Annotated in this window: 49 protein-coding genes, 3 tRNA genes and 1 pseudogene; 29 read left to right on the forward strand and 24 right to left on the reverse strand. The window is 59.4% G+C overall.

Features of this window, described 5'->3' with window-relative positions; translation table 11 throughout:
* Window positions 1-127: 127 nt before the first annotated feature.
* Window positions 128-331: pseudogene (locus HBN63_RS11470) on the forward strand (MalM family protein); the annotation flags it as partial.
* 64 nt (window positions 332-395) lie between these two features.
* On the opposite strand, the gene HBN63_RS11475 reads toward HBN63_RS11470, so the two are convergent.
* The 3 genes from HBN63_RS11475 to HBN63_RS11485 are packed head-to-tail and all read right to left on the reverse strand — an operon-like array spanning window position 396 to window position 3,455.
* Complete coding sequence (locus HBN63_RS11475) at window positions 396-1,382, reverse strand: alpha-L-glutamate ligase-like protein (protein ID WP_090255909.1); 987 nt, start codon at window positions 1,380-1,382, stop codon at window positions 396-398.
* 4 nt (window positions 1,383-1,386) lie between these two features.
* Window positions 1,387-2,913 (reverse strand): inactive transglutaminase family protein, encoded by a 1,527-nt coding sequence (locus tag HBN63_RS11480; RefSeq protein WP_170049517.1) that lies wholly within the window; start codon window positions 2,911-2,913, stop codon window positions 1,387-1,389.
* A gap of 5 nt (window positions 2,914-2,918) precedes the next feature.
* Window positions 2,919-3,455 carry an ATP-dependent zinc protease gene (locus tag HBN63_RS11485; RefSeq protein WP_170049606.1) on the reverse strand — a complete coding sequence of 179 codons (537 nt, stop codon included), beginning with the start codon at window positions 3,453-3,455 and terminating at the stop codon, window positions 2,919-2,921.
* A 303-nt stretch (window positions 3,456-3,758) separates the two neighbouring features.
* Between HBN63_RS11485 and HBN63_RS11490 the strand changes: the two genes are divergently transcribed.
* From HBN63_RS11490 to prpF, 5 genes are all read left to right on the forward strand, one after another.
* Window positions 3,759-4,490, forward strand: a complete 732-nt coding sequence (locus HBN63_RS11490) for a GntR family transcriptional regulator (RefSeq protein WP_167144470.1) — start codon at window positions 3,759-3,761, stop codon at window positions 4,488-4,490.
* A complete protein-coding gene (gene prpB, locus HBN63_RS11495; RefSeq protein WP_090386801.1) occupies window positions 4,487-5,371 on the forward strand; it encodes a methylisocitrate lyase in 885 nt (294 codons plus the stop codon). Before HBN63_RS11490 ends, prpB begins: the two co-directional genes overlap by 4 nt.
* A gap of 31 nt (window positions 5,372-5,402) precedes the next feature.
* Window positions 5,403-6,563, forward strand: a complete 1,161-nt coding sequence (gene prpC, locus HBN63_RS11500) for a 2-methylcitrate synthase (protein ID WP_170049518.1) — start codon at window positions 5,403-5,405, stop codon at window positions 6,561-6,563.
* Window positions 6,563-9,187, forward strand: coding sequence for a Fe/S-dependent 2-methylisocitrate dehydratase AcnD (gene acnD / locus HBN63_RS11505; protein WP_170049519.1), 2,625 nt, complete (start codon window positions 6,563-6,565; stop codon window positions 9,185-9,187). Before prpC ends, acnD begins: the two co-directional genes overlap by 1 nt.
* 104 nt (window positions 9,188-9,291) lie before the next feature.
* Window positions 9,292-10,479, forward strand: a complete 1,188-nt coding sequence (gene prpF / locus HBN63_RS11510; RefSeq protein ID WP_170049520.1) for a 2-methylaconitate cis-trans isomerase PrpF — start codon at window positions 9,292-9,294, stop codon at window positions 10,477-10,479.
* 66 nt (window positions 10,480-10,545) lie between these two features.
* On the opposite strand, the gene HBN63_RS11515 is transcribed toward prpF, so the two are convergent.
* On the reverse strand, window positions 10,546-11,364 hold the full coding sequence (locus tag HBN63_RS11515; RefSeq protein ID WP_170049521.1) for a pyruvate, water dikinase regulatory protein: 819 nt from the start codon (window positions 11,362-11,364) through the stop codon (window positions 10,546-10,548).
* A 180-nt stretch (window positions 11,365-11,544) separates the two neighbouring features.
* On the opposite strand from HBN63_RS11515, the gene ppsA reads away from it, so the two are divergent.
* The 8 genes from ppsA to HBN63_RS11555 all read left to right on the forward strand — a co-directional run bounded on the left by ppsA (window position 11,545) and on the right by HBN63_RS11555 (window position 19,604).
* Window positions 11,545-13,920: a phosphoenolpyruvate synthase gene (gene ppsA / locus HBN63_RS11520; RefSeq protein WP_090255903.1), complete on the forward strand. Its 2,376-nt coding sequence runs from the start codon at window positions 11,545-11,547 to the stop codon at window positions 13,918-13,920.
* 142 nt (window positions 13,921-14,062) lie between these two features.
* On the forward strand, window positions 14,063-15,070 hold the full coding sequence (locus tag HBN63_RS11525) for an alpha/beta fold hydrolase (RefSeq protein ID WP_170049522.1): 1,008 nt from the start codon (window positions 14,063-14,065) through the stop codon (window positions 15,068-15,070).
* A gap of 158 nt (window positions 15,071-15,228) precedes the next feature.
* Complete coding sequence (gene rraA / locus HBN63_RS11530) at window positions 15,229-15,717, forward strand: ribonuclease E activity regulator RraA (protein ID WP_090255901.1); 489 nt, start codon at window positions 15,229-15,231, stop codon at window positions 15,715-15,717.
* Window positions 15,718-15,737: 20 nt separating this feature from the next.
* Complete coding sequence (locus tag HBN63_RS11535; protein WP_170049523.1) at window positions 15,738-16,733, forward strand: zinc transporter ZntB; 996 nt, start codon at window positions 15,738-15,740, stop codon at window positions 16,731-16,733.
* 54 nt (window positions 16,734-16,787) lie between these two features.
* A complete protein-coding gene (locus tag HBN63_RS11540) occupies window positions 16,788-17,033 on the forward strand; it encodes a CrfX protein (RefSeq protein ID WP_090255899.1) in 246 nt (81 codons plus the stop codon).
* 2 nt (window positions 17,034-17,035) lie between these two features.
* Entirely contained in the window at window positions 17,036-17,851 is an 816-nt protein-coding gene (locus HBN63_RS11545; RefSeq protein WP_090255898.1) for a mechanosensitive ion channel domain-containing protein, read from the forward strand.
* Window positions 17,852-17,939: 88 nt separating this feature from the next.
* Window positions 17,940-18,539 carry an RNA polymerase sigma factor SigX gene (gene sigX, locus HBN63_RS11550; RefSeq protein ID WP_090255897.1) on the forward strand — a complete coding sequence of 200 codons (600 nt, stop codon included), beginning with the start codon at window positions 17,940-17,942 and terminating at the stop codon, window positions 18,537-18,539.
* Between the two features lie 99 nt (window positions 18,540-18,638).
* On the forward strand, window positions 18,639-19,604 hold the full coding sequence (locus HBN63_RS11555) for an OmpA family protein (RefSeq protein WP_090255896.1): 966 nt from the start codon (window positions 18,639-18,641) through the stop codon (window positions 19,602-19,604).
* Window positions 19,605-19,736: 132 nt separating this feature from the next.
* Here HBN63_RS11555 and cobA read toward each other — a convergent pair whose 3' ends face one another.
* From cobA to HBN63_RS11575, 4 genes are all read right to left on the reverse strand, one after another.
* Entirely contained in the window at window positions 19,737-20,474 is a 738-nt protein-coding gene (cobA, locus tag HBN63_RS11560; protein ID WP_170049524.1) for a uroporphyrinogen-III C-methyltransferase, read from the reverse strand.
* A 434-nt stretch (window positions 20,475-20,908) separates the two neighbouring features.
* A complete protein-coding gene (locus HBN63_RS11565) occupies window positions 20,909-22,576 on the reverse strand; it encodes a bifunctional protein-serine/threonine kinase/phosphatase (RefSeq protein ID WP_170049525.1) in 1,668 nt (555 codons plus the stop codon).
* 206 nt (window positions 22,577-22,782) lie between these two features.
* Window positions 22,783-23,994 (reverse strand): nitrate/nitrite transporter, encoded by a 1,212-nt coding sequence (locus tag HBN63_RS11570; RefSeq protein ID WP_170049526.1) that lies wholly within the window; start codon window positions 23,992-23,994, stop codon window positions 22,783-22,785.
* An 814-nt stretch (window positions 23,995-24,808) separates the two neighbouring features.
* Complete coding sequence (locus HBN63_RS11575; RefSeq protein ID WP_090255892.1) at window positions 24,809-25,255, reverse strand: thioesterase family protein; 447 nt, start codon at window positions 25,253-25,255, stop codon at window positions 24,809-24,811.
* A 153-nt stretch (window positions 25,256-25,408) separates the two neighbouring features.
* Here HBN63_RS11575 and HBN63_RS11580 point away from each other — a divergent pair, with 153 nt between their 5' ends.
* Window positions 25,409-26,281, forward strand: coding sequence for an alpha/beta hydrolase (locus tag HBN63_RS11580; protein WP_170049527.1), 873 nt, complete (start codon window positions 25,409-25,411; stop codon window positions 26,279-26,281).
* Here the strand turns inward: HBN63_RS11580 and HBN63_RS11585 are convergent.
* The 4 genes from HBN63_RS11585 to HBN63_RS11600 form a co-directional block, all read right to left on the reverse strand.
* Window positions 26,278-27,069, reverse strand: coding sequence for an ABC transporter ATP-binding protein (locus tag HBN63_RS11585; protein WP_108488301.1), 792 nt, complete (start codon window positions 27,067-27,069; stop codon window positions 26,278-26,280). The two genes, HBN63_RS11580 and HBN63_RS11585, sit on opposite strands and share 4 nt — an antisense overlap.
* Window positions 27,070-27,094: 25 nt before the next feature.
* A complete protein-coding gene (ntrB, locus tag HBN63_RS11590; protein ID WP_170049528.1) occupies window positions 27,095-27,946 on the reverse strand; it encodes a nitrate ABC transporter permease in 852 nt (283 codons plus the stop codon).
* Window positions 27,947-27,960: 14 nt separating this feature from the next.
* Window positions 27,961-29,244 carry a CmpA/NrtA family ABC transporter substrate-binding protein gene (locus tag HBN63_RS11595; RefSeq protein ID WP_170049529.1) on the reverse strand — a complete coding sequence of 428 codons (1,284 nt, stop codon included), beginning with the start codon at window positions 29,242-29,244 and terminating at the stop codon, window positions 27,961-27,963.
* Between the two features lie 447 nt (window positions 29,245-29,691).
* Window positions 29,692-30,009 carry a transcriptional regulator gene (locus HBN63_RS11600; RefSeq protein WP_170049530.1) on the reverse strand — a complete coding sequence of 106 codons (318 nt, stop codon included), beginning with the start codon at window positions 30,007-30,009 and terminating at the stop codon, window positions 29,692-29,694.
* A gap of 211 nt (window positions 30,010-30,220) precedes the next feature.
* On the opposite strand from HBN63_RS11600, the gene HBN63_RS11605 reads away from it, so the two are divergent.
* Entirely contained in the window at window positions 30,221-30,613 is a 393-nt protein-coding gene (locus HBN63_RS11605) for a hypothetical protein (RefSeq protein WP_170049531.1), read from the forward strand.
* 36 nt (window positions 30,614-30,649) lie between these two features.
* On the opposite strand, the gene alaC is transcribed toward HBN63_RS11605, so the two are convergent.
* The 5 genes from alaC to acnB all read right to left on the reverse strand — a co-directional run bounded on the left by alaC (window position 30,650) and on the right by acnB (window position 36,959).
* The gene (alaC, locus tag HBN63_RS11610) at window positions 30,650-31,876 is read right to left on the reverse strand and encodes an alanine transaminase (protein ID WP_170049532.1); all 1,227 of its coding nucleotides are present in this window, start codon (window positions 31,874-31,876) and stop codon (window positions 30,650-30,652) included.
* Window positions 31,877-32,014: 138 nt separating this feature from the next.
* Window positions 32,015-32,593: an ANTAR domain-containing response regulator gene (locus HBN63_RS11615; protein ID WP_160088464.1), complete on the reverse strand. Its 579-nt coding sequence runs from the start codon at window positions 32,591-32,593 to the stop codon at window positions 32,015-32,017.
* Between the two features lies 1 nt (window position 32,594).
* Window positions 32,595-33,791, reverse strand: coding sequence for a CmpA/NrtA family ABC transporter substrate-binding protein (locus HBN63_RS11620; protein ID WP_170049533.1), 1,197 nt, complete (start codon window positions 33,789-33,791; stop codon window positions 32,595-32,597).
* A gap of 215 nt (window positions 33,792-34,006) precedes the next feature.
* Window positions 34,007-34,216 (reverse strand): YgdI/YgdR family lipoprotein, encoded by a 210-nt coding sequence (locus HBN63_RS11625; RefSeq protein ID WP_090255882.1) that lies wholly within the window; start codon window positions 34,214-34,216, stop codon window positions 34,007-34,009.
* A 133-nt stretch (window positions 34,217-34,349) separates the two neighbouring features.
* The gene (gene acnB, locus HBN63_RS11630; protein WP_090255881.1) at window positions 34,350-36,959 is read right to left on the reverse strand and encodes a bifunctional aconitate hydratase 2/2-methylisocitrate dehydratase; all 2,610 of its coding nucleotides are present in this window, start codon (window positions 36,957-36,959) and stop codon (window positions 34,350-34,352) included.
* A 406-nt stretch (window positions 36,960-37,365) separates the two neighbouring features.
* Between acnB and HBN63_RS11635 the strand changes: the two genes are divergently transcribed.
* Window positions 37,366-37,842 carry a DUF1289 domain-containing protein gene (locus tag HBN63_RS11635; RefSeq protein ID WP_167144501.1) on the forward strand — a complete coding sequence of 159 codons (477 nt, stop codon included), beginning with the start codon at window positions 37,366-37,368 and terminating at the stop codon, window positions 37,840-37,842.
* A 60-nt stretch (window positions 37,843-37,902) separates the two neighbouring features.
* Here the strand turns inward: HBN63_RS11635 and HBN63_RS11640 are convergent, their stop codons facing one another.
* A complete protein-coding gene (locus HBN63_RS11640) occupies window positions 37,903-38,766 on the reverse strand; it encodes a universal stress protein (RefSeq protein WP_167144503.1) in 864 nt (287 codons plus the stop codon).
* 249 nt (window positions 38,767-39,015) lie between these two features.
* On the opposite strand from HBN63_RS11640, the gene miaE reads away from it, so the two are divergent.
* Window positions 39,016-39,621, forward strand: coding sequence for a tRNA isopentenyl-2-thiomethyl-A-37 hydroxylase MiaE (gene miaE, locus HBN63_RS11645; protein WP_160014177.1), 606 nt, complete (start codon window positions 39,016-39,018; stop codon window positions 39,619-39,621).
* Between the two features lie 49 nt (window positions 39,622-39,670).
* On the opposite strand, the gene HBN63_RS11650 is transcribed toward miaE, so the two are convergent.
* From HBN63_RS11650 to HBN63_RS11660, 3 genes are all read right to left on the reverse strand, one after another.
* Window positions 39,671-41,005: an SPFH domain-containing protein gene (locus HBN63_RS11650; protein ID WP_160088456.1), complete on the reverse strand. Its 1,335-nt coding sequence runs from the start codon at window positions 41,003-41,005 to the stop codon at window positions 39,671-39,673.
* Window positions 41,006-41,104: 99 nt separating this feature from the next.
* Window positions 41,105-41,833 carry a UDP-2,3-diacylglucosamine diphosphatase gene (lpxH, locus tag HBN63_RS11655; protein WP_170049534.1) on the reverse strand — a complete coding sequence of 243 codons (729 nt, stop codon included), beginning with the start codon at window positions 41,831-41,833 and terminating at the stop codon, window positions 41,105-41,107.
* The gene (locus tag HBN63_RS11660; protein ID WP_090255875.1) at window positions 41,830-42,324 is read right to left on the reverse strand and encodes a peptidylprolyl isomerase; all 495 of its coding nucleotides are present in this window, start codon (window positions 42,322-42,324) and stop codon (window positions 41,830-41,832) included. The genes lpxH and HBN63_RS11660 overlap by 4 nt, the downstream gene beginning before the upstream one ends.
* 206 nt (window positions 42,325-42,530) lie before the next feature.
* On the opposite strand from HBN63_RS11660, the gene HBN63_RS11665 reads away from it, so the two are divergent.
* Both HBN63_RS11665 and cysS read left to right on the forward strand, forming a co-directional pair.
* On the forward strand, window positions 42,531-44,195 hold the full coding sequence (locus HBN63_RS11665; RefSeq protein WP_170049535.1) for a glutamine--tRNA ligase/YqeY domain fusion protein: 1,665 nt from the start codon (window positions 42,531-42,533) through the stop codon (window positions 44,193-44,195).
* 62 nt (window positions 44,196-44,257) lie between these two features.
* Entirely contained in the window at window positions 44,258-45,640 is a 1,383-nt protein-coding gene (gene cysS, locus HBN63_RS11670; RefSeq protein ID WP_170049536.1) for a cysteine--tRNA ligase, read from the forward strand.
* A gap of 58 nt (window positions 45,641-45,698) precedes the next feature.
* On the opposite strand, the gene HBN63_RS11675 is transcribed toward cysS, so the two are convergent.
* Together HBN63_RS11675 and HBN63_RS11680 are read right to left on the reverse strand one after the other, a co-directional pair.
* Window positions 45,699-46,529, reverse strand: coding sequence for a polysaccharide deacetylase family protein (locus HBN63_RS11675; protein WP_170049607.1), 831 nt, complete (start codon window positions 46,527-46,529; stop codon window positions 45,699-45,701).
* A 254-nt stretch (window positions 46,530-46,783) separates the two neighbouring features.
* Window positions 46,784-48,655, reverse strand: a complete 1,872-nt coding sequence (locus HBN63_RS11680; RefSeq protein WP_170049537.1) for a sigma-54-dependent Fis family transcriptional regulator — start codon at window positions 48,653-48,655, stop codon at window positions 46,784-46,786.
* Between the two features lie 260 nt (window positions 48,656-48,915).
* On the opposite strand from HBN63_RS11680, the gene HBN63_RS11685 reads away from it, so the two are divergent.
* From HBN63_RS11685 to HBN63_RS11710, 6 genes are all read left to right on the forward strand, one after another.
* Window positions 48,916-50,010 carry an ABC transporter ATP-binding protein gene (locus HBN63_RS11685; protein ID WP_170049538.1) on the forward strand — a complete coding sequence of 365 codons (1,095 nt, stop codon included), beginning with the start codon at window positions 48,916-48,918 and terminating at the stop codon, window positions 50,008-50,010.
* On the forward strand, window positions 50,010-51,122 hold the full coding sequence (locus HBN63_RS11690) for an ABC transporter ATP-binding protein (protein WP_170049539.1): 1,113 nt from the start codon (window positions 50,010-50,012) through the stop codon (window positions 51,120-51,122). Before HBN63_RS11685 ends, HBN63_RS11690 begins: the two co-directional genes overlap by 1 nt.
* On the forward strand, window positions 51,119-51,982 hold the full coding sequence (locus HBN63_RS11695; RefSeq protein WP_160014187.1) for a sugar ABC transporter permease: 864 nt from the start codon (window positions 51,119-51,121) through the stop codon (window positions 51,980-51,982). Before HBN63_RS11690 ends, HBN63_RS11695 begins: the two co-directional genes overlap by 4 nt.
* Before the next feature lie 8 nt (window positions 51,983-51,990).
* The gene (locus tag HBN63_RS11700; protein ID WP_090255867.1) at window positions 51,991-52,791 is read left to right on the forward strand and encodes a carbohydrate ABC transporter permease; all 801 of its coding nucleotides are present in this window, start codon (window positions 51,991-51,993) and stop codon (window positions 52,789-52,791) included.
* Window positions 52,792-52,802: 11 nt separating this feature from the next.
* Window positions 52,803-53,075 (forward strand): DUF2160 domain-containing protein, encoded by a 273-nt coding sequence (locus HBN63_RS11705; RefSeq protein WP_090255866.1) that lies wholly within the window; start codon window positions 52,803-52,805, stop codon window positions 53,073-53,075.
* Window positions 53,076-53,158: 83 nt separating this feature from the next.
* Window positions 53,159-54,901, forward strand: a complete 1,743-nt coding sequence (locus HBN63_RS11710) for an ABC transporter substrate-binding protein (RefSeq protein WP_170049540.1) — start codon at window positions 53,159-53,161, stop codon at window positions 54,899-54,901.
* A gap of 70 nt (window positions 54,902-54,971) precedes the next feature.
* Here the strand turns inward: HBN63_RS11710 and folD are convergent, their stop codons facing one another.
* Window positions 54,972-55,826 carry a bifunctional methylenetetrahydrofolate dehydrogenase/methenyltetrahydrofolate cyclohydrolase FolD gene (folD, locus tag HBN63_RS11715; RefSeq protein WP_170049541.1) on the reverse strand — a complete coding sequence of 285 codons (855 nt, stop codon included), beginning with the start codon at window positions 55,824-55,826 and terminating at the stop codon, window positions 54,972-54,974.
* A gap of 271 nt (window positions 55,827-56,097) precedes the next feature.
* Between folD and HBN63_RS11720 the strand changes: the two genes are divergently transcribed.
* The 3 genes from HBN63_RS11720 to HBN63_RS11730 all read left to right on the forward strand — a co-directional run bounded on the left by HBN63_RS11720 (window position 56,098) and on the right by HBN63_RS11730 (window position 56,421).
* Window positions 56,098-56,174 (forward strand) — tRNA-Arg (locus tag HBN63_RS11720).
* 34 nt (window positions 56,175-56,208) lie between these two features.
* A tRNA-His gene (locus HBN63_RS11725) sits at window positions 56,209-56,284 on the forward strand.
* Window positions 56,285-56,336: 52 nt separating this feature from the next.
* Window positions 56,337-56,421 (forward strand) — tRNA-Leu (locus HBN63_RS11730).
* Window positions 56,422-56,526 lie beyond the last annotated feature (105 nt).

The following is a 56,526-nucleotide window of genomic DNA, read 5'->3' on the forward strand; positions in this document are numbered from 1 at the left end:
TGCCACCCCTGCGTCGCTGCGCTCCGACTGCCCGGCCGGATGGCCGTGGAACAGGTGGCCAGATGGCCCTGGAATGCCTGGCCAGATGAGAGCGGACTGGGTGGCCGGATGGCGTGGAATCCGCACCTTTATCGAAGGTACTGTGCCGGTAAGAGCCGCAGCCGGTGAGCACTATGTGCTGCTATTGACTAAGGATGAAGATCGCAGCCTGCAAACCCTGGATAACAAACCCTTCAAGCGGCCCCTGCAGGCGCTGGCAGTCGATGAGGCTGGTATGCAGACCCATGCACACAGCGATGAAGGCGCATTCGAATTGGCGATTGTGCGTTAGCGACCCAATCAAACAGCCATAAAAAAGCCCGGACTTGTCCGGGCTTTTTTGTTTGTGTGATCAATCAGATTTGCGCAATCGAGACATGGCCAAACAGCTCTTGCGAGAAGCGCACGCGCTCTTCGGCGGTTTCGACGATACCTTTTTTCTGCAGTTCGGCGATACGCGCCTCGACTGCGTGGGCGCGGTGGGTGAGGCCGCAGTCGTTGGCGATCTGGATGTTCAGGCCAGGGCGGGCGTTGAGTTCGAGAATCAATGGGCCCTTGTCCTGATCCAGCACCATGTCCACGCCGATATAGCCCAAACCGCAGAGCTCGTAGCAGCCGGCGGCGAGCTTCATAAAGCCGTCCCAGTTGGGCAGTTGCACACCGTCTACCGCATTGGTGGTGTCCGGGTGCTTACTGATCTTGTTGTTCAGCCAGGTGCCGCGCAGGGTCACGCCGGTGGCCAGGTCTACACCGACACCAATGGCGCCCTGGTGCAGGTTGGCCTTGCCGCCGGATTGGCGCGTCGGCAAGCGCAGCATGGCCATGACTGGATAGCCCATCAGCACGATGATGCGAATGTCCGGCACGCCTTCGTAGCTGATGCTCTTGAAGATCTGGTCGGGTGTGACCCGGTATTCGATCAGCGCGCGATCACGGTGACCGCCCAAGGAGTAGAGGCCTGTCAGGATACTGGAGATCTGATGCTCGATCTCCTCGTGGCTGATGATCTTGCCTGAGACCGTTTTGTACTTCTCTTCAAAGCGATCCGCGATCACTAGGATGCCGTCACCGCCAGCGCCTTGCGCTGGCTTGACCACGAAGTCCGGGCGATCACCGATGATTGCACGCAGGTTATCGATGCCTTTTTCGGTATCGATGATGCCGTACATTTCCGGCACATCGATACCCGCTTCGATAGCGCGCATTTTGGTGATGATCTTGTCATCGACGATCGGGTACAGGTGCCGTTTGTTGTACTTCAGCACGTAGTCCGCGTTACGCCGATTGATGCCCATGATGCCTTTGGCTTCCAGGGCTTTCCACGTCTTGATCAGACCGAACATGGCATTAGTCCTTGAGGAAGGCTTTGAAGCGGAACAGTTCGGTCAGGCGGTAGCCACGGTAGCGACCCATCGCCAGCATGAAGCCCACCAGAATCATCAGTACGGCCGGGAAGGTGAACACGAAGTAGTTCAGTTCCGGCACGGTCATCAGCAGGTGCGCCAGGGTGGCAGCGAACAGGGTGCCGATGGCGACCTTGAAGGCATGGCCGCCGCCGCGCTCTTCCCAAGTGATCGACAGGCGCTCGATGGTCATGGTCAGAATTACCATTGGGAACAGGGCTACGGACAGGCCGCGTTCCAGGCCCAGCTTATGGCTGAACAAGCTGATCACCGCAATCAGCACCACTACAAAGGTCAGCACCACCGATAGCCTTGGCAGCATCTGCAGCTTCAGGTGTTCGAGGTAGGAGCGTAGCGACAGACCCAGAGCGGTTATCACGGTAAACAAGATAATGCCGAAGCCCAACTGGGTTTCACGGAAAGCCAGGGCAATCAGAACTGGGGTGAATGTACCGAGAGTTTGCAGGCCACCGAGGTTACGCAGGATCAGAATCACCAGCACGCCAATCGGGATCATCACCATGATCATGAAGGTCTGCTGAGTTTGCAGCGGCAGGCCGTACAAGCTGTATTCGAGGAAGTCAGCGTCGGTATTTTCGTCGGTCAGCTTGGCCAGGCGAATGGCGTTCATTTCGCTGTTGTTCAGGCTGAAGCTGACTTGCGCCTGCTTGCCACCTTCCAGGGTGACCAGGTTGTCATCGCCAATCCACCAGACCAGACGATCAACCGGTAGGCCTTGCTCGCCGCTTTCTGGGTTGAAATACAGCCAGTTCTCGCCGTTGAAGCTGCGCAGCCACAGTTCTGGGTTTTGCTGGATATCCGCAGCCAGGCGAATGGTGTGTACGCGCTCCATTGGCACATGGGCGATGGACAGCAGCAGTTCGATTACTTTGGCTTTGTTCGGGGTAGAGGCATCGCCGCCCAACAGCAGTTTGACGTTGTCGTCATTGCTGTTGTTAACCCGCTTGATGGTCTCGCTGATAAAGGTTTCAACGTCCGCCGAGTGCTGGCGAATAGGTGCCAGCAACGCTTCGGCAGCAATCTTCTCGGCGCCTTCAACCGGGATGCTGTCGCGGAAGATCGGCCCCTTGGCCTTGGCTTGCTCGCCGCTGTAGCGCTTGGTCAGGACCAAACGGTAGTAAAGAGTTTGCTTGCCACTGGCGCGACGTGCGGACCAGGTGACTTTGCGGTTGCCGTCGGCGCGATTGATGCTCACGCCGTAGTTATTCGAGATAAAGCTCTCATTCAGGCTGACGTAATCCTGGGCCAGCGGCGGCACGAACATCTGCAGCTTTACTGGCTCGCGTGGATTGGCCTGGAACTCGACTTTGGCGTCGATGTTCCACAGGTCATCAGTTTCGTCTTCGGTCATGGGGATGCCGAGGATGAAGATCTGATAAGCCGTGATCAGAACGCCCAGGCTCACGAGGAGTATGACCAGGACTTTCAGATGGAGGGTAAGAGAGCGCATGGGAATTACTCGCCAAGGTTTGCGTCAGGGGCACAAGCAGGTTTGCCTGCTGCGTATTTAAGACTCGGATCGACCAGCGCCGAAAAGCGTTTGAGTGCTTCGGAGCCTATCAACAACGGGTATTGGAAAGCACTGCGGTCGGTCAAGTTCACTTCAATTGTGCGTAGGCTGCTGCCCATGCACACATCCATTTCGATCACGGGGCGTGCCGTATAGGTTTTTTCTTCCTTTGGATCATAGTCGCCTGCGCGGCGTTTGATCTTGCTGATGCGCGCCAGGGGGCGTTCGATCGGGCTGCTATGTGCTTCGTCGATGGCCAGGTAGAAGCGTACCCAGGTTTCGCCATCACGCTTGAAGCGTTTGATGTCGCGAGCACTCAGTGATGCGGTCTTGGCGCCGGTGTCGAGCTTGGCGGCAAGCTTCAGGTCGAGGTCGAATAAACGGACGTATTCATTAAGCCCATAGACTGTCTTCTCCGCAGCGAAACTCAGGCTGGGAGTAAGTAGCAGGCATAGCAGAAGAATGGTGGGCTTTAGTGTCATAAGTCCTGAAGTATGGTGTTGATGAAGGGGCAAGCACATGCAGGGTGCGCAAGCGGCTCTTGGTGCGCCTGGGCTTGGAGTCTAGCAGGCAGTCAGAAATTCCTCTGCTCGTGTTAAACGGGCTGCATTCTAACATGGGGTTTTTCAGTCGTGACAGGCGCTTATAGGCGTTTATGCAAGTAAGGTCGCGACTGCGGGCGACTAAAGTAGTGCTGCGCACTGTCAACAATCTTCTTGGTTTGTTTGACGTCAATGTCTTCTGGGCGTATTTTTCAGGCACTTAATTTGCGCAGTGTCGACAATATGCTTGATGTAATTGAGCCGCTCGAGTCCAGCCAGGAAGATGCTGAAACGCTTTCTGAGCAGGTTTTCCGGCGTATTCAGGCGGCTATCGTCAAGGGCGAGATTGCCCCCGGCAGCAAAATTTCCGAGCCTGAATTGGCGCGCACCTATGGCATCAGCCGTGGCCCGCTGCGTGAAGCGATTCATCGCCTGGAAGGCCAGCGCCTACTGGTGCGCGTGCCGCACATTGGCGCGCGGGTGGTGTCGCTCAGTCACGCCGAACTTATCGAACTCTATGAGATTCGTGAGTCCTTGGAAGGTATGGCCTGTCGCCTGGCCGCTGAGCGCATGAGTCAGGCAGAAATCGATGAGTTGCGCGCGGTGCTCGACCTGCATGAGCAGGACGCTGCCTTCAAGGCGGGCGTCGGTTATTACCAGCAGGAAGGCGATTTCGACTTTCACTACCGGATCATTCAGGGCAGTGGCAACAAGACCCTGACCCAGATGCTCTGCGGCGAGCTCTATCAACTGGTGCGCATGTACCGCCTGCAGTTCTCCGCGACGCCCAATCGTCCGCGTCAGGCCTTTGCCGAACACCATCGTATTCTCGATGCCATCGCCGACCGAGACGGCGAATTGGCCGAGTTGTTGATGCGCCGTCATATCGGGGCTTCCAAACGCAATATCGAGCGCCATTTCTCCAGCAGCACGGGCGCACACACCAAGACAGCCAAACCACGAGGTGAGTCATGAGTCAGCTTTCCCCAGGCCAGCGTTTCCGTCAGGCGCTTGCCATCGAGTCGCCCTTGCAGGTAATCGGTGCGATCAATGCCAACCACGCCTTGCTGGCCAAGCGCGCGGGTTTCAAGGCCATTTACCTGTCCGGTGGCGGGGTCGCGGCCGGCTCCCTCGGTTTGCCCGATCTGGGCATCAACACCCTGGATGACGTGCTCACCGACGTGCGCCGTATCACCGACGTCTGCGACCTGCCGCTGTTGGTGGATATCGACACGGGCTTTGGCCCCAGTGCCTTCAATATCGAGCGCACCATCAAGAACCTGATCAAGGCCGGCGCCGCCGCCGCGCACATCGAGGATCAGGTTGGCGCCAAGCGTTGCGGTCACCGCCCGGGCAAGGAAATCGTTTCCTGCGAGGAAATGGTCGATCGCGTGCGCGCTGCCGCCGATGCCAAGACCGATCCTGACTTCTTCCTGATTGCCCGCACCGACGCGATTCAAGCTGAGGGTGTAGACGCCGCCATCGAGCGCTGCCAACGCTATGTAGAGGCCGGTGCCGACGGCATTTTCGCCGAGGCGGCCTATGACCTGCCGACCTACAAACGCTTCGTTGATGCGCTGAATGTGCCGGTACTGGCCAATATCACCGAATTCGGTGCCACGCCGTTGTTCAGCCGTGACGAGCTGGCCTCGGTCGGCGTGGCCATTCAGCTCTACCCGCTGTCGGCCTTCCGCGCCGCCAACAAGGCTGCAGAAAGTGTCTACACCTCGATTCGCCAGAACGGCCACCAGAAAGACGTGATCGAGCTGATGCAGACCCGTGCCGAACTGTACGACCGTATCGGCTACCACGCCTTCGAGCAGAAACTCGACGCCCTGTTTGCCGCAAAAAAATAACAACGCATGAACCGGATTTGAGGAGATAAGCATGAGCGCAACCCCGGAAACCACCCCAGGCTTCAAGCCGAAGAAATCCGTGGCCCTCTCTGGCACCGCCGCCGGCAACACCGCCCTGTGCACCGTCGGCCGTACCGGCAACGATCTGCACTACCGTGGCTATGACGTGCTGGATTTCGCCAACCGCTGCGAGTTCGAGGAAATCGCTCACCTGCTGGTGCATGGCAAGCTGCCCAACCTCGCTGAGCTGAACGCCTACAAGAGCAAACTCAAGGCCCTGCGCGGTATTCCGGCGGCGCTCAAGGCGTCACTGGAACAGCTGCCGCCCTCGGCCCATCCGATGGACGTGATGCGCACCGCCGTGTCCGTACTGGGCTGCGTGTCGCCAGAGAAGGACGACCACAACCACCCGGGCGCTCGTGATATCGCCGACAAACTGATGGCCTCGCTGGGTTCGGCACTGTTGTACTGGTACCACTTCAGCCACAACGGCAAGCGCATCGACGTGGAAACCGACGACGACTCCATCGGCGGCCACTTCCTGCATCTGCTGCATGGCGAGAAGCCGCGTGAGTCCTGGGTGCGCGCCATGCACACCTCGCTCAACCTGTATGCCGAGCACGAATTCAACGCCTCGACCTTCACCTCGCGGGTGATCGCCGGCACCGGTTCCGACATGTATTCCTGCATCGCCGGCGCCATCGGCGCGCTGCGCGGGCCGAAACACGGTGGCGCCAACGAAGTGGCCTTCGAGATCCAGAAGCGCTACGACAACCCGGACGAGGCCGAGGCCGATATCCGCGCCCGTGTGGAGAAGAAGGAAGTGGTGATCGGCTTCGGTCACCCGGTCTACACCGTGTCGGACCCGCGCAACAAGGTGATCAAGGAAGTGGCGCATGAGCTGTCGCTTGAACAGTCCAACACCAAGATGTACGACATCGCCGAGCGCCTGGAAACCATCATGTGGGACATCAAGAAGATGTTCCCCAACCTCGATTGGTTCAGCGCGGTCAGCTACCACATGATGGGTGTGCCCACCGCCATGTTCACTCCGCTGTTCGTCATTGCCCGCACTTCGGGTTGGTCTTCTCACGTCATCGAGCAGCGCATCGACGGCAAGATCATTCGTCCGAGCGCCAACTACACCGGCCCCGAAGACCTCAAGTTCGTGCCGCTCAAGGACCGCAAATAATGAGCAGCTCAGTCAACACTCATAACCGCAAGCCGCTCGTCGGCACCACGTTGGATTACTTCGACACCCGCGAGGCGGTCGATGCCATCGCCCCAGGCGCCTATGCCAAGCTGCCGTACACCAGCCGCGTACTGGCTGAGCAACTGGTGCGTCGTTGTGAGCCGGAAGCCCTGAACGATGCACTCAAGCAGCTGATTGAGCGCAAGCAGGAGCTGGATTTCCCCTGGTATCCGGCGCGCGTGGTCTGCCACGACATTCTCGGCCAGACCGCGCTGGTCGATCTGGCTGGCCTGCGCGATGCCATCGCTGAACAAGGGGGAGATCCGGCCAAGGTCAACCCGGTGGTGCCGACCCAACTGATCGTCGACCACTCGCTGGCCGTGGAATTCGGTGGTTTCGATCCGGATGCGTTCGAGAAGAACCGCGCCGTGGAGGAACGCCGCAACGAGGACCGCTTCCACTTTATCGAGTGGACCAAGACTGCGTTCAAGAACGTCGACGTGATCCCGGCCGGCAACGGCATCATGCACCAGATCAACTTGGAGAAAATGAGCCCGGTGATCCAGGCGCGCGGCGGCATTGCCTTCCCGGACACCTGCGTCGGCACCGACTCACACACCCCGCACGTCGATGCCCTGGGCGTAATCGCCATCGGCGTTGGCGGTCTGGAAGCGGAAACCGTGATGCTCGGTTTGCCGTCGATGATGCGCCTGCCCGATATCGTCGGCGTCAAACTGACCGGTAAGCGGCAGCCTGGGATTACCGCCACCGATATCGTTCTGGCGCTGACCGAGTTTCTGCGCAAGGAGCGGGTGGTCGGGGCCTGGGTCGAGTTCTTCGGCGAGGGTGCGGACAGCCTGTCCATCGGCGATCGCGCCACCATCTCCAATATGTGCCCGGAATATGGCGCTACGGCGGCGATGTTCTATATCGACCAGCAGACCATCGACTACCTCAAGCTCACTGGTCGCGAGCCGGAGCAGGTGGCGCTGGTCGAGCAGTACGCCAAGACCACAGGTCTGTGGGCCGATGCCCTGGCCACTGCCGAATACGAGCGCGTGCTGAGTTTCGATCTGTCGACCGTGGTGCGCAACATGGCCGGCCCGAGCAACCCGCACAAGCGTCTGCCGACCTCGGCGCTGCACGAGCGTGGTATTGCTGACGAGGCCAAGTTGGCCGCCGGCAAGCTGGAAGAGGGTGAGGGCCTGATGCCGGATGGTGCGGTGATCATCGCCGCCATCACCAGCTGCACCAACACGTCCAATCCGCGCAACGTGGTGGCGGCCGGCCTGCTGGCGAAAAAAGCCAACGCACTGGGCCTGGTGCGTAAGCCGTGGGTTAAGACCTCGTTCGCGCCGGGCTCGAAAGTCGCCAAGCTGTATCTGGAAGAAGCCGGCCTGCTGAGCGAGCTGGAACAGCTCGGCTTCGGCATCGTCGCCTATGCCTGCACCACCTGTAACGGCATGTCCGGTGCGCTGGACCCGGTGATCCAGCAGGAAATCATCGACCGCGACCTGTACGCCACGGCGGTACTCTCCGGTAACCGCAACTTCGACGGGCGCATTCACCCGTATGCCAAGCAGGCCTTCCTCGCCTCGCCGCCGCTGGTGGTGGCCTACGCCATCGCCGGCACTGTGCGCTTCGATATCGAGCAGGATGTGCTGGGTTTTGATGCGAACGGCAAGCCGATCACCCTGAAAGATCTGTGGCCGAGCGACGAGGAGATCGACGCCATTGTCGCGGCCTCGGTGAAGCCTGAGCAGTTCAAGCAGATCTACATCCCGATGTTCGATCTGGGCGCCTTTGAAGAAGCCGAGAGCCCGCTGTACGACTGGCGTCCGCAGTCCACCTACATCCGTCGTCCGCCGTACTGGGAAGGCGCGTTGGCTGGCGAGCGCACGCTCAAGGGCATGCTCCCGCTGGCGATCCTGCCGGACAACATCACCACGGATCACCTGTCGCCCTCCAACGCCATCCTGCTGGACAGCGCTGCGGGCGAATACCTGCACAAAATGGGTTTGCCGGAAGAGGACTTCAACTCCTACGCGACTCATAGGGGGGACCATTTGACCGCGCAACGCGCTACGTTCGCCAACCCGCAACTGGTCAACGAAATGGCCGTGGTCGACGGCGCGGTGAAGAAAGGTTCGCTGGCTCGCGTCGAACCGGAAGGCAAGGTGATGCGCATGTGGGAAGCGATCGAAACCTACATGAACCGCAAGCAGAACCTGATCATCGTCGCTGGCGCCGATTACGGTCAGGGCTCGTCGCGCGATTGGGCGGCCAAGGGCGTGCGCCTGGCCGGTGTGGAAGTGATTGCCGCCGAAGGCTTCGAGCGTATCCACCGTACCAATCTGGTGGGCATGGGCGTGCTGCCGGTCGAGTTCAAGCCGGGTACCACCCGCCTGACCCTCGGCCTGGATGGTACTGAGACTTACGACATCGAGGGCGATGTGTCGCCGCGCTGCGACCTGACTCTGGTGGTCAATCGCCGCAACGGTGAAGTGGTCAAGGTGCCGGTGACCTGCCGCCTGGACACCGCTGCCGAAGTGCATGTGTACAAAGCCGGCGGTGTGCTGCAGCGCTTTGCTCAGGACTTCCTCGAGTCGACAGTAGCCGTTTAAACGCGATCCCGTAGGGTGCGCTGTGCGCGCCACAGGCAACGATGTTTGGGCCGGTGCGCACGGTGCACCCTACGGGTATCTCCGAATTGTTCAGGAGCGATTTCATGGCTTACGCCCCGCAAATCAAAATCCCCGCCACCTATATGCGCGGTGGCACGAGTAAGGGCGTGTTCTTCCGCCTGCAGGATCTGCCACCAAGCTGTCAGGTGCCAGGTGAGGCCCGTGACAAGCTGTTTATGCGAGTGATCGGCAGTCCCGATCCGTACAGCGCGCATATCGATGGCATGGGCGGCGCGACGTCTTCGACCTCCAAGTGCGTGATCCTGTCGAAAAGCAGTCAGCCCGATCACGATGTCGACTACCTCTACGGCCAGGTCTCCATCGACAAGGCCTTCGTCGACTGGAGCGGCAACTGCGGCAACCTGTCTACCGGTGCCGGTGCGTTTGCCATTCATGCCGGTCTGCTTGACCCTGCGCGTATCCCGGAAAACGGCGTGTGTGTGGTGCGTATCTGGCAGGCCAATATTCAGAAAACCATCATCGCCCATGTGCCGGTCAGCAATGGTCAGGTGCAGGAAACCGGCGACTTCGAGTTGGACGGGGTGACCTTCCCAGCGGCGGAAATCGTGCTGGAATTCCTTGATCCATCCGACGATGGCGAGGAAGGCGGCTCGATGTTCCCCACCGGCAATCTGGTCGACGACCTGGAAGTGCCGGGTGTCGGCACCTTCAAGGCGACCATGATCAGCGCCGGTATTCCCACCGTGTTCGTCAATGCCGAGGACATCGGCTATCAGGGCACCGAGCTGCGCGAGGCGATCAATGGCGATCCGGCACAGCTGGCGCGCTTCGAAAAGATTCGCGTGGCCGGCGCGTTGCGCATGGGCCTGATCAAGACGGCCGAAGAGGCATTGACTCGTCAGCACACGCCGAAGATCGCCTTCGTCAGTTCGCCCAAGTCCTACAAGGCTTCCAGTGGCAAAGAGATCGAGGCAGGTGAGGTGGACCTGCTGGTGCGTGCGCTGTCCATGGGCAAGCTGCACCACGCCATGATGGGTACCTGCGCGGTGGCCATCGGCACGGCGGCGGCTGTTCCGGGCACGCTGGTCAATCTTGCAGCGGGCGGTAGTGAACGTGAAGCGGTGCGCTTCGGTCATCCGTCCGGAACACTGCGGGTCGGCGCGCAGGCCAGGCAGGTTGACGGTCAGTGGACGGTGACCAAGGCCATCATGTCGCGTTCGGCGCGCATTCTGATGGAAGGCTGGGTGCGAGTGCCGGGGGATTCGTTCTGATCGGGTGATCTGGAAAAGGCTCGAAGTTGTCGGGCCTTTTCTTTATAGGTCAATGGGTTGTGCGGGTTACTTGAGGCGGCGTTCGACGCCTTTTTCCACCAGGATCTTGGCGGAGATTTCTTCCACCGAGAAATGCGTGGAATTGATGAAGTTGATGTTCTCGCGGCGGAACAGGTTTTCCACCTCGCGCACTTCAAACTCGCACTGGGCGTAGCTGGCGTAGCGGCTGTTGGGTTTGCGTTCGTGGCGAATGGCGGTGAGGCGGTCCGGGTCGATGGTCAGGCCGAACAGCTTGTCCTTGTGCTTTTTCAGCACGGCTGGCAGCTGCAGGCTCTCCATGTCGTCTTCGGTCAGCGGGTAATTGGCGGCACGAATGCCATATTGCATGGCCATATACAGGCAGGTAGGCGTTTTACCACAGCGCGAAACGCCGACCAGAATCAGGTCGGCCTTGTCGTAGTAGTGGGTGCGCGCACCGTCGTCGTTGTCGAGGGCGAAGTTGACTGCCTCGATGCGCTCCATGTAGTTCGAGTTATGGCCAATGGAGTGCGATTTGCCGACCGAGTACGAGGAGTGAGAAGTCAGTTCTTGTTCGAGCGGCGCAAGGAAGCTTGCGAAAATATCGATCATGAACCCTTCGGACTCTGCCAGGATGTCGCGAATGTCCTGGTTGACGATGGTGTCGAAGATGATCGGGCGAGAGCCGTCTTTCTCGGCGGCGCTATTGATTTGTTGTACCATTGCGCGCGCTTTTTCCACGCTGTCGATGTAGGGGCGCGTGAGCTTGGTGAAGTCGATGGTTTCAAACTGTGCCAGCAGACTTTGGCCCAGGGTTTCGGCGGTGATACCGGTGCCATCGGAGATGAAAAAAGCGGTTCGTTTCATTTGCACCATGGGCCTTAAGCTGAGGACGAATCTTGGCTATCATAGGCCCGCCTTTGCAGGGCCGATCCGGCCTGCATTGTTACTTATTTTCCAGGGCCAGGCCACAATCGTGCCGGCATGTATGCCGCCGAGCTTCCCCAGCCCCTTGAGCTTTTCCAACACCTTAGTGGAGAGATCACCTTGGTAGAGTACGTAGTTTCCCTCGACAAGCTCGGCAATCACGATGTTGAGCACGTAGGGGGCAAGAACGCCTCCCTGGGCGAGATGATCAGCAACCTTGCCGGTGCCGGAGTTTCGGTGCCTGGTGGTTTCGCCACTACAGCCCAGGCCTACCGGGACTTTCTTGAACTGAGCGGTCTGAACGATCAGATTCATGCTGCGCTCGACGCCCTTGATGTTGATGACGTCAACGCGCTGGCCAAAACCGGTGCGCAGATTCGTCAGTGGGTGATGGACGCTGCTTTCCCCGAAGAGTTGAACGCCCAGATCCGCACCGCCTTCGCCGAAATGGCCGGTGGTAACGACAATATGGCCGTTGCCGTGCGCTCCTCGGCCACCGCCGAAGACCTGCCAGATGCCTCGTTTGCTGGTCAGCAGGAAACCTTCCTGAACATTCGTGGTGTGGACAACGTGATCCGCGCTGCCAAAGAGGTATTCGCCTCGCTGTTCAACGACCGCGCTATTGCCTACCGCGTGCACCAGGGCTTCGACCACAAACTGGTCGCTCTGTCTGCTGGCGTGCAGCGCATGGTGCGTTCGGAAACCGGCACTGCCGGCGTGATGTTCACCCTCGATACCGAATCCGGTTTCCGCGACGTGGTATTTATCACCGGCGCCTACGGCCTCGGCGAAACTGTGGTGCAGGGTGCGGTCAACCCTGACGAATTCTACGTGCACAAGCAAACGCTGGAAGCCGGCCGCCCGGCGATCCTGCGCCGCAATCTGGGCAGCAAAGCCATCAAGATGATCTACGGCGACGAAGCCAAGGCCGGTAAATCGGTCAAGGTGGTCGATGTGGACCGTGCCGAACGTGCGCGCTTCTGCCTGACGGATGCTGAGGTCAGCGAGCTGGCCAAGCAGGCGATGATCATCGAGAAGCACTACGGTCGTCCGATGGACATCGAGTGGGCTAAAGACGGTGATGACGGCAAGCTGTATATCGTCCAGGCGCGCCCTGAAACGGTGAAAAGCCGCACCAATGTCAATGTTATGGAACGCTACCTGCTCAAGGAAACTGGCACCGTGCTGGTGGAAGGTCGTGCTATCGGTCAGAAGATCGGTGCGGGTCGCGTGCGGGTTATCCATGACGTGTCCGAGATGGACAAAGTCCAGCCCGGCGATGTGCTGGTCTCCGACATGACCGACCCGGATTGGGAGCCGGTGATGAAGCGCGCCAGCGCCATTGTCACCAACCGTGGCGGCCGTACCTGCCACGCCGCGATCATCGCCCGTGAGCTGGGTATTCCAGCCGTGGTCGGTTGCGGCAACGCCACCCAGGTGCTGAAAGATGGCATGGGTGTGACGGTTTCCTGCGCCGAAGGCGACACCGGCTTTATCTTCGAGGGCGAGCTGGGCTTCGACATTCGCAAGAATTCTGTCGACGCCATGCCCGAGCTGCCATTCAAAATCATGATGAACGTCGGTAACCCCGACCGCGCATTTGACTTCGCTCAGCTGCCGAATGAAGGCGTTGGCTTGGCGCGTCTGGAATTCATCATTAATCGCATGATTGGCGTACACCCGAAAGCGCTGCTGAACTTCGCTGGCTTGCCGCCAGAGATCAAAGACAGCGTCGAGAAACGCATCGCCGGTTACGATGATCCGGTTAATTTCTATGTTGAGAAGCTGGTTGAGGGCATCAGTACCCTGGCTGCTGCGTTCTGGCCGAAGAAGGTCATCGTGCGTCTGTCGGACTTCAAGTCCAACGAATACGCCAACCTGATCGGCGGCAAACTTTACGAGCCGGAAGAAGAGAACCCGATGCTCGGTTTCCGTGGCGCTTCGCGTTACATCAGCGAATCGTTCCGTGACTGCTTTGAGCTGGAGTGCCGTGCGCTGAAGAAAGTGCGCAACGAGATGGGCCTGACCAACGTCGAGATCATGGTGCCGTTCGTGCGTACCCTGGGTGAAGCCAGTCAGGTGGTCGATCTGCTGGCCGCCAACGGTCTGGCCCGTGGTCAGGATGGCCTGAAGGTCATCATGATGTGCGAGTTGCCATCCAACGCGATTCTGGCTGAAGAGTTCCTCGAGTTCTTCGACGGGTTCTCCATCGGCTCCAACGACCTGACTCAGCTGACCCTGGGCCTGGACCGTGACTCGGGCATCGTCGCGCACCTGTTCGATGAGCGTAATCCGGCCGTGAAGAAGCTGCTGAGCAATGCCATCCAGGCCTGTAACAAGGCTGGCAAGTACATCGGCATCTGCGGTCAGGGTCCTTCGGATCACCCGGATCTGGCGCGCTGGCTGATGGAACAGGGCATCGAAAGCGTCTCGCTGAACCCGGATTCGGTACTTGATACCTGGTTCTTCCTGGCTGAAGGTCAAGCGCCAGCCTGATAGCGCGTTTAAATCTCTGTTCAAGGGCGGGTTGATCCTGCCCTTTTTTGTGCCAGCACATCCTGTGCTGTCCCCCTCCGGGCCGTCGCTTGCGACGTGAAAGAATTGCTCCCGGCAATTGGTTGTACCAGAGCGAAGATAGATGCAAAGCAGCAGTGAGCTTTTTCCCGTCACCTTGATCAGTGCCGAGTTTCGGGGCGATTTGAGCGAGGATGTCTATCGTCTCAAACCCGGTAACAGCCCGGACAGCAGTGTCGAGCTGGCTCTGACTCGTCTTGGTTGTGCTGGTCATGAACAGGTACGTGGCGTGCCGGTGATTCTGATTCCCGGCAGTTTTTCCAACCGGCGCTTTTGGTATTCCCCCAAATGCATTGGCTTGGGGCCTTACTTGGCGCGCGCCGGTTTTGATGTATGGATTGCCGAAATGCGTGGTCATGGCCTGTCGCCGCGCAATCGTGACTATTCGCGCAACACGGTCAGTGACTACGTGCGTTACGATCTGCCGGCAATTGCTGATTTTGTGCATGAGCAGAATCCGCAGAAGGCTCACTGGTTAGGCCATTCCCTCGGTGGGATTATTCTGGCCGGCGCACTCGGTGGGCAGTATCTGAGTGAAGATAAAATCGCCTCCAGCGTCCTGTTTGGCAGCCAGATCAGCCGGGTTTACTGGCCGTTGAAACTGCCGCCGCTGGAGTGGGGTAGCCGCTTGCTACTCAAACGGTTCTCGGTGATTTCCGGGTCGCGGCTCAAGCGTGGTCCGGAGGATGAGCCGATAGGTCTTGCAGTCGAAAGTTTGCGCTGGCACGGCCTGTTCGGCCGCTTTGGTGATGCTGACCGCGATTGGTGGGCGGGGCTGGCCGAGGTGCGTGTTCCGGTAATGGCCGTGGCCGCGTTGGGTGACCATCAAGACCCGGTCTGGGCGTGTGAAAAACTGCTCAAGCAATTTGGATCGCCCTTGAGTGAGTTTCTCTGTCTAGGTAAAAAGCATGGCTTCAGCGGTGATTTCGGCCATGTTGAGATGCTGGTTAGCAAAGAAGCGCAACTTGAGGTCTGGCCGTTGGTCGAACAGTGGTTGCGCAAGAGTCCGCAGGTCGCTGCTGAGCTGGCGCAAGCCGAGTTAGCGCGTAACAACGAGGTTTCGCCTGAATAGGCAGGCGCTGGCCGGTGTCCGGCCTTTTACTGAAAGCGTGAATCGATACAGATGGGGTGTGTGGCGTTTGCCCGTTGTGCCCCCGTCTGTGGCTCAATGCTGCACAGCAGGGCGTGATAGCTCTGTCAGCTGACCTACAACATCCAAGGAGCTTTGCCATGCATTACATCACTCCCGATCTCTGTGACGCCTACCCGGAGCTGGTCCAGGTGGTTGAGCCAATGTTCAGTAACTTCGGTGGCCGTGATTCCTTCGGTGGCGAGATCGTCACCGTCAAGTGCTTCGAGGACAACTCACTGGTCAAGGAGCAGGTCGACCTGCCGGGCAAAGGCAAAGTGTTGGTGGTGGATGGCGGTGCCTCCATGCGCCGCGCGCTGCTGGGCGATATGCTTGCCGAGAAAGCCGCGAAGAACGGTTGGGAAGGGATTGTGGTGTACGGCTGCGTGCGTGATGTTGATGTGTTGGCGCAGACCGATCTGGGCATTCAGGCCCTGGCCAGTCACCCGATGAAAACCGACAAGCGTGGCATCGGTGACCTCAATGTGGCAGTGACCTTTGGCGGCGTGACCTTCCGCCCGGGTGAGTTTATCTACGCCGACAATAATGGCGTGATCATCTCGCCCTCTGCACTGCAGATGCCGGAGTAGGGCGCTTGCAGGAAACCGTCATGCACGAAGGTGACAACGCGCAATGGGGCCTGGTGCACGCTTTTGTCCTTAATGGTCACGGTGGTGCCCGCAGCATTGCCCGGCAGGAACTGCATGGCCTGGTCCTAAGCGAGCAGGAAAGCCTCTGGCTGCATTGGGATCGCAGTCATCCGCAGACGCAGACTTGGTTGCGTGCAGAAAGTGGTCTAAGCGCTTTTGCTTGCGACCTGTTGCTGGAAGAGAACACTCGCCCGCGTCTGCTGGCGTTGCCTGAGCAGCAACTGTTGCTGTTCCTGCGTGGCCTTAACCTCAATCCAGGGGCCGAGCCTGAAGACATGGTCTCGGTGCGCATTTTTGCCGATGCGCAGCGCACGATCTCCCTGCGCTTGCGGCCTTTGCACGCAACCGAAGCCTTGATCGAGGATTTGCTGGCGGGTAGGGGGCCGAAAACCTCGGCTGAGCTGATTTTGCGCCTGGCGCATTACCTGACCGACAAGATCGAGCTGCTGGTCGGCGAGTTGTCCGAGCAGGTCGACGATCAGGAAGAGCGCGCCGATGCGCTGGAGAGTCAGGCCCCTGATCATGCCGCGCTACTGCAAATCCGCCGGCGCGCCGCCAGCTTGCGACGTTTTCTGTCGCCACAGCGCGATATCTACGGGCAGCTCACGGCCAGTGCTCAGGCCTGGCTGGTCGGTGCCGATAGCAGCTACTGGAACGAGCTGAATAACCGCCTGACGCGCTACCTTGAAGAGCTGGAGTTGAGCCGTGAGCGGGTCAACCTGCTGCTTGAGGCGGAAAATCGGCGCATGGATGAGCGGATGAACCACACCATGTACCGCTTCGGCATCATCACCGGGATTTTCTTGCCAATGAGTTTTCTTACCGGCCTTCTCGGTATCAATGTCGGCGGTATTCCCGGTTCAGAAAGCCCCCATGGCTTTCTGCTGGCGTGTTCGCTGATGGCCGCTGTGGCGCTGGTGCAGTGGCTGCTTTTCCGTCGCTTGCGTTGGATCTGATGTGACTTGCTCTGTACTCGTCTCGTCTAGCCGACACATCCTGTGAGGTGCGCCATGCACGATCCCTTTGAAGAATCACTGCGCGATTTGCTCAAGTCGCCCACCTCGAGTCACGACGATGACGCCTGTCTACATCGCGTGCTGAAAACCGCCAACCGCCAAGTCGGTGCGGGTGATCTGTTTGCCCTGATGGGGCATTGGGCTGGCGCATTGATGCTGGCTTTGAACAACGGCTCGGCGCATGTGGCGCCGGTCTCGCGTCGTAAAACCACCGATTCAACTGTTAATAAGGCTGACTGAGCATGGAATTTACTCAAGTTCTGGTTGATGCGATGGCCAGCGTTTGGTCCCCGATTGCCGCCTTTATCCCGCGTCTATTTGGCGCCATGGTGGTGGTGCTGCTGGGTTTTGTGGTCGCCAAGTTCCTCGACACGCTGCTGTCGAAATTGCTCGGCAAGATCGGCCTGGATCGCCTGATGGCTGGCACTGGCCTGACCAAGTTGTTGAGCCGTGCCGGCATTCAGGTGCCGGTGTCGACCCTGATCGGCAAGATCGTCTACTGGTTCGTGTTGTTGATCTTCCTTGTGACCGCCGCCGAGTCGCTGGGCCTGGAGCGAGTTTCTGCGACCCTTGATGTACTGGCTTTGTACCTGCCAAAAGTCTTCGGTGCAGCTCTGGTGCTGCTCGCGGGCGTGTTGCTGGCGCAGCTGGTCAGCGGCCTGGTGCGCGGTGCCGCAGAAGGCGTCGGGTTGGACTATGCAAGTGGCCTGGGCCGCGTGGCTCAGGGGCTGGTGATCATCATCAGCATTTCGGTGGCGATTGGTCAGCTGGAAGTGAAAACCGACCTGCTTAACAACGTGATCGCCATCGTGCTGATCTCGGTCGGCCTAGCGGTCGCGCTGGCGCTGGGCCTGGGCAGTCGCGACATTGCCAGCCAGATTCTGGCCGGTATTTATGTGCGTGAGTTGTATGAGGTTGGGCAACAAGTGCAGGTAGGTGAGGTCGAAGGGCAGATCGAGGAAATCGGTACGGTCAAAACCACGTTGCTGACGGAAGCCGGCGAACTGGTTTCTGTTGCCAACCGCACATTGCTCGAGCAGCAGGTAAGCAGCCGCTAAGGCTAATCCCTGTTATTGTATGCGGCCAATCCGCAGCCTGATTTACAGGCTGCGCTGGCTTTTGTCCTGACTGTCGGCCCGACTCGTTTTGAATAAAGCCCACTCTGCGTCTCTGCGTTATGACCCCCGCGAACTCTCGGACGAAGAGTTGGTGGCGCGTGCCCACGACGAGTTGTTTCACATAACCCGTGCATACGAAGAACTGATGCGTCGTTACCAGCGCACGTTATTCAATGTCTGCGCGCGTTATTTAGGCAATGACCGTGATGCTGACGATGTTTGTCAGGAGGTCATGCTCAAGGTCTTATATGGCCTGAAGAACTTTGAGGGCAAATCGAAGTTCAAAACCTGGTTGTACAGCATTACTTACAACGAATGTATTACTCAATATCGCAAGGAGCGACGTAAACGTCGCCTTATTGACGCCTTAAGTTTGGACCCGCTTGAAGAAGCATCCGAAGAAAAAGCGCCAAAGCCTGAGGATAAAGGCGGTCTTGATCGTTGGCTGGTGCATGTTAATCCCATTGATCGGGAAATCCTGGTGCTACGTTTTGTCGCAGAACTTGAGTTCCAGGAGATTGCCGACATTATGCACATGGGCCTAAGCGCCACGAAAATGCGTTATAAGCGTGCACTTGACCGGCTGCGCGATAAATTTTCGGACAGCGCTGAAACTTATCTTGAATAAAGCCGTCATAGCTAACGGTTAATTCTGGTAGAATTGCCGGCTGAGTTGTCTTGTGTTTGTCAGACAACTTACTGACCACCAAGATAGGGAACATTAGTAATGAAATTGAAAAACACTTTAGGCGTTGTCATTGGCTCGTTGTTGGCCACATCCTCCCTCAGCGTTCTGGCTCAGGGTCAAGGCGCTGTCGAAGTGGAGGGTTTTGCCAAGAAGGAAATCTTCGACAGCGCCCGTGACTTCAAAAACAACGGCAACCTGTTCGGCGGCAGCATCGGCTACTACCTGACTGACGACGTTGAACTGCGTCTGGCCTACGACGAAGTGCACAACGCTCGTGGCGAAGACGGCCGCAACATCAAGGGCTCGAACACCGCTCTGGATGCTCTGTACCACTTCAACAACGCTGGCGACGCACTGCGTCCTTACGTTTCTGCAGGTTTCTCGGATCAGAGCATCGGTCAGTCCGGTCGCAATGGTCGTAACGGCTCCACCTTCGCCAACATCGGCGGCGGCGCCAAGTACTACTTCACTGACAACTTCTACGCCCGTGCTGGCGTTGAAGCTCAGTACAACATCGACCAAGGCGACACCGAGTGGGCACCAAGCGTCGGTATCGGCATGAACTTCGGTGGTGGCAGCAAGCCAGCTCCAGTTGCTGTTGCTGCTGTTGAGCCGACTCCAGAGCCGGTTGCTGTTGAAGAGCCGATGGAACTGGTTCGCGTTGAGCTGGACGTTAAGTTCGACTTCGACAAAGCCAGCGTTAAAGAAGAAAGCTACGGCGACATCAAGAACCTGGCTGACTTCATGAAGCAGTACCCACAGACCACCACCGTGGTTGAAGGTCACACTGACTCCAAAGGCAGCGATGCCTACAACCAGAACCTGTCCGAGCGTCGTGCAAGCGCTGTTCGTGACGTGCTGGTTAACCAGTACGGTGTAGACGCTGCTCGCGTTAACGCTGCTGGCTACGGTGAAGCTCGTCCGGTTGCTGACAACGCTACCGACGCTGGCCGCGCTGTTAACCGCCGCGTAGAAGCTGAAGTAGAAGCTCAGATCAAGCAGTAATCGATCTGGCTGTATAGAAAACCCGGCTTCGGCCGGGTTTTTCTTTATGGCCCGCAATCCATGGCGGCCCATAAAGAAAAACCCATGTAAAAAAGCTCGCTGGTGGCAGGCAAGGGGAACTTCGCCAAGCGGTTAGGCGCTGATAGCTGTGAGCTGTATGTTCGGTTGAGCGACCACCTCGCCAATCACCAGAATGGCCGGGCTTTTCAATTTGAAGTCGTGGGCGGCTTGTTGCATGGCCGCGAGGCTGCTGCGGCACTCGCGCTGATGTGGCAGCGAGGCGTTCTCGATCAAGGCCACTGGCATGTCGGCGCGCATGCCGCCTGCCAGCAGGCTCTCGCGGATTTCTGCCAGTTTGGCCACGCCCATATACACCACCAGCGTTGTGCCGCTCTGAGCCAGAGCAGGCCAGTTGAGACTGCTGTCATCCTGGGTGTGCGCGGTAACCAAGGTGACACCGCGTGCTACGCCGCGCAGTGTCAGAGGGATGCCGCAGTTGGTCGCTCCGGCCAGGCCTGCTGTAATGCCATTGACCATTTCCACTTCGATGCCGTGCTCGCTCAGCCAGTCGGCTTCTTCGCTGCCACGGCCGAAGATGCAGGGGTCGCCGCCTTTCAGGCGCACGACGCATTTACCCTGGCGGGCATAACGCAGCATCAGGCGATGGATAAACGCCTGTGGCGTGGAGCTGCAACCGCCGCGCTTGCCTACCGGCACGATCCGCGCGTTGATGCAATGCTCCAGTACGGCGGGATTGACCAGGTCATCAATCATCACGATCTCGGCCTGGTTCAGGGCTTTAACCGCCTTGAGGGTCAGCAGCTCCGGGTCACCGGGGCCTGCGCCTACCAGCCAGACTTTTGCGCTCATTTTGATCTCCTCAGCCCGTGTGCATCACCAGCAATGGTTTGATTTGGCTACTCAGCAGCCGTGTAGCAACAGTCATTTAGGGGGCCATCAATCTGCTTAAAAAAACTCACGCAAAACAAAAAATTGCCAGGAGCAATTTTGGACGCCGCCCCGCGACGGCCCGTAGGGTGGCTGCCATGGATCGCTGGCCACAAAAAAGGCGTCCCGCTAGTCACCTAGCGAGGACGCCTTTGTCCAAGTCCCGTTCTATCGGGAAGTGCAACCTTCTTCGTTGAGGCCGCGCTTTATTAAATTGTGCAATTACCAATGCAGACCCTGTGCCAACTTGTATGGTGCGTATTTTCAAGGCTTATCAGCAAGTTACAGCTATTTTTTGAGGGTTTTACGCACCATTTAAAGGCGCTTTGCGCAGTATTGGTGCGCACGTGGCGGCTTTAATGCAGTAGCCCGATCAGCAGGAGCAGATTCAGCAGCAGGGAAAACAAGGCCACGCCTCGCCAGACCAGCAGCGGTTCGCGTTCCAGCAGTGGCCGTGGCCGGCTGCTAAGGGATTTACGTTCCGCCTGCTCTAGAGTTAGCAGCCATTCTTCGGCAGTTTCATAGCGCTGTTTCGGTTCGGCACTGAGGGCGCGGTTGAGGCTGTCGTCGACCCAGCTGGGTAAATCTGGGCGATAGCGGCTGGCTGGAGTCGGCTGGCTGAAGCGTGGATGCTGGAAGGCTTCAATTTCACCATAGGGGTAATGCCCGGTAAGCAGAAAATACAGCGCCACGCCTGCGCTGTAGAGGTCCTGCTGCGAGCTGGGGGCGACGCCGGTAAAGGCTTCCGGAGCTATATAACTGGGCGTGCCGGGCAGCTCGCAGGGTTCATCGCGGGTCAGGCCGGGGCAGTAGGCCAGGCCGAAGTCCAGCACGCGCAGCTCGCCGTCATCGCCCCACAGCAGGTTTTCCGGCTTGATATCGCGGTGCAGGATGTTGCGCCGATGCAGCATGCCTAGGGCTTTAATCAGCCGTGGGGCGATGTCCAGCCATTCCGGAAGGCCCAGCGGGCCACTTAGGCGCAGGTGTTCGGCCAGGGTTTGCCCGGCGTATTCGCGCTGCACGTAGTAAAGATGCTGACGCAGCGGCAGCGGGTGCACTTCGGCGAAGAAGCGTCCGGCCACGCGGCGCACAAACCATTCTTCAAGCAATAGTGCATGACCGGCTTGCGGCTCATCGCTGCGGTTGGGCGGCAGGGTTTTCAGCAGCCAGCGCCGCGCCTGAGCATCACGCACTCGATACACCATCGATTGGCGCGATTCGGCCAGCAGTCGCTCAATCTGCCAGCCTTCGAAATTCTGCCCTTCACGCAGTTTGGCTGGTAGCGGCCAGTGCTGCAGTTGCGCCAAGGTGTCGGCCAGATCGCTTTGCGGTAATGCCTCAACGCGCAGCAGCAGGGCGCTCGCGTTGTCCTTGCTGCCGGCCAGGTGCGCGGCATTGACCAGCGCACGGCTGGCTGCAGGCAGATCTTGCTCCTCATGGAGGATGCGCTGAATGCCCGCGTCGCCCAGGGTGGCCCAGATACCGTCGCTGACCAACACGAAACATTCGCCGTGACGCAGCTCGCCATCCAGGTAATCCATTACCAGGTGCTGGTCCAGGCCCATGGCGCGCTTGAGCACATGCTGCATGCCGGGTTGTTCCCACACATGGTCTTCGCTGAGGCGCTCAAGCGTGCCGTTCAGCCAGCGGTAGGCCCGGCAATCACCGACGTGCGCCAGGGTAAAACGCCGGCCGCGCAGGATCAGCGCGCTCAGCGTGGTGAGTAGCGGCTGACCACCGCCATTGGCTTGCAGCCAGCGGTTGTGGGCTACCAGTACGCGGTCCAGCGATTGGGTGACTGCCCAGGTTTCCGGGGTGGAGTAGTAATCCAGGGCCAGGGCCTGCAGAGTGGCGCGCGCGGCGAGGCCGCCGTCGGCGCATTGGCTAACGCCATCGGCGATGGCGAACAGGTAGCCCTTGCTGGCCGCCAGGGCCGGAGTCGGGGTGACCACGCGAATGGCGTCCTGATTTTCGCTACGCGGGCCGGTTGCGCTGGCTTCGCCGAAGGTCAGTTGCAAGGCCATGCAGAGGTTCCTGGGCAGGCGGCTGAAGAAGCGCTGAGGCAAAGGCGAGGCTGGTGAGGCAGCTAAGGAGAGCCGCTGCCGACTTCTCCCGCCTTTCCTGACCAGTGCAATAAGCGCTGCCAGTCAGCCTCGCCTTTGCCTCAGTGCTCCAATAGTTTTGCGTAGGGTGTTGGATGAGAAAGGCGTTCTCCACCCTAATTCGGCAGTTACACGCGCGCTGCCGTCACTGCTGCGCTGCCCCAGGTGGTGCGCCAGCGCAGCTTGACTCCATAGAGGCCGAACCAGGCGAGCACGCCGAGGCTGGCGAACAGCCATAAGCCGAGCTGGTAATCACCGGTCTGCTGCTTGATGGTGCCCAGGCCGGCGGCGAGGAGGAAGCCGCCGATGCCGCCGGCCATGCCGATCAGCCCGGTCATTACGCCGATTTCTTTGCGAAAGCGCTGCGGCACCAGTTGGAACACTGCGCCGTTACCTGCGCCAAGGCCGAGCATGGCAGTGACGAACAGGGCCAGCGCGGCGGTCGAACTTTGCAGATTGAAACCCACAGCGGCAATGCTCAAGGACGCCAGGGTGTACATCATCAGCAAGGTGCGGATGCCGCCGATACGGTCGGCCAGGGCGCCGCCGAGGGGGCGCAACAGGCTGCCGGCACAGACGCAGGCGGCGGTGTAGTAACCGGCGGTCACCGGATTCAGACCGTACTGGTCGTTGAAATAACCGGGCAGGGCGCTGGCCAGGCCGATAAAGCCGCCGAAGGTCACGCTGTAGAAAAACATAAACCACCAGCTGTCGCGGTCACCCAGAGCTTTCAGGTAGTCAGCCAGTGCTTTTGGCTTGGGGCGCTCCGGAGCATTCTTGGCCACCAGAGCGAAGATCAGCAGGGTCGCCAGCAGCGGAATCAGCGCCCAGCCGAAGACGTTCTGCCAGCCGAACAGTGCCGCCAAACCAGGGGCAAACAGCGCAGCCAGCACGGTGCCGGAGTTGCCCGCACCGGCAATGCCCATGGCCTTGCCCTGGTGCTGCGGTGGATACCATTGCGAAGCCAGCGGCAGGGCCACGGCGAACGCGGCACCGGCAAAGCCGAGGAACAGACCCAATAGCAAGGCATGTTCATAGCTACTGATGCCGATCTGCCAGGCGCAGAACAACGCCACGATGACGATCACCTGGCCAACCAGGCCGGCGGTTTTGGGTGATAGGCGGTCGGCCAGAAAACCCATCAGCAAGCGCAGCACGGCGCCGGCGAGAATCGGCGTGGCGACCATCAGGCCGCGCTGTTGCGCGGTCAGGTCGAGATCGGTGGCGATCTGCACAGCCAGTGGGCCGAGCACGTACCAGACCATAAAGCTCAGGTCGAAATACAGAAACGCGGCGAACAAGGTTGGGGTGTGGCCGGATTTCCAGAAACTTGTATTCATCGAAAACCTCATTCAGCAAAAAAGGGTCCCGGTGGGGTGCGGTACGCCATGGTCGTGGACACGGCGGCCGCAACCCATCGGGGAGGTGGTGTACTTGTGGTACGCCACCCTGAGGCCGAAGCCACAGCTGGGTTGAGAGAGTTACTAGCGCGAGTCCTGGATCGCAGGGCAGGTGCCAGCCCCAAACGCTGGGGCGTAAAACGCAAAACGCCGCATAAGCCGAACGCCTTGGGGCGTGGTCTATGCGACGTCTTTGTCGTTTGTTGAGCAGCCGCCATTGGCTACCTGTAACAGGGCTATAGCAAGAGCTGCGCCAACCGGGTAAAGCCCTGCATTAGCGGTATTTTTACCTGCTACAAGGCTGCGATTGTGCTGCAAAAGGAGGCGTTATCAGAGTGGCTCGCCCTTGAATGGGGCGCAGGGCGTATTCCCGGTTCTGGCAAACCAGGCTGGGTAAAGGCAGGCCGCGATGGGCCTTGGTTCGAGTGCGTCAGCTGGTAAGCGTTAGCGCGCTGCAGCTTGAATCACTTGGTCTGGCGTCGGCGGCGGCAATTGCAGCCTGGGTGGGTAAAGGAAGGGTGAGGGGGGCCAGAGCGAGTAGGTTGCTCAAAAGCCCGGCGTGGCGGACATGGCTGCGCGTGGTCGGCATAGCAATTCCCCTGCTTTTGTTGTTATGCCTAAGGCCTAGCAGAGGATGTGCCAGCTGTCACGGTGCCAGCCGGATAATTGATCAATTAGTGTTCAGTTCTGCAGTTTGGCTGCGATCAAGCGTGATCAGGCAGGCAATCACCCGATTTATGCCGATAAGCCCAGGTTACTTGCTCAGCCAGTTGACCTTGCTGAATTTGCCGCTGAAGGTCGCCGGCATCTGCACCACTTTGCCCAGTTTGTAGTTGAAGAACACAAACCCGGACTTGGCCATTGCCACCAGCGTGTTGTCGGCGGGGCGGGTGATGCGGAAAGTAATGTCGCCACCATAAGTGTTGAAATCCATCACGCCAACCTCGAACAGCAACTGATCACGGGCGTGAGCCTCGGCGCGGTAGGTGGTGGCGAGGTCCGTGACGATGATGCCTGTGCCGTCTTCCTGGGTTTCCTCGATGCCGAACTCGAACAGAAAACGTGCCCGCGCCTCGGAAATCATCGAGATCATCGAATCGTTGCCCAAGTGGTTGGCCGCGTTGATATCGGTCACCCGCACGGTCAGGTGGGTGCTGTAGCAGAACTGGTCTTCGGGGAACTCAAGGGTCAGGCGGGCCATGCCAGCATCCGGTCGTCAGTAAAAGGTGGCGAATGTTAACCCCGTTCGCATCTGTCGGGCAGCCGCTGATGCGCGTAGCAGGTAAAACGGTGATGATCGGCCCATCATCTTCAGGTGCGGAGTTAAGCGCGAATGAACTTCAGGCTATTGAGCATGGGTGGACTGCTGGCGCTGCTGATGCTGGGGGATGTGCAAGCGCAGGGGCTGCGCGATGCCATGAGTGATCGACGCAGTGCCAAAAGTGCCGCGCAGCTGGGTGCTGAGCTGTTGGCAGATCTGCCATACGGTCAGCATGAGCGCCAGCGCCTGGACGTTTATCGGCCACTCAATGCGCACTCTGCGCCCATATTGCTGATGGTGCATGGCGGTGCCTGGGATAAAGGCGATAAGCGCATGGACCGGGTCGTAGAGAACAAGATGGCGCGTTGGTTGCCCCAGGGATACCTGATTGTGTCGACCAACTATCGCTTATTACCGGATGCCACCCCCCTGCAGCAGGCCGAGGATATTGCCCAGGCGCTGAGCTACGTCCAGCAACATGCAACAGCCTGGGGCGGTGACCCGCAGCGCGTGGTACTGCTGGGGCATTCGGCAGGTGCGCATTTGGTCAGCCTGCTCAGTGCCGCTCCTGAGATTGGCCAGGCTTATGCTGTACAACCCTGGTTGGGCACCGTGGCACTCGACAGTGCGGCGTTTGATGTTGAACGCATTATGCGCGACAGGCACTACCGCCTGTATGACAAGGCGTTTGGCCAGGACCCGGCCTATTGGCGTGCCGCATCGCCCGTGTGGCGTTTGCAGCAAGCAGGCGCGCCAATGCTGGCCGTCTGCTCCAGTAAACGCAAAGAGGCATGCCTCCAGGCGCAGGGATTTGCCGAGCGAGGCCGCGCATTGGACATGCAGGTGACGGTATTGCCACAGGCGTTGTCGCACGGCGAGATCAATGCGCAATTAGGCGTGCCGGGCGCCTACACCGATGCAGTGGAAACCTTCTTCCAGCGCATCGGTGCCACGCCTGCACCCTAGGCCGCCGGGCGTTGCTGGCGCTGGTAGAGAAACTCCAGCACGGCAGTGCGGTAGGCGTGGTAATGCGGGTCATTGGCCAGGGCCAGGCGATCCCGTGGGCGCGCCAGCTCGACCTTGACGATATCGCCCACGGTCGCTGCCGGGCCGTTGGTCATCATCACGATGCGATCAGATAGCAGCACTGCCTCATCGACATCGTGGGTCACCATCACCACCGTGCTGTGGGTTTCGCCGACGATGCGCAGCAGCTCGTCCTGCAGGTGCGCGCGTGTCAGGGCATCCAGCGCGCCGAAGGGTTCGTCCATCAGCAGCACCTTGGGCTGCATGGCCAGAGCGCGGGCGATACCGACGCGCTGCTTCATGCCGCCAGAGATTTCATTGGGATGCTTGTAGGTGGCGTGGCTCAGGCCAACCATGGCCAGCGCCGCTTCGGTGCGCTCCTTGAGCTGGGCTTTGCTTTCCTTGCCGGCGAAGACCTTTTCCACCGCCAGGTAGACGTTGCCGTAGCAGGTCATCCAGGGCAGCAGACTATGGTTCTGGAACACCACGCCGCGCTCCGGACCGGGGCCGTCGATCTCGCGGCCGTTGCAGATCAGGCCGCCTTCGCTGGCCTCGAGCAGGCCGGCGATCAGATTGAGCACGGTGGATTTACCGCAACCCGAGTGGCCGATCAGGGTGACGAACTCTCCCTTGGCAATGCTCAGATTGACGTCTGTAAGGGCCTGGAAACGACCTTTCTTGGTATCGAAATGCTTGCCGACCTGGGTCAGCTCCACGAATTTATCCATGTTGCGGCTCCTTAGCTGGCCTGCTTTAACTGGCGTAGTCGAAACGTCTGGCCAGCAGCAACAGCAGTTGCTCCAGGGCCAGGCCGACCAGACCGACGATGATGATGGCGATGAGGATGTGTTCGACGTTGAGGTTGTTCCACTCATCCCACACCCAGAAACCCAGGCCCGTGCCGCCGGTGAGCATCTCGGCGGCGACTATCACCAGCCAGGCCACGCCAATGGCCAGGCGGATGCCGGTCATCAGATGCGGCAATACAGCGGGAAACAGGATGCGTGTGAGTACCTTGAACTCCGACAGCTTGAGCACCCGCGCCACGTTCAGATAATCCTGCGGCACGCTGGCCACGCCAGCAGCGGTGTTGAGGATGATCGGCCAGATTGAGCTAATGAAAATTACCCAGATCGACGCCGGGCCAGCCGCTTCGAACACCAGCAGGCCGATGGGCAGCCAGGCCAGCGGCGAAACCGGGCGCAGCAGGCTGATGATCGGCGAGAGCATGCCGGCGAGAAAGGCAAAGCGGCCGATGGCAAAGCCCAGCGGGATGCCCACCAGCGCTGCCAGACCAAAGCCGATACCGACGCGGCCCAGCGAATGCAGGATGTTCCAGCCAATGCCCATGTCATTCGGGCCGTTGTCATAGAACGGGTTGGCAAACAGCTCCAGCGCCGCCGCCCAGGTACTTACCGGACCAGGCAGGCCCTCGCTCTTGGTCGCAATCAGCGCCCACACGCCGATAAACAGCAGGATGCCGAGCAATGGCGGCACAACCGCCTTGAGCAGGCTGGTCAGCGCCGCCACGCCTGGCAGAACCAGGCGTGGCGCTTTGCTGATCGGCGCAGCTAACGGCAATGGGGTTTTCAGTGGTGCGTTCATCACGAACCTCCCAATCAGGCTTTAATCGCAAAGGAGTTGGCGTAGGCAGCCGGGTCGGAGCCATTCCACACGTTGCCGTCGATCAGCGTGCTGCTGCGCAGCAAGCTGGCCGGCACGGGGATGTTCAGCGCACTGGCGGCTTCCTTGAACAGCGCCACCTGGTTGACCCCGGCGGCGACGGCGGCGTAGTTCGGGTCTTGCTTGATCAGCCCCCAGCGCTTGAACTGGGTCATAAACCACATACCGTCGGAGTGATACGGGAAGTTCACCGTGCCGTTCTTGCAGAAGGCCATGGCGTGGTCGTCTTTCCAGCTGTTGCCCAGTCCGTCCTCGTACTGGCTGAGGAAGCGCGGCTCGATCACTTTGACCGGCGCATTGACGTAAGCCTTACCGGAAATCAGCTTGGCCGTGCTCTTGCGGTTTTCCTCGCTGGCCTCGATAAACTGGCTGGCGTCCAGCACCGCCATGATCAGTGCGCGGGCTGCGTTGGGGTATTGCTCGATAAAGGCGCGGGTGGTGCCGAGGACTTTTTCCGGGTGATCCGGCCAGATCTGCTGAGTCGTGACGGCGGTGAAACCGATCTTGTCGGCAATCGCCCGCGCGCCCCAAGGCTCGCCTACGCAGAAGCCGTCCATATTGCCGACGCGCATATTGGCGACCATCTGTGGTGGCGGCACGACGATGGTTTTCACATCGCTCATCGGGTTGATGCCCAGGCTTGCCAGCCAGTAATACAGCCACATGGCGTGGGTGCCGGTGGGGAAGGTCTGGGCGAAGGTCAGCGGGTTGCCGCCTTTTTTCACATGCTCGGCCAGTTGTGCGCCGTTGGTGACGCCGGCCTCTTTGAGCTGTTTGGAGAGGGTGATGGCCTGGCCGTTCTGGTTAAGGCCCATCAGCACGGCCATATCCTTCTGCGGCCCGGCGATACCCAGTTGTGCGCCGTACATCATGCCGTACAGCACGTGGGCGGCATCCAGCTCGCCGGTATTCAGCTTGTCGCGCACACCGGCCCAGGAGGCTTCCTTGCTTGGGGTGATGGTCAGGCCGTATTTCTCGCCAAAGCCCTGAGTAGCGGCGACTACTACCGAGGCGCAGTCGGTCAACGGAATAAAGCCGACTTTCAGCGCCGCCTTTTCCGGTGCATCGGAACCGGCGGCCCAAGCCATGCTACGCAGCGAGGCGGGCGCGCTAAGGCCAAGGGCGGCGACACCGCCGACAGTGCCGGCGACGGCAATCGAGGTTTTCAGGAAATTACGGCGGCTGTGCAGGCTTGGGTGCTTCGAATCACGATCAGTCATAGGTCTGTCCTTTCTGGCCGATAAAACGGCTGAAACAAAAAACGGCGTACGCCAGGCCACCTCAAGGAGGGGACCTGACGGACGCCGTTGTCCGTGATCCGCGGCTCACCGCCGTTGGTGGGCTGCGCAGGAATCTTGTGAGGACAATTGCAAGGGGCTTGCCAGTTTTACTGGGGAGCGGCGGCTAACAAACGCCAGTGCGCGCTGAGAATGGCTCGAACGAGCCTTAGGTTGGCAGGCTTAAACGCTATAAATCATAGACTTAAGCGCAATATTGAATGTTGGCTAGAGCAGAGTTTTCATAGCGTAGTGGCTCCCCATGCCGCAGATCAGCAGCGCTGCCAGCCGGCTTATTGAGCCAATGCTGTGCATGGTCAAGCCGCTGCCAAGCGCTTTTGCTTCGCCTTGGTGCTGGGCGAGTGCTGGTGCTTATGGCGTGCCACAGCCTTAGCGGGACAGCGATTTCCCCTGAGCTTCCTCGACAAACTCCTTGAGCCAACGCAGCACCTCCACCGCATCCCAGCGCGAGGGGTCGAACATGGCATAGGCCAGGCCCTGATAACCGACCACATCCAGCTGACGGTGATAGCCGGCGCGCTGCAGCAATGCTTCGATCTCGGCAAAACAGGTGTTGAAGTGCACCCGGGAAAACGGCGTTTTGCCCTCGGTGACGATGCCTTCAAGCTGCAATTCATTGACGGTGGCCCGGATTTTTTCCAGGGGCATGCGGTTTACGCTGTGTTTCAGCTGCAGTACATCGAGCATCTGGGTACTCCTGTTAACGCCTTGTATGGGCCCGACTTTCCGGGCGGCATGGTTGGCTGGATGGCATGACCAAGGGTAATCGAAAAATACTGTACAAATAAACAGTATTCGATAATAGTAAGCCCAAGGCCTTAACCGGCACCTACTCGATCACTCGCGCCATCTGCCCGCAAAGCCAATGGCCACAGGCACTGCAGAGGAGTCACTAACAATGCAACAGATGCTGATGACAATTGTGCTGTTGGGTCTTTTGGCCGGTTGTGCGCAACCGCAGCTTGATCAACCGAGGGCCAATGGCACCTACCTGGTGATCGAGAACGGGCAGGCCTGGGCGGTGCTGGTATCTGATGGCAAACGCGTGGAAGAGCAGGGTACGGTGGTGGATGTGATCAGATTGCCGAGCGAGAACTCTGCCGTAGCGGCCAGTTATGTGATCGAAACGGCCAATTGCGGTCGCGTGCAGTGGCTGAGCGAGCGCTCGGATGCGGCGGATGGCATGACCAACCTGATGTCGCTGCACAGCAACAATCAACTCGGGCAGAGCGGCTGCGTCATTACCGATGGCCTTACCCGGGTTTGGACGGTACTGGATTACTCCGGTTGAGACGAAAGAGGGCACCCTAAGGTGCCCTCTGTTTGTTTACTCGTCGGCCTTGGCCTTCTTGCTGGGTAGCAGGCCATCGGCGCGGAACATCGTTTTGATCCCGCGAATCGCCTGACGAATGCGGTCCTGGTTTTCGATCAGGGCAAAGCGCACATGGTCATCGCCGTAGTCGCCGAAGCCGATACCCGGGGAGACGCAGACCTTGGCCTCCAGCAGCAGCTTCTTGGCGAACTCCAGCGAGCCGAGCGCGGCGTACTGCTCAGGAATCTTCGCCCAGACGTACATCGAGGCTTTCGGGTTTTCGACCATCCAGCCCAGCTCGTGCAGGCCTTTGACCAGCAGGTTACGGCGCTGGCGGTATTGCTCGGCGATATCGCGCACGCACTGCTGATCACCTTCCAGCGCGGCAATCGCCGCCACCTGCAGTGGGGTGAAGGTGCCGTAGTCGTGGTAGCTCTTGATTCGCGCCAGGGCGCTGACCAGCTCCTTGTTGCCGACCATAAAGCCGATGCGCCAGCCAGCCATGTTGTAGCTCTTCGATAGAGTGAAGAACTCCACGGCAATGTCCTTGGCGCCCGGCACCTGCATGATCGACGGGGCTTTCCAGCCGTCGTAGACGATATCGGCGTAGGCCAGGTCGTGAATCACCAGCACGTCATATTGCTTGGCCAGGGCCACCACGCGCTCGAAGAAGTCCAGCTCCACACACTGCGCGGTGGGGTTGGAGGGGAAGCCGAGGATCATCATCTTCGGCTTGGGGATCGACTCGCGAATCGCCCGCTCCAGCTCGGCGAAGAAGTCCACGCCGGGAATCAGCGGTACCGAACGCACTTGGGCGCCGGCGATTACCGCACCGTAGATATGAATCGGGTAGCTGGGGTTGGGCACCAGTACGGTGTCGCCATGATCCAGGGTGGCCAGCATCAGGTGCGCCAGGCCTTCCTTGGAGCCGATGGTGACGATGGCTTCGCTTTCCGGATCGATCTCGACTTCGTAGCGGTCCTTGTACCAGCGCGAAATGGCGCGACGTAGGCGCGGAATGCCGCGTGAGGTGGAGTAGCCGTGGGTGTCTTCGCGCTGGGCGACCTGCACCAGCTTTTCGACGATATGCTGCGGCGTGGGGCCATCCGGGTTGCCCATGCTGAAGTCGATGATGTCTTCGCCACGGCGACGCGCGGCCATCTTCAGTTCGGCAGTGATGTTGAAAACGTAGGGGGGGAGTCGATCGATGCGCGCAAAGCGGCGCGAAGCTTGGTTAGCCATGCTTTCCTCGGATACGTAAGCGCCCGGAACCGTCCGAGCGACGTTGGCCAGTGCGCTGGCCGGGTGGCGAAGATAAGCGGCGCGCCCCCGGCTGTCCAGCACAGTCAAGCTGCGCTGCGGCATAACAGTGCGATTGGCTTAGCTGCCAAGCATGTCGTGCATAGCGATGATCTGTTCGGCCACCTGCGCCAGTTTTTGCTGGCGGCTCATGGCTTGACGGCGCATCAGGGTGTAGGCCTGTTCTTCGTCACAGCTTTTCATCTTCATAAGTAGGCCCTTGGCCAGCTCGATGCGCTTGCGTTCGGCCAGCTGGGCATCGCGAGCCTGCAGCTGTGCGCGCAGCGCCTGGTCGCTTTCGAAACGGGCCATGGCCACGTCGAGAATCGGCTGCAAGCGCTGGGCGTGGATGCCTTCGACGATATAGGCGCTGACCCCGCTCTGGATCGCCTGGCGCATCACACCGGGGTCGTGCTCGTCGGTGAACATGACAATCGGCCGCGGTTGATCACGGCTGACCAGTACCACCTGTTCCATCACGTCGCGGCTGGGTGATTCGGTGTCGATCAGGATCACGTCAGGTCGAATTGCCTCGACCCGCTCCGGCAGGTCGATGGTCAATCCGGATTCGTCGATGACCTCGAAACCGGCCTCGGTCAGGGCGTTTTTCAGGCGGCCAACCTTCTTTGCGGTGTCATTGATCAGCAGGATGCGCAGCATGTTAGCGGCTCTCCTGTTGGGCGCTGAGGGGGGCATCGGCCAGGGCGTGCAGGGCAAAGCTGCGCGCGTAAGCGGCCGGGTCGCTGCCGTCCCAGACCTGGCCATCGAGCAACTGGCTGCGGCGCATTTCGCTTGGTATGTCGATGCCGAGCGCTTCGGCAGCCTGGCGGTAGAGGCCGAGTTGCTGCACCTTGCGAGCAATCGCCAGGTAGTCCGGGTCGTCACGCAGCAGGCCCCAGCGGCGGAACTGGGTCATAAACCACATGCCGTCGGACAGGTACGGCTGGTTGACTGCGCCGCCTGCGTGGAAGCGCAGCGGGTGGGCATCCTGCCATGCATGGCCGAGCCCGTCCTGGTACTGGCCGAGGAAACGCGGCTGAATCGCCGACAGCGGCGCATCGACATACTCGCTACCACTGAGCAGTTGCGCTGTGCTGCGTTGGTTTTCTTCGCTCTCATCGATAAACCGACTGGCTTCCAGCACAGCCATGATCAACGCACGCGCGCTGTTGGGGTACTGCTCAGCAAACTCACGGGTGCAGCCCAGAACTTTCTCCGGATGGTCCGGCCAGATGGCCTGGCTGGTGATAAGGGTGCAACCCATCTGCTCATTCACGGCCTGAGCGCACCAGGGTTCGCCGACGCAGAAACCATCGATGCGCATGGCCTTAAGGTGGGCGAGCATCTGCGGTGGCGGTACGACAACGCTGTCCACGTCGCTCAATGGGTGAATGCCTTGGCTGGCCAGCCAGTAATTCAGCCACATGGCGTGGGTGCCGGTGGGGAAGGTCTGGGCGAAGGTCAGTTTTGCGCCAGGCTGGTGCGCGCGTTGCACCAATGCGCTGCCAGTGCTCACACCGGCAGCTTGCAATGCGGGCGACAGGTTGATGCTTTGGCCGTTCTGGTTCAGCCCCATCAGCACGGCCATATCGGTGGCTGGTGCACCGCCAAGACCCAACTGCACGCCATAGATCAGGCCGTAGAGGCTATGCGCTGCATCGAGTTCGCCGCTCAGCAATTTGTCGCGCAGCGTGGCCCAGGAAGCCTGGCGCTGCAGGTTAAGCGTCAGTCCATGCTTCTCGGCGAAGCCCTGGGTGGCGGCGACGATGACCGATGCGGCGTCTGTGAGGGCCATAAAGCCGATGTTCAGCACCGGTTTTTCCGGTGGGTGGCTGCGGCTGATCTCGTGCTCATTCATGGTGCGTTTCCTGTGCCCACACAAAAAGGTGCCGTGCCAAGCACTGACTTCAGTCAGCGATCAGAACGACACCATTGTCTATTTGAGCCGTTTCCGCCGTTGGAAAGGCTTAGTGGCTTAAGCCAAAGCAAGGCGTATGCCAGTGGATGGTACTGGGACGCAGACAGAACAAACCCCGCCGTAGCGGGGTTCGGTTTGGGGCTGGCAGAGCTGGTTTAGCGTTCCAGCATCTGCTTGACTGAACTCTGTGGGATTTGCTGTTTGCGGCCTTCACTGTCGGTGAACTCGATCATGCCGGTGTCCTCATCCAGCTGCGGTTTGCCGTCGCTGGTCAGCATCTGCCCGTCGGTGGTACTGATAATGTATTCACTGCTGCAGCCGGCCAGGCTGAATACGCAGAGTGCAGCAATAATCCAGTGTTTCATGAGGCTCTCCTGATGGTCCGTGGTGCGTTGTTGCACCCCCATTTCAGAAGGTAGCTGCTGAGCATTGCCTGGCAAGCCAGGCTGCAATAAAAAAGCCCCGCACTAGGCGGGGCTTTCTTGTTGCGGGTAACGCTTAAACCTGAACAGCAGGGATCTGGGCGTTTGCAGCAGCTTCACGGAACTCGGCGATCTGGTCGAAACTCAGGTAGCGGTAGACGTCCGCTGCCATGGTGTCGATTTTCTTCGCGTAGACCATGTATTCCTCAACAGTTGGCAGTTTGCCGGTGATGGCAGCAACAGCCGCCAACTCAGCCGAAGCCAGGTAGACGTTGGCACCATCGCCCAAACGGTTGGGGAAGTTACGGGTGGAGGTCGACACCACGGTGGAGTTCGCCTCAACGCGTGCCTGGTTACCCATGCACAGCGAGCAGCCCGGCATTTCCATGCGCGCGCCGGCTTTGCCGTAGATGCCGTAGTAGCCTTCTTCGGTCAGCTGATGCTGGTCCATCTTGGTTGGCGGCGACAGCCACAGGCGAGTCGGCAGGGTGCCTTCGACTTTTTCCAGCAACTTACCGGCAGCGCGGAAGTGACCGATGTTGGTCATGCACGAACCGATAAACACTTCGTCGATTTTCTCACCCTGAACGGAGGACAGCAGACGAGCATCGTCTGGGTCGTTCGGAGCGCAGAGAACAGGCTCGTTGATCTCGGCCAGGTCGATTTCGATGATTTCGGCGTACTCGGCGTCCTTGTCGGCTTCCATCAGCTTCGGATCGGCCAACCAGGCTTCCATCGCTTGAGCGCGACGTTCCATGGTGCGGGCATCGCCGTAGCCTTCGCTGATCATCCAGCGCAGCAGGGTGATGTTCGAACGCAGGTACTCGGCAATCGCCTTTTCCGGCAGCTTGATGGTGCAACCAGCAGCGGAACGCTCGGCAGAGGCGTCGGACAGCTCGAAAGCCTGTTCAACGGTCAGCTCGTCCAGACCTTCGATCTCAAGGATGCGGCCGGAGAAGATGTTTTTCTTGCCTTTCTTCTCTACTGTCAGCAGGCCTTTTTGGATGGCCACGTAAGGGATGGCATGCACCAGGTCACGCAGGGTGATGCCTGGTTGCAGTTTGCCCTTGAAGCGCACCAATACCGACTCCGGCATGTCCAGCGGCATTACGCCAGTGGCAGCGGCGAAGGCAACCAGACCGGAACCGGCCGGGAAGGAGATGCCGATCGGGAAGCGGGTGTGCGAGTCACCACCGGTGCCGACGGTATCCGGCAGCAGCATGCGGTTCAGCCAGCTGTGGATGATGCCGTCGCCAGGACGCAGGGACACGCCGCCACGGGTGCGGATGAAATCCGGCAGGGTGTGGTGGGTGGTGACGTCGATTGGCTTCGGATAAGCCGCGGTGTGGCAGAACGACTGCATGACCAGGTCAGCGGAGAAGCCCAGGCAAGCCAGGTCTTTCAGCTCGTCGCGGGTCATCGGGCCAGTGGTGTCCTGGGAGCCGACGGTGGTCATCTTCGGTTCACAGTAGGTGCCAGGACGCACGCCTTTGCCTTCCGGCAGGCCGCAGGCCTTGCCGACCATCTTCTGCGCCAGGGTGAAACCCTTGGTGCTAGCAGCTGGAGGCTCAGGCAGCTTGAACAGGTCGGTTGGGCCCAGGCCCAGTTCGGCGCGCGCTTTCTCGGTTAGGCCGCGACCGATGATCAGCGGGATACGGCCGCCAGCGCGGACTTCGTCTAGCAGTACTGGGGTCTTCATTTCGAAGGTGGTCAGTACTTCGTCGGTGCCGTGTTTGCAGACTTTGCCAGCATGCGGGTACAGGTCGATTACATCGCCCATGTGCATGTTGGAAACGTCGAATTCGATTGGCAGAGCGCCGGCATCTTCCATGGTGTTGTAGAAGATCGGAGCAATCTTGCTGCCGAAGCAGAAACCACCAGCGCGCTTGTTCGGCACGTTAGGGATGTCGTCGCCGAAGAACCACAGCACCGAGTTGGTGGCGGATTTACGCGAGGAGCCGGTACCGACTACGTCACCGACGTAGGCAATCGGGAAGCCTTGGCCGCGCATGGCTTCGATCTGCTTCATCGGGCCGGTTACGCCTTGCTCGTCCGGCACGATGCCGTCACGGGCCATTTTCAGCATGGCCAGGGCGTGCAGCGGGATATCCGGACGCGACCAGGCGTCTGGAGCCGGGGACAGGTCGTCGGTGTTGGTTTCGCCGGTGACCTTGAACACGCGCAGGCTGATCTTGTCGGCCAGAGTCGGGCGGTTCTTGAACCACTCGCCGTCAGCCCAGGATTGCAGTACGGCTTTGGCGTGAACGTTGCCGTTCTTGGCTTTTTCAGCCACGTCGTGGAAGGCGTCGAACATCAGCAGGGTGTGCTTCAGTTGCTCGGCAGTCACAGCAGCCAGTTCGCTGTCGTCGAGCAGCTCTACCAGAGTGGCGATGTTGTAACCGCCCTGCATGGTACCGAGCAGTTCAACAGCGTGTTGCTTGCTGATCAGAGGGGAAGTGACTTCGCCTTTGGCAAGGGCAGAGAGGAAACCGGCCTTGACGTAGGCGGCTTCGTCGACGCCTGGCGGCACGCGATTGGTGATCAGGTCGAGAAGAACAGCTTCTTCGCCGGCTGGCGGGTTTTTCAGCAGCTCGATCAGGCCTGCGGTTTGTTCGGCGTTCAGCGGCTGGGGCACGATACCCTGAGCGGCACGCTCTGCTACATGTTTGCGATAGGCTTCAAGCACAGTTATTACCCTCATCAGTGGTCCCAAAGGGTTGTCCGGGACGCGATCCAGAAAACAACAAACCAGGCGTTTCGTGGCGTTATGGGCCGCTCAGCCGAGGTTACGCTGCTCTCTTGCAGAAGCTGTTTTCAAAGTTTTACGCCGGCAGGACGGGCTGGATGAGGGCTGGTGCAGACACTTGACGGGTGGCTCAAGGGTCGGCACCAACATCGAACCTGCAGGATTGACTGTGCTCGTGACGCTTTGAAAACAGCTTCCAACGGACGTTGCTGCCTCTAAAAGGCCGGCCGATTCTACTGGAAAGCTTTGAATAAGTTAAGCCAAAGGCCCCGCATATATAGGGGTGATCTGCCTTAGACAAAGGGCTAAGATGCCAGCCTGTCCGCCAGTGTCCATGCCTTTTGCTATGTCCAACCAACGCATCAAAACCCCTTGTGTCGGCCTGTGCTCCACTGTTTACGGTGATTTGGTCTGCCGTGGCTGCAAGCGCTTTCACCATGAGGTGATCAACTGGAACGGCTACAACGACGAGGAAAAACACGCTGTTTGGCTGCGTTTGGAAGTCTTATTGGTGCAGGTGATGGCGGCCAAGCTGGAAGTTTTCGATGCTGATCGCCTGCGTATGCAGCTGGAGCAACGCAAGATCCGCTTTGTGCCGCAGCAATCACCGTATTGCTGGGCGTATCAGTTGATTGCCCGGGGGGCGCGGGTAATCAGTCAACTGGAGGCCTATGGGATGGTACTGCTCCCTGAGTTTCGTGGCTGGGGCCTGCCGGAGTTACGTGATGCGATTGATCGAGAATTCTTTCTGCTGTCTGAAGCGCACTACGAGCGTTACATCGCGCCACGCTTTCTGCTCGAAGGTCTTGAGCTAAGGGTCTGAAGCCTGTGCTGCATGAAAAAGCCGCCTGTTCAGGCGGCTTTTTTGTTGCGCGCAGTTGGTTTAACGCTGGGCGACCAGCTCCTCCAGGTGAGCGATGATGTCATCCGGCTTGAGCACCAGGATGTCGCTTTCCAGCGAATCCAGAATAACCTCGGCGGTATTTCCGATCAGTGCGCCGGAAATACCGGTACGCGCCACAGTGCCAATCACCGTCACGCCTGCGTTGAGTCGATGCGCGGTCTGCGGGATCAAGACATCGGCTGGGCCTTCGGCGATATGCAAGCGCTCATCGCTGATTTCGTACTCGGCTTGAAACGCCTTACATTGCTCTCGGTAGCGCGCTTCGATGGTTTCCTTGAGCTGGAAAGTCGGGTCGGCCGCCGAGAGCATGGGGGCAGGGTATGCGCTGATCACGTGCAATTCGGCTTTGGCTAAAGCTGCAATATCAAAGCCATGGCTGACGATGCTGGCATGTAGGGTGCGGTGTTCGCTGTCGGCGTTACCCACATCGACTGCCGCCAAAATAGCGGTGTCCGCCCAGGATTTTTCGGTTTTCACCATCAGCACTGGCGCCGGGCAATAGCGCAGCAGCTTCCAGTCTTCGGGGGTGAGCAGGGCTTTTTTCAGTGGGTTGTCGGGGAAGTGCTGCTTGATCACCAGGCCGCACCCTTCGGCTTGTTGCACGTTTATGATGGTCTGGTGCTGAGTGTCATCCCAGGCCTGCTGGCTGGAGGTGCTGAACCCTTCGCTGTTAAGCAGGCCGGTAAGGTCGCGCAGGTAGCCGGTGTGATCACTTTTCTTGTCGCATACCAGCAGGTGCAGGTGCGATTGAGTGACGCCGGCAATCAGCTTGGCGCGTTTGAGGGCCAGGTCTTCCGTGTGATTGGGCTCCATCACTACCAGAATGCTGCGAATAGCTTGCATGATCATCTCCATGTGCAGTCAGTTGTACTGTTTATCACTATAGATCGCTGCCACTGGCTTGATGCTTGATCGGTGTCAATCGAGTGGCTGTTCGCGTGCTCATTCGTATAATGGCCGCGCTCTAGCCTTATCACTCCCGCCTGCCTGGTTTTGTGAATTTATGTATCTGTTAGCCGCAACCGATGATCTGCTGCGTTGTTTTGCCCCTTGTCTGTTGGCATGTCGCCGTCTGGTTACGGAGATTCACCGATGAACCTGCCAGAAATTCATGAGTTTCTCGGCTGCCGTACGCCGGATGCCTGGATCACCGCCGCCTTGGCTGACCAGCAGACCCTGCTGATCGACCACAAGAACTGCGAATTTAAGGCCGCCAGCACAGCGCTGAGTCTGATGGCCAAGTACAGCACCTATGTTGACCTGCTCAACGCCATGTCGCGTCTGGCCCGTGAGGAACTGGTGCATCACGAGCAGGTGCTGCGCATCATGAAGCGCCGCAAGATCGGCCTGCGCCCGGTATCGGCGGCGCGCTACGCCTCAGGCTTGCGTAAGGTGGTGCGAACCCATGAACCGCACAAATTGGTGGATACCCTGGTGGTCGGCGCCTTTATCGAAGCGCGCAGCTGTGAACGTTTCGAGGCCCTGGTGCCGCATCTTGATGAAGAGCTAGGCAAGTTCTACTTCGGTTTGTTGAAAAGTGAAGCGCGGCATTTCCAGAATTACCTGAAGCTGGCGTATCAGTACGGCGATGCGCGTGATGTGGACCAGGCTATTGAGCGGGTGAGGGCGGCCGAGCGCGAGCTGATCGAGTCGCCGGACACTGAGTTTCGCTTCCACAGCGGTGTGCCGCCGCTCTAAAGCAAAAAGCGCCCAGTAGGGCGCTTTTTTGTAGGTGAGTAGGTGGTGCTTACTGCTGCACTTTCAGATCCAGCGACAAGTCGCGTGCGGCCTTGGTGGCCAGAACACCCATCAGCTGGCTGATTTCATCCTGACGGCTGCTGGCGCCGTCGCTACCGCCACCCATCATCACGCTCGGTACTGGAGCTTGAGCAGCTGCTTCGGCCCAAACCTTGTTGATCGCGATCAGTGCATCAAGTTTGGGTTGTAACGCGCCGTCCGCCTTGATCACCGCTTCACGGGCATAAGCCTCGGCGTCGGCGGTGATCTTCGTCGCGTCGGCGGTGATCGCAGCCTTGTCGCGCAGCAGCTCGGCAGTCTGCTTTTCAATCTCGGCGCGGCCTTTTTCACGCTCGGCGTTGATTCGCGCCAGTTGCTTTTCGGTTTCCGCCTGGGTGGTGCGCTCGATCTGGTCGCGCAGGGTTTCCTGGCGACGCGCTTCCACTTCTTTCTCACCGCGGGCGGTCACCAGCAGCTTCTCTTCTTCTTCCTTCAGGCGGTTCTGCCGCGCTACGGCCAGCTCAGCCAGCGCTTGCTGCACCTTGACCATGCGCTGCTTGTACTGCGGGTTGGGGTCGACGTTGGTGATGCGCGCCTCGACCACTTCCACGCCGTATTTGCGGAACTGCTGCTGCTTGCGTACCGGAATGCCCTTGTTGTCCATGACCTTTTCGGTGACGAACTGGCTGACGTTGTTGTCGCCGAACACACCTTGTTCAGTGCCGGCCTGCAGGATTGCGGTTTGCGTGGGCTGGTGGCCGCGTGGGCCGCGAATTTCCTTGCGCTTGATCAGGTACAGGCCGTCATTCAGCTGGTTTTCGAACTCGGCGGCAAACTCGCTGCGTGCACCGGCATAGAAGTCATCCGCACTCATCAGCGAGGCGGTGGCCTGCAGGGTTTCCTTGATGGCCGGAACCAGCGCAGTTTTGATGAAGTTCTCCGGGTTGCGGTATTCCTGAGCGATTTTCAGGAACTGCTCGCCTGCAGGAAGGCGGAAACGCGCGGAGGACTCGACCTTGGCATCGACGTTGCCGAGAAACACGATGGGGAAGGCTTCGATGGTTGCGCCGAGCGAGTCGTTGTCGCTGCTGTCGTCGATGGCCAGGGCTTCGGTAAGCACCGATTGCACGCTCAGGGCCTTTTTCCAGGCGGTAGCGCGGCCGAACCATTTGGTGGCGTAGCCCACGTCATCGACCACTTTCTCTTCACCGAAGATGGTGCGCACGTGAGTGGCAAAACCGGCTTCGTTATAAAAGAACACGCTGTTGAAGGTGACGAAACTCACCGCCACCAGTGCGGCGGGGGCGATGGCGTATTTAAAGAGATGTTCCTTGCTGAGCAGCATGATCGGTCCCTGATGGCGTTCTGAGGTCGCTGATGCTGATGATCGGCGAATCGTCCGTCAAGAGGGGGCGATCAGCGCTTTGTGCGCGCCGTCAAAGTTTCACGCAGGATCAAGATCGAAGGCACTTTGCTGCAAGCCTTGGCGGTCTGCTTGCAGTGCCCAGCCCTGTTTGTCCCAGTCGCCAAGCACAATGCGCTGCGCCGTCTGGCCGTTGACTTGTAGTTGATGGGTGGCGGGGCGATGGGTGTGGCCGTGGATCAGCGTGCGCACGCCGTGTTCGGCCATGATGCGCGGCACTTCATCCGGGGTGACGTCGACAATCTCGCTGGCTTTCATCCGTGTTTGCGTGCGGCTTTCATTGCGCAGCTTGCGCGCCAGTTTTTGTCGGGTGCTGAGCGGCAGGTTGCGCAGGATAAACAGCGAAATCGGGTTGCGCAGCCAACGGCGCAGCTTCATATAGCCGATGTCCTGGGTGCACAGGCTGTCGCCGTGCATCAGCAACACGCGCTCGCCATTCAATTCGATCACGCAGGGATCGGGCAGCAGGGTGCAGCCGGCTTCACGGCAGAAGGCCTTGCCGAGTAGAAAGTCGCGATTGCCATGCATCAGGTAGATGCGCGTGCCGCGCTCACTGAGTCGGCGCAGGGCTTGAGCAATCGAACGTTGAAAGGGGGTTATGGCATCGTCGCCGATCCACACTTCAAAGAAGTCACCCAGGATATACAGCGCCTGAGCTTGAACCGCGCGCGTTTCAAGAAAATGCAGAAACGCCCGGCTGATGTCCGGGCGCTCCTGTTCAAGATGCAGGTCGGATATCAGTAAGATCACTCAACGATCTCGGCACGCTCGATGATCACGTCCTCAACCGGTACATCCTGGTGGCCGGATTTGCTGGTGGTAGCAACGGCCTTGATGGCGTTGACCACGTCCATGCCTTCAACCACTTCACCAAACACCGCATAGCCCCAGCCTTGCACGGTTGGTGCGCTGTGGTTAAGGAAGCTGTTGTCGCCCACGTTGATGAAGAACTGCGCGGAGGCCGAATGCGGCTCCATGGTACGGGCCATGGCCACGGTGCCGATCTTGTTGGCCACGCCGTTGTTGGCTTCGTTCTTGATCGGGGCGCGGGTGGTTTTCTGCTTCATGCCCGGCTCAAAACCGCCGCCCTGGATCATGAAGTTGCTGATCACGCGGTGGAAAACGGTGTTGTCGTAATGACCTTCTTTGACGTACTGCTTGAAGTTGGCCACGGTTTCCGGGGCTTTGTCTTCGAACAGGTTGAGGGTGATAACGCCGTGGTTGGTGTGCAGCTTGATCATGTAGGTAATCGCTCTGTCGATAAATCCGTGAGCCGCTGAATTTCCAGCAAAGGGCGTTGCAGCGGTTCTTGGGCCTGTCAGGGGGTTGACAGCTTCGGCTATGATAAGCGCTTTGTATAAGTCGGCCTACCCTGAGAGCCTGTTGACGCGTTGCCTGGTGCACGCGAACCGGTTCTGAGCCGCGCCTCGCACTCGCTAAGGACCCCATGAGCAAGCCAGAAACTGTCGCCGCCGCCAACTTTCTTCGTCCTATCGTCCAGGCTGACCTGGATGCAGGCAAACATGCGAAGATCATTACCCGTTTTCCTCCGGAGCCCAATGGCTACCTACACATCGGCCACGCCAAGTCGATTTGTCTGAACTTCGGTCTGGCCAAGGAGTTTGGTGGCGAGTGCAACCTGCGCTTTGATGACACCAACCCGGCCAAGGAAGACCAGGAATACATCGACGCGATCAAAAGCGACGTGCAGTGGCTGGGCTTTCAGTGGGCGGGCGAGGAGCGTTATGCCTCCAATTATTTCGACCAGCTGCATGCCTGGGCCATTGAACTGATCAAGGCGGGCAAGGCCTTTGTCTGCGACTTAAATGCCGAAGAAATGCGCGCTTATCGCGGCAACCTCACTGAACCGGGTAAGAACAGCCCGTACCGTGAGCGCAGCGTCGAGGAAAACCTTGATCTGTTTGCCCGCATGAAAGCTGGTGAATTCGCCGATGGCGCCCGTTCGCTGCGCGCGAAAATCGATATGGCCTCGCCGAACATCAACCTGCGCGACCCGATTTTGTACCGCATTCGCCACGCTCATCACCACCAGACGGGCGACAAGTGGTGCATCTACCCGAGCTATGACTTCACCCACGGTCAGTCGGACGCCATTGAAGGCATCACCCACTCGATCTGCACCCTGGAGTTTGAAGACCACCGCCCGCTGTACGAGTGGTTCCTGGCGCAACTGCCGGTGCCGGCGCAGCCGCGTCAGTACGAGTTCGCCCGGCTGAACCTCAACTACACCATCACCAGCAAGCGCAAGCTCAAGCAGTTGGTCGACGAAAACCACGTCAATGGTTGGGACGACCCACGTATGTCGACCCTGTCCGGCTTCCGCCGCCGTGGTTACACCCCGACTTCGATTCGCACTTTCTGCGACATGATCGGCGTCAACCGCGCCGGCGGCGTGGTCGATGTGGGCATGCTCGAGTTCGCCATCCGTGATGACCTGGATGCCAACGCAGGCCGCGCCATGTGCGTGCTCAAGCCGCTGAAAGTGGTGATCACCAACTATCCGGAAGGCCAGGTTGAGAACCTCGAACTGCCGCGCCATCCCAAGCAGGACATGGGCGTGCGTGTGCTGCCATTCAGCCGCGAGATCTATATCGACGCCGGTGACTTTGAAGAAACCCCGCCGGACGGCTTCAAGCGCCTGGTTCCCGGTGGCGAAGCGCGTCTGCGTGGCAGTTATGTGATTCGTGCTGACGAAGCGATCAAGGATGCTGACGGCACTATCGTCGAACTGCGCTGCTCCTACGACGAAAACACCCTGGGCAAAAACCCCGAAGGCCGCAAGGTCAAAGGCGTGATTCACTGGGTGCCGGCTGCCGAAAGCGTCGAGTGCGAAGTGCGCCTGTACGACCGCCTGTTCCGCTCTGCTAATCCAGAGAAAGACGAAGAAGGCGGCAGCTTCCTCGACAATATCAACCCGGATTCGCTGGTGGTGCTCAAGGGTTGTCGCGCTGAGCCATCGTTGGCTGAGGCTGCACCGGAAGAGCGCTTCCAGTTTGAGCGCGAAGGCTACTTCTGCGCCGATATCAAGGACAGCAAACCGGGTGCACCGGTATTCAACCGTACCGTAACGCTGCGCGATTCCTGGGCCTAAGGCCCAGTCGCTCTGATTAGAACCGGGCCGGTACGCTGGCCCGTGGTTTCCAAGGAACTGCAATGCTCTCGATCTACAACACGCTGACCAAAAGCAAAGACGTTTTTAAACCGTTGGTGGGTAACCAGGTGCGCATGTATGTGTGCGGCATGACGGTTTATGACTTCTGTCATATCGGTCATGCGCGGGTGATGGTGGCGTTCGATGTGGTGACTCGCTGGCTGCGCCACCGTGGCTATGACGTCACCTATGTGCGCAATATCACCGACATCGACGACAAGATCATCAAGCGCGCCAATGACAACGGTGAGCCGTTCGAAGCGCTGGTCGAGCGGATGATTGCGGCCATGCATGAAGACGAAGCACGCCTGAATGTGCTGCGTCCGGATCAGGAACCGCGTGCCACCGGGCATATCGCCGGCATGCACGAGATGATCCAGACCCTGATCGACAAGGGCTTTGCCTACGCGCCCGGCAATGGCGACGTGTATTACCGGGTCGGCAAGTTCGTCGGTTACGGCAAGCTGTCGCGCAAGAAGATCGAAGACCTGAAGATCGGTGCACGCATCGAAGTTGATGAAGCCAAGCAGGATCCGCTGGATTTCGTGCTGTGGAAGGGCGTCAAGCCGGGCGAACCGAGCTGGGAGTCGCCGTGGGGTGCCGGTCGTCCGGGCTGGCATATCGAGTGTTCGGTGATGTCCACTTGCTGCCTGGGTGAGACCTTCGACATCCATGGCGGTGGCCCTGATCTGGTGTTCCCGCACCACGAAAACGAGATTGCACAGAGTGAGGCGGCCACCGGCAAGCTCTACGCCAACGCCTGGATGCACGCCGGCGCGGTGCGCGTGGACGGCGAGAAGATGTCCAAGTCCCTGGGCAACTTCTTCACCATTCGTGAGGTGCTGGAAAAATATCACCCGGAAGTGGTGCGCTACCTGCTGGTGTCCAGCCACTACCGCAGTGCAATCAACTACTCCGAAGACAGCCTGCGTGAAGCCAAGGGCGCTCTGGAGCGCTTCTATAACGCGCTCAAGGGCCAGCCTGATGCTGCACCGGCTGGCGGTGATGCCTTTGTCGAGCGCTTTGCGGCAGCCATGGACGATGACTTCAACTCGCCTGAAGCCTGCGCCGTGCTGTTCGAACTGGCTCGTGAGATCAATCGTCTGCGTGAAACCGATCTGCAGGCCGCTGCTGGCTTAGCAGCGCGCTTGAAGGAATTGGCTGGGGTGCTGGGTGTGTTGCAGCTGGAGCCTGAAGCATTCCTGCAGGCCGGTGCTGCCGGTAAGGTCGATGCTGCCGAGGTGGAGGCATTGATTGCTGCGCGCCTGCAGGCCCGTGCCGAGAAGAATTGGGGCGAGTCTGACCGTATCCGCGACCAGATCACCGCCATGGGCGTGGTACTGGAAGACGGTAAGGGCGGTACTACCTGGCGCCTGGCGGACTAGATTGATTGCTGCATAAAAAGGCCGCTTTCGAGCGGCCTTTTTTATTGCGTACGGTTTGCTAGTTCCACAGCCAGTTCCACAGGCCCGGCAGCCGAGCGTACTGCTGTGGGTCGCCGAGGGCGCGTCTTAATGCAGCACGTTGCAGGGCATCACGTTGGCCATAGAACGGCTGTTTATCGGTGGCCAGGCCCACATCTTCGGCTACATCCAGAAGAATCTGCAGGTATTCCTGCATATGCCGCGCGGTGTAGGGGTTGAGGTCGTGGAAGGTCACCACGACCGGGATAACCCCATCGACAGCCGGCAAGGCGCCGACGCTGATCTGCTGTGCCGCGCGGGCGAGCTGATCACGCAGATTACTGCGCCGGCGCAGGCTGCCATTGATGCCCCAGGTCTTGCCATCGTTGGCGCTCAAATCGGTGAGCAGTATGCGCAGACCGTGCGTCTGGTAGGCGGCGAATGTGCGCTCGTCGTAGTTCCAGAAGGGTGGTCGCACCAAGCGCGGCGCCGTGCCACTGATGATGGTCAGGTCGGCTACACCGTTTGCCAGCGATTGTTGCAACGCTTCCGGGCTGAGGTAACGGTGGTTGGCATGGCCTGGAGTCGCAGTGTGAAAACCCAGCAGGTGGCCCTCTCGTTGCTGGCGCTGAAGTAGCGTCTGGCCGTGAACGCTGCCGCCAGTTGCTGCGGCGCGGGTCTGGACAAAGAACAGCGCCTTGATCCCAGGTTGGATCGGGTTATCTGCCAGGGTGTCGAGAATCTGTTCGGTTGGATTGTCGCGAGTATTGCCGCTTGGGCCGTCATCGAAACTCAGGAGAAAACGTATCGGTTCAATCTCGGGGTTTGCTTGTGGCGGTGCAATGCTGCCGCAGGCGCTCAACAGCAGCATGCTGATTAAGGCGCAGGCCAATGGCGCGCTTCGCGCAAAAGCATCTGTTGGAGTTGCGGGGTCACGCATTAGGTTTGGGCTCGCGAAGGAGAAGGATTGGCCTGGTGGCGGCGCTGGAAGAGAGAGGGCACGGGTGAGCGCAGTACGGACCCGTAAAGGCTACCTAATAGGTTCGACCCTACCTTGGCCGTATAAGTCCATGTCAGGTAGAGAGGGCTGGTTCAGGGCCGGTGTTACAAGAGCTACTACGTAATCTAGCGCGCCGTCAGCCCTGTTTCCCGTAAGCGTTTGTACAGCGTGTTGCGGCTAACCCCGAGGCTGCGCGCCAGGTGCGAGATATTGCCGCCGCAGGCCTGGTACTGGCTGGCCAGATCATCCGCGCTGGTGCTGGCCAAAGGTGGCGGTGGCGTTTGCGTGGCGGCTATTTGCGCCGCTGCTGGCTGCAAATCGGCAAAAAAATCATCCGGTAGATGTTCGGCGCGGATCTGCTGGTCCTCGGCCATGGCCAGGGCAATCTGCAGGACGCTGCTCAGTTGGCGCAGGTTGCCGGGCCAGGGGTGACGCTCGAACAGGCTCAGCACCTCATGGCTTAGCCCGGCCCATTGTTGCGGTTCGCGGTGGTAATCCCAGATGCGCTGGACCATGGCGGCCTTGTCGGTGCGTTCGCGCAGCGGCGGCAGCTCCAGATTGAGGCCGCTGATGCGGTAGTAGAGGTCCTGGCGAAATAGCCCGCTTTCCACATCCTGGCGCAGCGGGCGGTTGGTAGCGGAAATCAGACGGATATCCACCGGGTACAGCTCGCTGCTGCCCAGCGGTTGTACGCAGCGCTCCTGCAGCACCCGCAGCAGGCGGGCTTGCACGCGCAGTGGCATATCGCCGACCTCGTCGAGAAATAGCGTGCCTTTATGGGCTTTGCGAATCAGGCCGATGCTGCCTTTCTGGTTGGCCCCGGTAAACGCGCCTTTTTCATAGCCGAACAGCTCGGACTCGACCAGCTCGGCCGGAATGGCTGCGCAGTTGACCGCGATAAATGCTTGGTTGGCGCGCGAGCTGGCGTGATGCAGAGCTTTGACGAAAACCTCCTTGCCGACCCCGGTTTCGCCATGCACCAGGATCGGAATGTCTTTTTCCAGCAGACGCTCGGCCTGGCGCACCGCTTTATCGACGCGCGGGTCACCGAGGTTGAGCGAGGCCAGGGTGAAGTGGTTGCTGGTGGCGCTGGCGGGTGGCTGCTGGGCTTGGCGAAAGTCGCGAGCCTGGATCGGCGAGGGTTGCTGCGGGCGTTTGATTTGCGCGTGGAAACGAAAGCGTCCGCTGGCGCGCAGGTTGAATGGCAGCGCCTCGGGTTGGTTGAGCAGTTGCTGCAGCGGTACGTCGAACAGGCTTTCGATATTCACCTGGGCCAGGCCCACGCCGAGCAGGCTGTCGGCACGGCGGTTGGCGGAAACCACCTGACCTTGCTCATCGAAAATCAGCAGCCCGGCCCAGGGGCTGCTCAGGTTATCCAGGCTGGTGTTGAAACTAAGCTGAAAGTAGCGCTGCTGGAACAGGTTGAGAATCAGCCGGTTCTCCACCGACTGGCTCATCATCTTGACCATTCCGAGGGTGTGCGAGGGCGGCAGGTAGCTGTCGCTCGACACATCCAGCACCGCAATCATCTGACGCTGCTCGTCGAAAATCGGCGAGGCCGAGCCGGTCATAAACCGGTTGGCCTTGAGGAAATGCTCATCGTGCTGAATATGTACCGCCTGGGCGCAACTCAGGGCGGTGCCGATGGCATTGGTGCCGGTGTAGCGCTCCAGCCAGGTGGCCCCGGCGACAAAGCCGGCGGCGCGGCTCGGTTCGATAAAGCGTTGGTCACCCCAGGACTGCAGTACCTGGCCTTGGTGGTCGGCCAGCATGATCAGGCAATTGGAGTTGGCCAGGATGGTGCCGTAGTAGGGCAGCACTTCCTTGTGGGTGGTGTGCACCAGGGCGTGCTGGCTTTCCAGCAGGGCGCTGACTTCGCCGCGCTCGGGCTGGTTGAATATCGGTGTGCTCTGGTGGGTCAGACCGTAGTCACGGCAGCGTGTCCAGGAGTCCTGGATGATGGTCTCGTGAGGCAGGGCAGTGACAGCGTCAGCCATGACAGGTCTCTCGCGCGGGTTCTTGTTGTTATGGGCCACGGTCTGCGCCGGGTCTGTGCAGTGTCGCCGAAGGCTGTTCAATGTCAACGCTGTGACTGTTCAGTTGTTCACTGTGCACTGTTCAAAAGTGTTCAGTGCGGTCTCCGTGTGTTGTTTGTGTTTGGTCATAGTTGTTTTAAATCAATGGCTTGGGATTTTTTAGAGGTGTTGGCACGGAACTCGCCTTGTAGCTGGTCAGATAACAAGAAAAAGGACGGCCCATGTCACTTACCCTGGAGCATGTCACGCGGATCGTTGATCACCAGCTGTATATCGACGATGCCTGCCTGAGCTTCGAACCTGGCTCCTTCAATGTGCTGCTAGGGCGCACGCTGTCTGGCAAGACCAGCCTGATGCGTTTGATGGCGGGCCTGGATAAGCCCAGCAGCGGGCGCATCCTGATGAATGGCGCCGATATGACCCAGGTGCCGGTACGCCAGCGCAACGTGTCGATGGTCTATCAGCAGTTCATCAATTACCCGACCCTGACGGTGTTCGAGAACATCGCCTCGCCGCTGCGTCAGGCCGGCGTGAGCAAGGCCGAGATTCTGGAAAAGGTCCATGCCACGGCGAAGATGCTGCGTATCGAGGCTTTGCTCAAGCGCTACCCGCTGGAGCTGTCCGGCGGCCAGCAGCAGCGCACCGCCATGGCTCGCGCCCTAGTCAAGGATGCCTCGCTGATTCTGTTCGATGAGCCGCTGGTCAACCTCGACTACAAGCTGCGCGAAGAGCTGCGCCAGGAAATGCGCGAGCTGTTTCAGGCCCGCCACACCATTGCCATCTATGCCACCACCGAGCCCAACGAGGCTCTGGCCCTGGGCGGTACCACCACCATTCTGCATGAAGGGCGAGTGGTGCAGAGCGGCAAGACCGCCGAGGTTTATCACCGTCCGCAGCAGGTGCTGGCCGCCGAGCTGTTCTCGGAACCGGCGATCAACCTGATGCCAGGGCGCGTCAGCGGCACCGAAGTAAGTTTTGCCGATACCGTGCATTTCCCGCTCAACCCGGACCTGCAAGGTATTGCCGAGGGTGAATACCGCTTTGGTGTACGCCCCAGCCATATCGGCCTGGTACCGTCCAACGATGATGATCTGGAACTGGCGGTAACGGTTGAACTGGCTGAGATCAGCGGTTCGGAAACCTTTCTGCATGTGCGCAACGAGCAGTTCGTGCTGGTGCTGCATCTGCCTGGGGTGCATGAGTACGACGTGGACACGCCGATCCTCATCTATATCCCCACCCACAAGCTGTTTGTCTTCGCCGCTGATGGGCAGTTGATTCAGGCGCCCAGCCGCCGTCTGGGGAGGGTTGCCTGATGGCCGAGATCCGTTTGCACAACCTGGCCCACAGTTACAGCCGTGCGCCGACAGGCGCGGCCGATTACGCCATCCGCGAGATGAACCATGTGTGGGAGCAGGGCGGCGCCTATGCACTGCTGGGGCCTTCCGGCTGCGGCAAGTCGACCCTGCTGAATATCATTTCCGGTCTGCTTAGCCCCTCTCATGGCGAGGTGCAGTTCGATGGCAAGGTGGTCAATGCGCTGCCGCCGGAGCTGCGTAATATCGCTCAGGTTTTCCAGTTTCCGGTGGTCTACGACACCATGACGGTGTTCGATAACCTGGCCTTCCCGCTGCGTAACCAGGGCATGAACGAGGCGAAGATCCTCACCAAGGTCAACGAAATTGCCGAGGTGCTGGAGCTGCACCCGTTGCTGCACAAGCGCGCCCGTAACCTGACTGCCGATGAGAAGCAGAAGGTTTCCATGGGCCGTGGTCTGGTGCGTGACGACGTGTCGGCGATTCTCTTCGATGAGCCGTTGACGGTGATTGACCCGCACCTGAAATGGAAACTGCGGCGCAAGCTCAAGCAGATCCACGAGCAGTTCAATATCACCATGGTCTACGTCACCCACGACCAGCTCGAAGCCTCGACCTTCGCCGACAAGATTGCGGTGATGTACGGCGGGCAGATCGTCCAGTTCGGCACGCCGCGTGAGTTGTTCGAGCGCCCCAGCCACACCTTTGTTGGCTACTTCATCGGCAGCCCGGGAATGAACCTGATTGATGTGCTGCCTTATGCCGGCGGTGTGCGTTTCAACAACACCGTGCTGCCGTTGTCACCGGCGCTCAATCGACGCCTGGCTGAGCTGCCTGGGGCCAAACTGAAAATTGGCATCCGTCCGGAATTCGTTCATGTCTGGGATGGTCCCAACGAGGACGCGCTGTGCGGCGAGGTGGTGCATGTCGAAGACCTTGGCACCTACAAGATTCTCACCCTAAAACTCGATGGTCAGTCGCTCAAAGTGCGCCTGCAGGAAGACCAGCCCGTGCCCCAGCAGCAGGTGTACCTGAGCTTTCCAGCGCAGTGGCTGATGCTCTATGCCGATGACTTTCTGGTTGAGGCGCAAGCGCAGGAGGTGCAGCCATGAAGGTGCAAAACAACAAGGCTTGGTGGCTGGTGCTGCCGGTGTTTCTGTTGGTGGCGTTCAGCGCCATCGTGCCGATGATGACGGTGGTCAACTACTCGGTGCAGGACATCTTCGACCATTCCACGCGCTATTTCGTTGGCGTCGACTGGTACAAGCAGGTGCTGCAGGACACCCGTCTGCATGACTCGCTGCTGCGCCAGTTCATCTTCTCCGCTTGCGTGCTGCTGATCGAAATTCCCTTGGGCATCGCCATCGCTCTGTGCATGCCGACCAAGGGGCGCATGGCTTCGCTGGTGCTGATCGTGCTGGCGATTCCGTTGCTGATTCCGTGGAACGTGGTCGGCACCATCTGGCAGATCTTCGGCCGCGCTGACATCGGCTTGCTGGGCTGGAGCCTGAACAGTCTGGGCATCAGCTACAACTACGCCTCCAACACCAGCGACGCCTGGGTCACGGTGCTGATCATGGACGTCTGGCACTGGACCTCGCTGGTGGCGCTGCTTTGTTATTCGGGGCTGCGCGCGATTCCCGATGTGTATTACCAGGCCGCGCGTATCGATCGTGCATCCGACTGGGCGGTGTTCCGCCATATCCAGCTGCCCAAGCTGAAGAGCGTGCTGCTGATCGCGGTGATGCTGCGCTTTATGGACAGTTTCATGATCTACACCGAGCCCTTTGTGCTCACCGGCGGCGGGCCGGGTAACGCCACCACCTTCCTTAGCCAGACCCTGACGCAAATGGCCATCGGCCAATTCGACCTGGGCCCGGCGGCGGCGTTCTCCTTGGTGTACTTCTTGATCATCCTGTTGGTGTCCTGGCTGTTCTACACCGCCATGACCCACAACGATAAGACTCGCTGAGGCCGACCATGACCCTACGCAAGAAGGTGGTACTGGGGCTGTATGTCCTGTTCCTGCTGGTGCCGATCTACTGGCTGCTGAACATGTCGTTCAAGAGCAACACCGAGATCCTAGGCGGCCTGACGCTGTGGCCGCACGGCTTCACCCTAGATAACTACAAGGTGATCTTCACCGATCCGAGCTGGTACGAGGGGTATCTCAACTCGCTGTACTACGTGTGCCTGAACACGGTGATCTCGCTGACGGTGGCGCTGCCGGCAGCCTATGCGTTTTCGCGCTACCGTTTTCTCGGCGACAAGCACCTGTTCTTCTGGCTGCTGACCAACCGCATGGCGCCACCGGCGGTGTTTCTGCTGCCGTTCTTCCAGCTGTATTCGTCGATCGGTCTGTTCGATACGCATATCGCCGTGGCGCTGGCGCACTGCCTGTTCAATGTGCCGCTGGCGGTGTGGATTCTTGAAGGCTTTATGTCCGGGGTGCCGAAGGAGATCGATGAAACCGCCTATATCGACGGTTACAGCTTCCCGAAATTCTTCGTGAAGATCTTTATCCCGCTGATTGGCTCGGGCATCGGCGTTACCGCGTTCTTCTGCTTCATGTTTTCCTGGGTCGAGCTGCTGCTGGCGCGAACCCTGACCTCGGTGGATGCCAAGCCGATTGCCGCAGTGATGACCCGCACCGTCTCGGCATCGGGGATTGATTGGGGTGTGCTGGCGGCGGCGGGGGTGTTGACCATTCTGCCGGGCATGCTGGTGATCTGGTTTGTCCGTAACCATGTGGCCAAGGGCTTTGCTCTAGGCCGGGTATAGGAGTCGCTACGATGGATTGGATGGCCTGGACGCTGCCTACGGCATTGTTTTTCGGCTTTATCGGCATGCTGCTGGTCGGCATGACGATCTGGGAGCTGCGTTCGCCCTGCATTGAGCGCAAAGGTTTGTTGCCGATTGCTACCACCCGTGGTGATCGGTTGTTTATCGGTCTGCTTGGAAGTGCTTACCTGCACCTGTTAGTGGTGGGCGCGACCGATTGGAGTGTCTGGATAGCCTCAGTGCTGTCCCTGTTCTGGTTGTTTGCAGTGATGCGTTGGGGCTGAACCGGGCTGCCTTGGCTGCGCCTGCTGGTTGGGCGTGGCCATAACCCGCTTGCCTCATTCCAAACCCTGAGATGGAGGTCTCTATGTTCGACAATAACAACAAAACTCGACATAGCATGGCGCTGGCTGCCCTGCTGACGTTGTCCGGCTTGAGCGGCGCAGCCTGGGCTGATGCCTACGAAGAGGCGGCAAAGAAGTGGATCGGCGAGGAGTTCAACCCCTCGACCCTGACGCCTGAGCAGCAACTCGAAGAGTTAAAGTGGTTTATCAAAGCCGCCGAGCCGTTTCGCGGCATGAGCATCAGCGTGGCCTCGGAAACCATCGCCACCCACGAGTACGAGTCCAAGGTGCTGGCCAAGGCCTTCAGCGAAATCACCGGGATCAAGCTCAAGCACGACCTGATGCAGGAAGGCGATGTCGTCGAGAAGCTGCAAACCCAGATGCAGTCGGACAAGAACATCTACGACGGTTATATCAACGACTCGGACCTGATCGGTACGCACTTCCGTTATGGCAAGGCAGTGGCCATTAGCGACATGATGGAAGGCGAAGGCAAGGCGGTGACCTCGCCGACCCTGGATCTGCAGGACTTTATCGGCATTTCCTTCACCACCGGGCCCGACGGCAAGCTCTATCAACTGCCGGACCAGCAGTTCGCCAACCTGTATTGGTTCCGCGCCGACTGGTTCGAGCGGCCAGAGCTGAAGGCCAAGTTCAAGGAAATCTACGGCTACGAGCTGGGCGTACCGGTCAACTGGTCAGCCTATGAAGACATCGCCGAGTTCTTCTCCGAGAAGGTCAAGGAGATCGATGGCCAGCGCATCTATGGCCATATGGATTACGGCAAAAAGGATCCATCCCTCGGCTGGCGCTTTACCGATGCCTGGTTCTCCATGGCGGGTGGCGGCGACAAGGGCCTGCCTAACGGCTTGCCCGTGGACGAGTGGGGTATTCGCGTCGACGGTTGCCGTCCGGTGGGCTCCAGTGTTGCCCGTGGCGGCGATACCAATGGCCCGGCGGCGGTGTATGCCACCACCAAGTATGTCGACTGGATGCGCAAGTACGCGCCGCCAGAAGCGCAGGGCATGACCTTCTCCGAGTCCGGTCCGGTGCCAGCGCAGGGCAGCATCGCCCAGCAGATCTTCTGGTACACCGCTTTTACCGCGGACATGACCAAACCAGGTTTGCCGGTAGTTAATGAAGACGGCACACCGAAGTGGCGCATGGCGCCTTCACCAAAAGGTCCGTATTGGGAAGAGGGCATGAAGCTGGGTTATCAGGATACCGGCTCCTGGACCTTCCTCAAGTCCACCCCGGAGAAACAGCGCCTGGCCGCCTGGCTGTATGCGCAGTTCGTTACTTCGAAAACCGTGTCGCTGAAAAAGACCCTGGTTGGCCTGACGCCAATTCGTGAGTCGGATATCAACTCGCAAGCCATGACCGACGTTGCGCCGAAACTGGGCGGCTTGGTGGAGTTCTATCGCAGCCCGGCGCGGGTGCAGTGGACGCCGACCGGGACCAACGTACCGGACTACCCACGTCTGGCTCAGCTGTGGTGGCAATTCATTGCCGAAGCAGCCAGCGGCGACAAGTCGCCACAAGAGGCGCTGGATGGCTTGGCAGCGGCGCAGGACACCATGTTGGGTCGCCTTGAGCGTTCCGGCGTGCTGGGTGAGTGCGGGCCGAAGCTCAACGAACCGCGTGATCCGCAGTACTGGTTGGACCAGCCGGGCGCACCTAAACCCAAGTTAGCCAATGAAAAACCTCAAGGTGAAACCATCAACTACAACGAGCTGCTGAAATCCTGGGAGCAAGCCCGCGACTGACGCTGTGGGTTGAACTAGGTATAAAAAAAACGGCACCTAAGGTGCCGTTTTTTTTATACCAGCGCTGCAATCAGTCGTGCAGATGCTCGGCGGCGTGCAGGGTGTTTTCCAGCAGGCAGGCGCGGGTCATTGGGCCAACGCCGCCCGGTACTGGAGTAATCCAGCCAGCGCGGGGTAGGGCGGTTTCATACACCACATCGCCAATCAGTTTGCCGTCGGTCTGGCGGTTGATGCCTACGTCGATGACGATGGCGCCGGGCTTGATCCACTCTCCGTGAACCAGGCCAGGCTTGCCGGCAGCTACCACGACGATATCGGCTTGGCCTACATGCATGGGCAGGTCTTTGGTGAAGCGATGGGTCACGGTGACGGTGCAACCGGCCAGCAGCAGCTCCATTGCCATCGGCCGGCCGACAATGTTCGAGGCACCAACTACCACTGCGTGCATGCCATACAGGTCGACGCCGGTGCTTTGCAGCAGGGTCATAATGCCTTTCGGGGTGCAAGGGCGCAGCAGTGGCATACGCTGGGCCAGGCGGCCGATGTTGTAGGGGTGGAAGCCGTCAACGTCTTTATCCGGGCGAATACGCTCAAGCAACAAGGAAGCGTCGAGGTGTTCTGGCAATGGCAGCTGCACCAGTATGCCGTCGATGCTCGGTTCGTCATTCAGGCGGTCGATCAATGCCATCAGCTCGTCCTGGCCGGTGCTGGCCGGAAGGTCATAAGCCTGTGAGACAAAGCCGACTTCTTCGCAGTCTTTGCGCTTGTGCGAAACGTAGACCTGGGACGCAGGGTCGCTACCGACGAGAATCACTGCCAGCCCGGGTGCGCGCAGGCCTTGCTGGCGGCGTTCGGCGACACGATGGGCGATCTGCTGGCGCAGGCTGGCGGCAATTGCTTTGCCATCGATCAGTTGTGCGGTCATTGCGCTTGGTTAACCATAAAGAAAGGATGGAAAAAGGACGCGCATTCTCGCATGACCGTGCTGTGGGGCAAAGGCGCACGCCACGGTTTTCGCGTAACTCCTTTAAATGGCTGAATTTTTTTAACTTTTCCTGTTGACGGCCTGAAACGGCCTCTATAACATTCGCCCCGCTTGTCGAGCACAGCCAGTCGCTGGGTAAGACGGCAAAGGTCGAAGCTGCAAAGTTTTTTCCGAAGCCGAAAGCTTTAAGTCTGCAACTGCAGATGGATAGGCGCCCGTAGCTCAGCTGGATAGAGCATCCGCCTTCTAAGCGGATGGTCGCAGGTTCGAGTCCTGCCGGGTGCGCCATTTGGCGGTCTTGGCTCAAGCAAAATGCAATATGGTGGGCGTAGCTCAGTTGGTAGAGCACAGGATTGTGACTCCTGTTGTCGTGGGTTCGATCCCCATCGTCCACCCCATATTCCAAAGCGCCAGGTTAATTCCTGGCGTTTTTGTATAAAGCTTTACCACGCGGACGTGGTGGAATTGGTAGACACACTGGATTTAGGTTCCAGCGCCGCAAGGCGTGAGAGTTCGAGTCTCTCCGTCCGCACCATCTTTTAGCTCCCTCCCGTTTGCCGCCTGCATCTAGGGTGACTTCTGCAAATCGACCCTCTAGAATGCATGCCCTTGATTAGGGGCCGGCAAGCGGCCGGCTTAT

It is taken from the genome of Pseudomonas sp. WS 5011, from assembly GCF_012985775.1.
Lineage (GTDB): Bacteria > Pseudomonadota > Gammaproteobacteria > Pseudomonadales > Pseudomonadaceae > Aquipseudomonas > Aquipseudomonas peli.

Coding starts and splice junctions, on each gene's coding strand:
- HBN63_RS11480 (WP_170049517.1), bottom strand. CDS start 2,913: ATGCGCTCTCTTACCCTCCATCTGAAAGTCCTGGTCATACTCCTCGTG.
- HBN63_RS11585 (WP_108488301.1), bottom strand. CDS start 27,069: ATGGATAAATTCGTGGAGCTGACCCAGGTCGGCAAGCATTTCGATACC.
- HBN63_RS11650 (WP_160088456.1), bottom strand. CDS start 41,005: ATGCTGCTCAGCAAGGAACATCTCTTTAAATACGCCATCGCCCCCGCC.
- HBN63_RS11575 (WP_090255892.1), bottom strand. CDS start 25,255: ATGGCCCGCCTGACCCTTGAGTTCCCCGAAGACCAGTTCTGCTACAGC.
- HBN63_RS11705 (WP_090255866.1), top strand. CDS start 52,803: ATGGATTGGATGGCCTGGACGCTGCCTACGGCATTGTTTTTCGGCTTT.
- folD (WP_170049541.1), bottom strand. CDS start 55,826: ATGACCGCACAACTGATCGATGGCAAAGCAATTGCCGCCAGCCTGCGC.
- HBN63_RS11660 (WP_090255875.1), bottom strand. CDS start 42,324: ATGATCAAGCTGCACACCAACCACGGCGTTATCACCCTCAACCTGTTC.
- HBN63_RS11685 (WP_170049538.1), top strand. CDS start 48,916: ATGTCACTTACCCTGGAGCATGTCACGCGGATCGTTGATCACCAGCTG.
- HBN63_RS11690 (WP_170049539.1), top strand. CDS start 50,010: ATGGCCGAGATCCGTTTGCACAACCTGGCCCACAGTTACAGCCGTGCG.
- HBN63_RS11535 (WP_170049523.1), top strand. CDS start 15,738: ATGCACGAAGGTGACAACGCGCAATGGGGCCTGGTGCACGCTTTTGTC.
- HBN63_RS11545 (WP_090255898.1), top strand. CDS start 17,036: ATGGAATTTACTCAAGTTCTGGTTGATGCGATGGCCAGCGTTTGGTCC.
- HBN63_RS11665 (WP_170049535.1), top strand. CDS start 42,531: ATGAGCAAGCCAGAAACTGTCGCCGCCGCCAACTTTCTTCGTCCTATC.
- HBN63_RS11540 (WP_090255899.1), top strand. CDS start 16,788: ATGCACGATCCCTTTGAAGAATCACTGCGCGATTTGCTCAAGTCGCCC.
- cobA (WP_170049524.1), bottom strand. CDS start 20,474: ATGAGCGCAAAAGTCTGGCTGGTAGGCGCAGGCCCCGGTGACCCGGAG.
- HBN63_RS11525 (WP_170049522.1), top strand. CDS start 14,063: ATGCAAAGCAGCAGTGAGCTTTTTCCCGTCACCTTGATCAGTGCCGAG.
- miaE (WP_160014177.1), top strand. CDS start 39,016: ATGAACCTGCCAGAAATTCATGAGTTTCTCGGCTGCCGTACGCCGGAT.
- HBN63_RS11605 (WP_170049531.1), top strand. CDS start 30,221: ATGCAACAGATGCTGATGACAATTGTGCTGTTGGGTCTTTTGGCCGGT.
- prpB (WP_090386801.1), top strand. CDS start 4,487: ATGAGTCAGCTTTCCCCAGGCCAGCGTTTCCGTCAGGCGCTTGCCATC.
- HBN63_RS11635 (WP_167144501.1), top strand. CDS start 37,366: ATGTCCAACCAACGCATCAAAACCCCTTGTGTCGGCCTGTGCTCCACT.
- HBN63_RS11615 (WP_160088464.1), bottom strand. CDS start 32,593: ATGCTGCGCATCCTGCTGATCAATGACACCGCAAAGAAGGTTGGCCGC.
- alaC (WP_170049532.1), bottom strand. CDS start 31,876: ATGGCTAACCAAGCTTCGCGCCGCTTTGCGCGCATCGATCGACTCCCC.
- HBN63_RS11620 (WP_170049533.1), bottom strand. CDS start 33,791: ATGAATGAGCACGAGATCAGCCGCAGCCACCCACCGGAAAAACCGGTG.
- HBN63_RS11700 (WP_090255867.1), top strand. CDS start 51,991: ATGACCCTACGCAAGAAGGTGGTACTGGGGCTGTATGTCCTGTTCCTG.
- HBN63_RS11695 (WP_160014187.1), top strand. CDS start 51,119: ATGAAGGTGCAAAACAACAAGGCTTGGTGGCTGGTGCTGCCGGTGTTT.
- HBN63_RS11625 (WP_090255882.1), bottom strand. CDS start 34,216: ATGAAACACTGGATTATTGCTGCACTCTGCGTATTCAGCCTGGCCGGC.
- cysS (WP_170049536.1), top strand. CDS start 44,258: ATGCTCTCGATCTACAACACGCTGACCAAAAGCAAAGACGTTTTTAAA.
- rraA (WP_090255901.1), top strand. CDS start 15,229: ATGCATTACATCACTCCCGATCTCTGTGACGCCTACCCGGAGCTGGTC.
- prpF (WP_170049520.1), top strand. CDS start 9,292: ATGGCTTACGCCCCGCAAATCAAAATCCCCGCCACCTATATGCGCGGT.
- HBN63_RS11580 (WP_170049527.1), top strand. CDS start 25,409: ATGGGTGGACTGCTGGCGCTGCTGATGCTGGGGGATGTGCAAGCGCAG.
- HBN63_RS11680 (WP_170049537.1), bottom strand. CDS start 48,655: ATGGCTGACGCTGTCACTGCCCTGCCTCACGAGACCATCATCCAGGAC.
- HBN63_RS11485 (WP_170049606.1), bottom strand. CDS start 3,455: ATGACACTAAAGCCCACCATTCTTCTGCTATGCCTGCTACTTACTCCC.
- HBN63_RS11565 (WP_170049525.1), bottom strand. CDS start 22,576: ATGGCCTTGCAACTGACCTTCGGCGAAGCCAGCGCAACCGGCCCGCGT.
- HBN63_RS11595 (WP_170049529.1), bottom strand. CDS start 29,244: ATGACTGATCGTGATTCGAAGCACCCAAGCCTGCACAGCCGCCGTAAT.
- HBN63_RS11710 (WP_170049540.1), top strand. CDS start 53,159: ATGTTCGACAATAACAACAAAACTCGACATAGCATGGCGCTGGCTGCC.
- HBN63_RS11570 (WP_170049526.1), bottom strand. CDS start 23,994: ATGAATACAAGTTTCTGGAAATCCGGCCACACCCCAACCTTGTTCGCC.
- HBN63_RS11555 (WP_090255896.1), top strand. CDS start 18,639: ATGAAATTGAAAAACACTTTAGGCGTTGTCATTGGCTCGTTGTTGGCC.
- acnD (WP_170049519.1), top strand. CDS start 6,563: ATGAGCAGCTCAGTCAACACTCATAACCGCAAGCCGCTCGTCGGCACC.
- HBN63_RS11515 (WP_170049521.1), bottom strand. CDS start 11,364: ATGAAACGAACCGCTTTTTTCATCTCCGATGGCACCGGTATCACCGCC.
- HBN63_RS11600 (WP_170049530.1), bottom strand. CDS start 30,009: ATGCTCGATGTACTGCAGCTGAAACACAGCGTAAACCGCATGCCCCTG.
- HBN63_RS11675 (WP_170049607.1), bottom strand. CDS start 46,529: ATGCTGCTGTTGAGCGCCTGCGGCAGCATTGCACCGCCACAAGCAAAC.
- HBN63_RS11475 (WP_090255909.1), bottom strand. CDS start 1,382: ATGTTCGGTCTGATCAAGACGTGGAAAGCCCTGGAAGCCAAAGGCATC.
- prpC (WP_170049518.1), top strand. CDS start 5,403: ATGAGCGCAACCCCGGAAACCACCCCAGGCTTCAAGCCGAAGAAATCC.
- HBN63_RS11640 (WP_167144503.1), bottom strand. CDS start 38,766: ATGCAAGCTATTCGCAGCATTCTGGTAGTGATGGAGCCCAATCACACG.
- ntrB (WP_170049528.1), bottom strand. CDS start 27,946: ATGAACGCACCACTGAAAACCCCATTGCCGTTAGCTGCGCCGATCAGC.
- HBN63_RS11490 (WP_167144470.1), top strand. CDS start 3,759: ATGCTTGATGTAATTGAGCCGCTCGAGTCCAGCCAGGAAGATGCTGAA.